40 protein-coding genes and 1 pseudogene are annotated in these 44,184 nt (G+C 75.3%); 24 read left to right on the top strand and 17 right to left on the bottom strand.

Features of this window, described 5'->3' with window-relative positions; all coding sequences use genetic code 11:
- Nucleotides 1-139 precede the first annotated feature (139 nt).
- Nucleotides 140-1,033 carry a glycosyltransferase family 2 protein gene (locus tag SNE206_RS35270; RefSeq protein ID WP_407917654.1) on the bottom strand — a complete coding sequence of 298 codons (894 nt, stop codon included), beginning with the start codon at nt 1,031-1,033 and terminating at the stop codon, nt 140-142.
- Between the two features lie 233 nt (nt 1,034-1,266).
- Here SNE206_RS35270 and SNE206_RS35265 point away from each other — a divergent pair, with 233 nt between their 5' ends.
- Complete coding sequence (locus SNE206_RS35265) at nt 1,267-2,082, top strand: maleylpyruvate isomerase family mycothiol-dependent enzyme (RefSeq protein ID WP_407917653.1); 816 nt, start codon at nt 1,267-1,269, stop codon at nt 2,080-2,082.
- 133 nt (nt 2,083-2,215) lie between these two features.
- Nucleotides 2,216-3,664 (top strand): IS1380 family transposase, encoded by a 1,449-nt coding sequence (locus SNE206_RS35260; RefSeq protein WP_407917652.1) that lies wholly within the window; start codon nt 2,216-2,218, stop codon nt 3,662-3,664.
- Between the two features lie 261 nt (nt 3,665-3,925).
- On the opposite strand, the gene SNE206_RS35255 is transcribed toward SNE206_RS35260, so the two are convergent.
- Nucleotides 3,926-4,387 carry a DinB family protein gene (locus SNE206_RS35255; protein ID WP_407917657.1) on the bottom strand — a complete coding sequence of 154 codons (462 nt, stop codon included), beginning with the start codon at nt 4,385-4,387 and terminating at the stop codon, nt 3,926-3,928.
- A gap of 135 nt (nt 4,388-4,522) precedes the next feature.
- A pseudogene (locus tag SNE206_RS35250) lies at nt 4,523-5,287 on the bottom strand (alpha/beta fold hydrolase); the annotation flags it as partial.
- Between the two features lie 1,190 nt (nt 5,288-6,477).
- Here SNE206_RS35250 and SNE206_RS35245 point away from each other — a divergent pair.
- Both SNE206_RS35245 and SNE206_RS35240 read left to right on the top strand, forming a co-directional pair.
- Nucleotides 6,478-7,059 (top strand): sortase, encoded by a 582-nt coding sequence (locus tag SNE206_RS35245; RefSeq protein ID WP_407917651.1) that lies wholly within the window; start codon nt 6,478-6,480, stop codon nt 7,057-7,059.
- Nucleotides 7,060-7,131: 72 nt separating this feature from the next.
- A complete protein-coding gene (locus tag SNE206_RS35240) occupies nt 7,132-7,812 on the top strand; it encodes a class F sortase (RefSeq protein WP_407917650.1) in 681 nt (226 codons plus the stop codon).
- A gap of 136 nt (nt 7,813-7,948) precedes the next feature.
- Here SNE206_RS35240 and SNE206_RS35235 read toward each other — a convergent pair whose 3' ends face one another.
- Complete coding sequence (locus SNE206_RS35235; RefSeq protein WP_407917649.1) at nt 7,949-8,803, bottom strand: universal stress protein; 855 nt, start codon at nt 8,801-8,803, stop codon at nt 7,949-7,951.
- A 271-nt stretch (nt 8,804-9,074) separates the two neighbouring features.
- On the opposite strand from SNE206_RS35235, the gene SNE206_RS35230 reads away from it, so the two are divergent.
- The gene (locus tag SNE206_RS35230; protein ID WP_407917656.1) at nt 9,075-9,533 is read left to right on the top strand and encodes a carboxymuconolactone decarboxylase family protein; all 459 of its coding nucleotides are present in this window, start codon (nt 9,075-9,077) and stop codon (nt 9,531-9,533) included.
- A 50-nt stretch (nt 9,534-9,583) separates the two neighbouring features.
- On the opposite strand, the gene SNE206_RS35225 is transcribed toward SNE206_RS35230, so the two are convergent.
- Both SNE206_RS35225 and SNE206_RS35220 read right to left on the bottom strand, forming a co-directional pair.
- Nucleotides 9,584-9,937 carry a hypothetical protein gene (locus tag SNE206_RS35225; RefSeq protein ID WP_407917648.1) on the bottom strand — a complete coding sequence of 118 codons (354 nt, stop codon included), beginning with the start codon at nt 9,935-9,937 and terminating at the stop codon, nt 9,584-9,586.
- Between the two features lie 83 nt (nt 9,938-10,020).
- Nucleotides 10,021-11,667, bottom strand: coding sequence for a CHAD domain-containing protein (locus SNE206_RS35220; protein ID WP_407917647.1), 1,647 nt, complete (start codon nt 11,665-11,667; stop codon nt 10,021-10,023).
- Nucleotides 11,668-11,798: 131 nt separating this feature from the next.
- Here SNE206_RS35220 and SNE206_RS35215 point away from each other — a divergent pair, with 131 nt between their 5' ends.
- Nucleotides 11,799-12,536, top strand: a complete 738-nt coding sequence (locus SNE206_RS35215) for an SAM-dependent methyltransferase (RefSeq protein ID WP_407917646.1) — start codon at nt 11,799-11,801, stop codon at nt 12,534-12,536.
- A 41-nt stretch (nt 12,537-12,577) separates the two neighbouring features.
- Here SNE206_RS35215 and SNE206_RS35210 read toward each other — a convergent pair whose 3' ends face one another.
- Both SNE206_RS35210 and SNE206_RS35205 read right to left on the bottom strand, forming a co-directional pair.
- The gene (locus SNE206_RS35210; RefSeq protein ID WP_407917645.1) at nt 12,578-13,498 is read right to left on the bottom strand and encodes a Rieske 2Fe-2S domain-containing protein; all 921 of its coding nucleotides are present in this window, start codon (nt 13,496-13,498) and stop codon (nt 12,578-12,580) included.
- A 133-nt stretch (nt 13,499-13,631) separates the two neighbouring features.
- Nucleotides 13,632-14,657: a LacI family DNA-binding transcriptional regulator gene (locus SNE206_RS35205; protein WP_407917644.1), complete on the bottom strand. Its 1,026-nt coding sequence runs from the start codon at nt 14,655-14,657 to the stop codon at nt 13,632-13,634.
- Nucleotides 14,658-14,962: 305 nt separating this feature from the next.
- On the opposite strand from SNE206_RS35205, the gene SNE206_RS35200 reads away from it, so the two are divergent.
- Entirely contained in the window at nt 14,963-16,354 is a 1,392-nt protein-coding gene (locus tag SNE206_RS35200) for a GH1 family beta-glucosidase (protein WP_407917643.1), read from the top strand.
- An 88-nt stretch (nt 16,355-16,442) separates the two neighbouring features.
- On the opposite strand, the gene SNE206_RS35195 is transcribed toward SNE206_RS35200, so the two are convergent.
- Together SNE206_RS35195 and SNE206_RS35190 are read right to left on the bottom strand one after the other, a co-directional pair.
- Nucleotides 16,443-17,075, bottom strand: coding sequence for a LuxR C-terminal-related transcriptional regulator (locus tag SNE206_RS35195; RefSeq protein WP_407917655.1), 633 nt, complete (start codon nt 17,073-17,075; stop codon nt 16,443-16,445).
- 23 nt (nt 17,076-17,098) lie between these two features.
- The gene (locus tag SNE206_RS35190) at nt 17,099-18,391 is read right to left on the bottom strand and encodes a sensor domain-containing protein (protein WP_407917642.1); all 1,293 of its coding nucleotides are present in this window, start codon (nt 18,389-18,391) and stop codon (nt 17,099-17,101) included.
- 157 nt (nt 18,392-18,548) lie between these two features.
- Here SNE206_RS35190 and SNE206_RS35185 point away from each other — a divergent pair, with 157 nt between their 5' ends.
- From SNE206_RS35185 to SNE206_RS35160, 6 genes are all read left to right on the top strand, one after another.
- Nucleotides 18,549-20,486, top strand: coding sequence for an FtsX-like permease family protein (locus SNE206_RS35185; RefSeq protein ID WP_407917641.1), 1,938 nt, complete (start codon nt 18,549-18,551; stop codon nt 20,484-20,486).
- Nucleotides 20,487-20,609: 123 nt separating this feature from the next.
- On the top strand, nt 20,610-20,969 hold the full coding sequence (locus tag SNE206_RS35180) for an ArsR/SmtB family transcription factor (RefSeq protein WP_407917640.1): 360 nt from the start codon (nt 20,610-20,612) through the stop codon (nt 20,967-20,969).
- Nucleotides 20,966-21,424 (top strand): SRPBCC domain-containing protein, encoded by a 459-nt coding sequence (locus SNE206_RS35175; protein WP_407917639.1) that lies wholly within the window; start codon nt 20,966-20,968, stop codon nt 21,422-21,424. The genes SNE206_RS35180 and SNE206_RS35175 overlap by 4 nt, the downstream gene beginning before the upstream one ends.
- 46 nt (nt 21,425-21,470) lie before the next feature.
- Nucleotides 21,471-22,256, top strand: coding sequence for an alpha/beta fold hydrolase (locus tag SNE206_RS35170; protein WP_407917638.1), 786 nt, complete (start codon nt 21,471-21,473; stop codon nt 22,254-22,256).
- Between the two features lie 51 nt (nt 22,257-22,307).
- Complete coding sequence (locus SNE206_RS35165) at nt 22,308-23,876, top strand: FAD-dependent oxidoreductase (protein ID WP_407917637.1); 1,569 nt, start codon at nt 22,308-22,310, stop codon at nt 23,874-23,876.
- 192 nt (nt 23,877-24,068) lie between these two features.
- A complete protein-coding gene (locus tag SNE206_RS35160; protein ID WP_407917636.1) occupies nt 24,069-25,661 on the top strand; it encodes an MFS transporter in 1,593 nt (530 codons plus the stop codon).
- Nucleotides 25,662-25,735: 74 nt separating this feature from the next.
- On the opposite strand, the gene SNE206_RS35155 is transcribed toward SNE206_RS35160, so the two are convergent.
- On the bottom strand, nt 25,736-26,173 hold the full coding sequence (locus tag SNE206_RS35155; RefSeq protein ID WP_407917635.1) for a hypothetical protein: 438 nt from the start codon (nt 26,171-26,173) through the stop codon (nt 25,736-25,738).
- 315 nt (nt 26,174-26,488) lie between these two features.
- On the opposite strand from SNE206_RS35155, the gene SNE206_RS35150 reads away from it, so the two are divergent.
- The 6 genes from SNE206_RS35150 to SNE206_RS35125 all read left to right on the top strand — a co-directional run bounded on the left by SNE206_RS35150 (nt 26,489) and on the right by SNE206_RS35125 (nt 30,693).
- Entirely contained in the window at nt 26,489-26,848 is a 360-nt protein-coding gene (locus SNE206_RS35150) for a hypothetical protein (protein WP_407917634.1), read from the top strand.
- A gap of 230 nt (nt 26,849-27,078) precedes the next feature.
- Nucleotides 27,079-27,507, top strand: coding sequence for an ATP-binding protein (locus SNE206_RS35145; protein ID WP_407917633.1), 429 nt, complete (start codon nt 27,079-27,081; stop codon nt 27,505-27,507).
- Between the two features lie 198 nt (nt 27,508-27,705).
- Entirely contained in the window at nt 27,706-27,876 is a 171-nt protein-coding gene (locus tag SNE206_RS35140; protein ID WP_407917632.1) for a hydrophobic protein, read from the top strand.
- A 217-nt stretch (nt 27,877-28,093) separates the two neighbouring features.
- Nucleotides 28,094-28,984 carry an NAD-dependent protein deacetylase gene (locus SNE206_RS35135; protein WP_407917631.1) on the top strand — a complete coding sequence of 297 codons (891 nt, stop codon included), beginning with the start codon at nt 28,094-28,096 and terminating at the stop codon, nt 28,982-28,984.
- Nucleotides 28,985-29,183: 199 nt separating this feature from the next.
- On the top strand, nt 29,184-29,795 hold the full coding sequence (locus SNE206_RS35130) for a dihydrofolate reductase family protein (protein ID WP_407917630.1): 612 nt from the start codon (nt 29,184-29,186) through the stop codon (nt 29,793-29,795).
- Between the two features lie 199 nt (nt 29,796-29,994).
- Nucleotides 29,995-30,693 (top strand): class I SAM-dependent methyltransferase, encoded by a 699-nt coding sequence (locus SNE206_RS35125; RefSeq protein ID WP_407917629.1) that lies wholly within the window; start codon nt 29,995-29,997, stop codon nt 30,691-30,693.
- A gap of 203 nt (nt 30,694-30,896) precedes the next feature.
- Here the strand turns inward: SNE206_RS35125 and SNE206_RS35120 are convergent, their stop codons facing one another.
- Nucleotides 30,897-31,367 carry a heme-degrading domain-containing protein gene (locus SNE206_RS35120; protein WP_407917628.1) on the bottom strand — a complete coding sequence of 157 codons (471 nt, stop codon included), beginning with the start codon at nt 31,365-31,367 and terminating at the stop codon, nt 30,897-30,899.
- Nucleotides 31,364-32,437 carry a Gfo/Idh/MocA family oxidoreductase gene (locus SNE206_RS35115; protein WP_407917627.1) on the bottom strand — a complete coding sequence of 358 codons (1,074 nt, stop codon included), beginning with the start codon at nt 32,435-32,437 and terminating at the stop codon, nt 31,364-31,366. Before SNE206_RS35115 ends, SNE206_RS35120 begins: the two co-directional genes overlap by 4 nt.
- Nucleotides 32,438-32,494: 57 nt before the next feature.
- On the opposite strand from SNE206_RS35115, the gene SNE206_RS35110 reads away from it, so the two are divergent.
- Both SNE206_RS35110 and SNE206_RS35105 read left to right on the top strand, forming a co-directional pair.
- Nucleotides 32,495-33,664: an ROK family protein gene (locus tag SNE206_RS35110; RefSeq protein ID WP_407917626.1), complete on the top strand. Its 1,170-nt coding sequence runs from the start codon at nt 32,495-32,497 to the stop codon at nt 33,662-33,664.
- 262 nt (nt 33,665-33,926) lie between these two features.
- Nucleotides 33,927-35,459, top strand: coding sequence for an amino acid permease (locus SNE206_RS35105; RefSeq protein ID WP_407917625.1), 1,533 nt, complete (start codon nt 33,927-33,929; stop codon nt 35,457-35,459).
- Nucleotides 35,460-35,532: 73 nt separating this feature from the next.
- Here the strand turns inward: SNE206_RS35105 and SNE206_RS35100 are convergent, their stop codons facing one another.
- Nucleotides 35,533-35,922, bottom strand: coding sequence for an ArsR/SmtB family transcription factor (locus SNE206_RS35100; RefSeq protein ID WP_407917624.1), 390 nt, complete (start codon nt 35,920-35,922; stop codon nt 35,533-35,535).
- Nucleotides 35,923-36,013: 91 nt separating this feature from the next.
- Between SNE206_RS35100 and SNE206_RS35095 the strand changes: the two genes are divergently transcribed.
- Nucleotides 36,014-38,104, top strand: coding sequence for a heavy metal translocating P-type ATPase (locus tag SNE206_RS35095; protein ID WP_407917623.1), 2,091 nt, complete (start codon nt 36,014-36,016; stop codon nt 38,102-38,104).
- 8 nt (nt 38,105-38,112) lie between these two features.
- On the opposite strand, the gene SNE206_RS35090 is transcribed toward SNE206_RS35095, so the two are convergent.
- The 3 genes from SNE206_RS35090 to SNE206_RS35080 form a co-directional block, all read right to left on the bottom strand.
- Complete coding sequence (locus SNE206_RS35090) at nt 38,113-38,466, bottom strand: VOC family protein (protein ID WP_407917622.1); 354 nt, start codon at nt 38,464-38,466, stop codon at nt 38,113-38,115.
- Nucleotides 38,467-38,593: 127 nt separating this feature from the next.
- Complete coding sequence (locus SNE206_RS35085) at nt 38,594-39,334, bottom strand: hypothetical protein (RefSeq protein WP_407917621.1); 741 nt, start codon at nt 39,332-39,334, stop codon at nt 38,594-38,596.
- A gap of 153 nt (nt 39,335-39,487) precedes the next feature.
- Nucleotides 39,488-41,683, bottom strand: coding sequence for a sigma-70 family RNA polymerase sigma factor (locus tag SNE206_RS35080; RefSeq protein ID WP_407917620.1), 2,196 nt, complete (start codon nt 41,681-41,683; stop codon nt 39,488-39,490).
- A gap of 405 nt (nt 41,684-42,088) precedes the next feature.
- On the opposite strand from SNE206_RS35080, the gene SNE206_RS35075 reads away from it, so the two are divergent.
- Together SNE206_RS35075 and SNE206_RS35070 are read left to right on the top strand one after the other, a co-directional pair.
- Nucleotides 42,089-43,573, top strand: coding sequence for a pectinesterase family protein (locus tag SNE206_RS35075; RefSeq protein ID WP_407917619.1), 1,485 nt, complete (start codon nt 42,089-42,091; stop codon nt 43,571-43,573).
- A gap of 63 nt (nt 43,574-43,636) precedes the next feature.
- Nucleotides 43,637-44,184, top strand: a 548-nt coding sequence (locus SNE206_RS35070; protein WP_407917618.1) for an RICIN domain-containing protein, incomplete at its 3' end; no start/stop codon positions are given.

Raw genomic sequence — 44,184 nt, 5'->3', positions numbered from 1 at the left:
CCCCGCGGGCCCCGGGGGGGGGGGGGGGCGCCCCCCCCCCCGGGGGGGGCCGGCCCCCCGGGGGGCCCGCCCCCCGCCCGCTGTTCGACCCGCTCCCCGGCTGATGCATGGCCGGGGAGCGGGGCTGGGGTCGGTCGGGTCAGAGGTTGGGCGTGCCGGCCGCGCGCAGCCGGGCCCGGCCGGCGTCGAACTCCCGGTAGGCGCTGCCGAGCTCCACCGCCAGCGCCGGCCAGTCCCGGTAGTCCTCGTACGCGAGGGTGCAGGGCCGGAGGCCGAGGTCGGGGTCGTCGACGTCGAGTCGGCCGCCGTGCTCGGCGACGTGGGCCAGGAAGGCCTTCGACTCGTCGATGATCACCGGGTTGTTGATCTGCCAGGTGCCGGTGGAGTACGCGTCCACCCGCCGTACGAGGCGCTCGTGCGCGGAAGCCGTCCACTTGAAGTGGTGCACCTGGGTGTAGAGGCTGCCGGTCGGCACGCCGCGGCCGGTCCAGCTGTTGTGCTGTCCGTAGCCGAGTTCGGCCCGGCCGCGGGCCAGCGTCACCTTGGTCGGGCGGGCCCGCATCAGCCGCAGGGTCAGCAGCCCCGCCAGGCCGTACTGCTGCCAGAGCGGGGTTCCGCCGGTCACGTCGGGTTCGGGGAACGAGCCGTCGGCCGCGACCCGGTCGAGGAAGGCGCCCTCGACGTAGTCGTAGTCGTGCCGCTCGCAGTGGCGGACGGCCTCGGCGAGGGTGTCCGGGTAGACCTGGAACTCGTCGAGGTCGGCGACGACCCACCAGTCGTCCGGGTGTTCGGCCATCGTCTCGCGGATCAGCCGGGGGTTCAGGTGCTCGTGCCACGGCCCCTCGGACATCCGGGAGAATTCCAGCCCGGCCCGGTGCATCACCTCGATCGATTCCGGCAGGCCGGGGTCGGACATGCTCTCCACATGGCGCACCACGTGGAATTCCTCCACCCCGAGTCCCCGGTAGTGGTCGAGGAACCTTTCCAGCAACGACGTGTCCCCGCCGACGACCGACACCATTCTGATGGTCATGCCCAGCGCCCTCCCCGAATCCGTTGAAATCGACGGGGAACGAATACCCCGTCGACGAACGGGTATTCTCCGCCGCCCCGTTCCGCCCACCCCGTTCCGCCCGTCCGGGCCGCCGGACCGGCCGCCGGACCGGTGCGGTGGGCGCCCCGCCGGCCGGGCGCCGGGGCACGACCGGGCATCGATCCGCACCCGGCCCTGGACAGCGGCATCCGACTGGGTCAGCATTCACCACCATGATCCCTCCCTCCTCCGCCCCGACCGCCGGGCACGCCCGGCTCCTGGCCGCCGTCACCGACGCGGCCGAGGACATCGCGGCGCTGCTGCGGTCGTGCGGCGACACCTCCGCGCCGATCCCCGGCGCCGAGTGGACGGTGGGCGAGGCCGCGGCGCACCTGGCCATGGCGAACGAACTGATGGCCGACCTCGCCGCCGGCGAACGGCGGACGTACGGCGACGGCACGCCGCAGAGCCTCGCCGCGGCCAACGCCGAGGCCCTGGCGGTGTTCCCGGAGCGCGACGGCCCCGCCCTGGCCGCGGAGATCACCCGGCATGCGCAGGCCTTCGGCGAGGCGTTCGCCCGCCGGTCGCCGTCCGACCCGGTGCTCACCCCGCTGGGCCCGATGGACCTGGCCACGCTGGCCTCGTACCTGCTCACCCACATGCTCGGCCACGGCTACGACATCGCCGTCGCGCTCCGCAGGCCGCACATGATCGACCGCCACCGGGCCGAGCTGTGCCTGCCGTTCCTCATGACCGCGATGCCCCGGGTCGTCGACGACCGCTCGTCGGCGGGCCACACCGCCCGCTACGCCCTGCGGATGGGCCGCGGCCCCCGCCTCACCGTCACCTTCACCGACGGCGCCGTCGAGGTGGCCCCGGGAACGGCCCCCCGCCCCGACTGCACGATCCTGACCGGGCCGGTCGCGTTCGTCCTGCTCGCGCTCGGGCGGTACACACCGGGCGCGGCCCTGGCCCGCGGCCGGGTGCTCGCCTGGGGCCGACGGCCCTGGCTCGCCCTGCGCTTCCCGCTGCGCTTCGCGGCACCCTGAGCCCGGACCTCTGACCCGAATCCGCAGGTAGTGGTGCGGTGCGGCGGCTGATACGACGACAGGTGTCCGTGCTGGTTTGAGATGATCGAGGTTCTCTACGCCTGATCGCTCTACCAGCAAGGACACCTGCCAGGTGAACAAGATATCGCGGCGCCGTACCGCCTTCCGTACGCCCGGTAGGCGTTGGACCCGGCTGAACGCCCAGCTGGGTGGGGTGGACGGGTCGCTGACCGAGAACGGCGGCCTGATGCTGGTCGCGGAACTGGACCGGGCGCTGGGCGTCACTGCCGCGCTGGATGCGGGGATCGGCCCGGTCAAGGCGCGTGAGCGCGGACTGTCGGGCGGGGAGTTCGCGCTGGCGCTGGCGGTGGTGCAACTGATCGGCGAGGACCATCTGGTCGGCTTCGACCGGCTGCGGGCGGACCGGGTGGGCGAGGGGCTGCTGCCCGCGCCCGTCCCGCCGTCCACAACGGCCGCCACGCTCGCCGCCCGGTTCGACCAGACCCGGCGCGAGGGCATCGAGACGGCGTGCGCGCAGGTCACCGCCCGTGCGCTGGCCGCGCTCCCGGTGGGCGAACGGGCCCGGGTGCTGGCCGGGCAAGTCACGATCGACCTGGACGCCAAGGACATCGAGGTCTACTCGACCCGCAAGGAACAGGTCGTCCGCTCCTACAAGGGCGAGGTCACGGGGCGGGTGCACGCCGCGCACTGGGCCCAGGCCGGCACCGCCCTGGCCGCCGACCTCCTGGACGGCCGCTCGGACGGCCGCACCCACGCCCCCGGCCAGATCGACCGGGCGGTGGACGCCGTGCGCACGGCCGGAGCCACCGGTCCGGTCCTGATCCAGGGCGATACGGGTTACTACGCCGGGAGGGTCGCCGGAAAGATCGCGGCCCGCGGATGCCTGTTCCGGCTCGGCGTCCCGCGCAGCCAACCACTGTGGCGGGCGGTTGCCGCCGTGCACGAGGACGACTGGACCGACGCCGTGGACTACCCGACCGCGCAGGTCGCCGTGCTGGACTACGCTCCACCCGGCTGGCCCGAAGACACCCGCGTGATCGCCCGCCGGGTGCGCTACGAGGCCGCCGAGCTGTCGGCGGACCCGCGCTCGCGCCGCTCGCGCACCGTCGGAAAGGACCAGCTCGCCCTGGTCCTGGAGGGCCTGGAGGAACAGGCGTACGCCTACTCGTTCATCGCCACCAACGAGCAGCTGGACCTGGACGAAGAGATCGCGACGGCGGAGTGGGAGTTCCGCCGCCGCACCCGGATCGAGGAACTGTTCCGCGACACCGCCCACGGAGCCGGGCTGAACCATCTGCCGTCCGGCTCCCACGCGGTCAACAGCATGTGGATGTGGGGCGCACTGTTGGCCTACAACCTCACCGCATGGCTGCAGATGCTCGCCCCCATCGGTCAGGCCCGCCGCCGCATCGCCACCGTGCGGCGTCTGCTGATCCACCGGGCCGCCCGCTGGACGGTCACCGCCCGCCGCAACGAACTCCGCTTCACTGCCGCGGCCGGTGAGCTGATCGCCAACACGCTGGCCCGGATCCGCGCCTACCGGCGCTTCCCGGCCACCTGACCAACCCGCCTGACCGGGACCGAACCACCCAACACCGCCCTGGAAAGCCGCCCACCCGGCACGACAGCCGGGCCACCGGCCTACCCGGACACCCCGAACCCGGGCCAACAGCCAGCACAGAGATCAACTGACCGGCCGGCAGCCATTACCTGCGGATTCGGGGCTGAGGCCGGACCTCTGACCCGGTGCGCCCGGGCCGGGGTCCGGGCGCCGTGCCGGGCCGGGGTCCGCGCGGGGCGGCCGACGGCCCTGGCGGCGGGTTCAGAGGCCCCTGGCCCCGTCGATCCGCTCGCGCAGCAGGTCGGCGTGCCCGTTGTGCCGGGCGTACTCCTCGATCATGTGGATGAGGACCCAGCGCAGCGACACCCTGCCGCGCCACGCGTCCTCGCCCTCGACGTCGAGGTGCGGCGCCTCGGCCGCGAAGCGGTCGGCGAACTCCACCTCGGCCCGCCAGGCGTCCCATGCCGCGGCGGCCACCGCGGGGTCGGGTCGGGCGCCGTCGAAGTCACCGTCGGGGTCGCCCGCCGAGGAGAAGTACGGTGGCGCGTCGTGCCCGGCCAGCACGCTGCGGAACCAGCGCCGCTCCACATCGGCCAGGTGACGGACCAGACCGAGCAGCGACAGCGTGGACGGCTCCACCGCGCGGTGGGACAACTCCGCATCCAGGCCTGCACACTTGAGCTGAAGCGTCGCCCGCTGGTCGCCGAGGACGGCGAGGAGCATGCGCCGTTCGTCACCGGTCGCCGGTGTGGTGAACCGGCGTCCGGGCCCGGCGCCGTCGAGGATCCCGGCCCGCCGCGCCCCCGCGACGGCGCCCTGCGGGAGGGGTCCGCGGCGGAGGGCCGCCTGCAGGAACCCGAGGAGATGGGCGTTGAACTCCCCGGGCTGCTCGACGTTCGGGAGGTGGCCGGCCCCGGCGACGACCGCGTACCGGGCGTGCGGCGCGAGCCGGTGCATGGACTCGGCGACGGCGGGCGGGGTGTGGACGTCGTCCTCCCCGACCACGATCAGCACCGGGACGTCGGCGGCCGCGAGCACTCCGCGGTGGTCGGGACGTTCGGCGCGGCCGCGCTGCGCCGCCGCTGCGCCGTGCGGATCGGTGGCCCGCATCATGGCGAGGACGTGCGCGGCGACGTCCGGCAGGGCGGTCACGTTGTACGGGGCGATCATCGTGTCGATCGCCTCGTGGGCGTAGCCGGCCATGCCCTCGGCGACCAGCCGGTCCGCCAGGCGGTGGCGGGCGGCCCGTTCCGCCTCGGTGTCCGCGGCGGCGGAGGTGTCGACGAGCACCAGTGCGGCGACCCTGTGCCGGTGACCGCGCAGGAACTCCAGGGCGATCTGGCCGCCCATCGACACTCCGCCGACGACGGCCCGGTCGATGCCGAGCAAGTCGAGCAGCGCGGCGATGTCGTCGGCGAAGTCGGCGAGGCTCACCGTGCCCGGGGTGACGGCACTCAGTCCGTAGCCGCGGAGGTCGGGTGTGATCACCCGGTATCCGGCCTCCGCCAGGCACGTCGTCTGCGGTGCCCAGAGTGTGCGGTCGAAGGGGTGCCCGTGGATCAGCACGACGGGCGGGCCGTCCGCCGGGCCGAACTCGTCCCGGTGCAGGCCGGTTCCGTTCATCGGGCAACCCCGTGGTGCGGGAGACAGGTCATGATGCGGTCCTCGGTGGTGTGGAAGGGAAGGAGGGTTCCTCCCCGGTCTGCGGGTGCGGCCGTTCCTTACGTGGCCAGGTGACGACAGGTCGGGTCACGCCGGTGGGGTGACGGGACGTCATCCTCCGACTGTTCCCGACGACGGTAGGGCGCTGCACGGGCCGGTGGGGCATGCACCGGTGGCGACCGGTCGGCGATGCGGGTAGCCGGCGGCCCCCACGGCCGGCCAGGAGCCGGGACCGCCCCCGCCGCGTCCGGTGCACGCACCCGGGAGGAAAACCGCGCGACCTGCACGCCCACGGCCTGTACGGTCTGTCGTGTCCGGGTGCGCAGGCCGGGGTTACTTCCTCTTCCCAAGGGGTGACCCGGGTTCGAATCCCGGCCGCCGGTCCGCCCGGCGGTAGCTCAGCGGCCCAGAGCGCCAATCGTCACCTCGGCCGACCTCGATCTCCGGACACACAACTTCACAGGTGCACCTCCCGGTGCGGACCGGCAGCCGGAAGGCGCCGTGCGCCGGTTCGGGAGGATGCGGCGCCGGGACGCCCGGTGCGCAGGCAGCGGATACTTCTTTGGTGAACGTCCCCCATGGGGGCGCCGGGTTCGAGCCCCGACAGTGCCGCAGCCGGTTCCGATCTCGGGCGTCCCACCATCGCGTCCCCGCCGCCCGGCCGCGGAGCACGGCCGCGGAGCACGGCCCGGCCGTACGGTCCGGCCCGACCCGGCACCGCATCCCGGCGGCCCCTCCTCGGTGAGCACGCCGCCCCGCACGGCATGACCCGGCGTACGGCCCCCGCGGACGCGCCCGGCACCACAGCGCTCGGCACCGCAGCGCCCGACACCGCAGCAGCCGGTCCGTAACCGGCCGGTCCGGAGGGGGCCGCGGACCCGGGCCACCGCGGGCCGGGACACGGGCCGATCCGTCCCGCCGTCTGACGCCCTGTCACCCGTTCTGCCGCCTGCCGTCCGACTTTCGCGGGCACGCCCCGCAGGCCGCCACGGGCCCGCGTACGAAGGGATCAGGAGCGGCCCGCCCGGCGCTTCAGGCGGGAGATGACGATCTGCCAGGTTGCCGAGGTGACGGACTGTCGGTTGCCTCTGGGGTGGAACCCCTCATGCCTCGGGCAGTCGGCCCGGAGCGTGCTCGAACAAAGGACACCCATGCACATCGCACGTATGGTCGCCGGCGCGTTCCTGGCGGTCGGCACGGTCGGCATCGCCGTCCCCGCGGCCGCCGCGGAGGCCGGGGCCGGCATCGAGATCAGTCCGGCGGTCGTCCAGCCCGGGTCGACCGTCCGGGTCACGACGACTGCCTGCGCCGCCGACATCACCTACGGCAAGGGCAACTCGGAGGCGGGCGGCGACTTCCATCTCACGGAGAGCGACGGCAAGGGCCGGCTGAGCGGCGAGTTCACCGTTCCGGAGGACACCGCTCCCGGTACCTACCAGGTCATCGCCAAGTGCCCGCCGCGGATCCAGACCAGCGGCACGGTCGAGGTCCGCGTCGAGGCCCGTACGGAGGGCGGCAGCGAGGGCCGGGGCGAGGGTCGCGAGGAGGGTCGTGGCGAGGGCCGTGAGGAGAGCGGCCGGCCCCACGGGGCGGTCGATGCGGGCGCCGGCGGCACCGCAGGCGGCGGCACCGGCCAGGTCGCCCTGGGCGCCGCGCTCCTCGCGGCCGCCGGCGTGGGCGGTGCGGTCCGTCTCCGCAACCGCCGCCCGCAGCAGGCTTCCTCCGGGCGCTGACGCACCGTCCGCCGCCGGGCCGTGACCCGGGCCCGGCGGCCCACCCCACCGCGAGACCAGGGACCGATCACCATGCCCGGCAAGAGCACCGGTGCGCGTCGGCGCGCACCCGCCCCTTCCGCCCTGCTCCTGGGCGCGGCCCTGGTGGCCGGTCCCTGGCTGATGGTCGACGGGGCCCGTGCGACGGCACCGCCGCAGCCGTCCGCGGCCCAGGCGTTCTCCCCCGGCCCCACCCTCGCGGGGACGCCGTCCGATCCTGCCCCGGACCCACCTCCGCCGGGGGCGGCCGCGCTGCCCCCGGCGGACCCCGTCCGGCTCCGCATCCCGGCGATCGGGGTGGACAGCCCCGTGACACGGCTGGGCCTCTCCCCGGGCGGCACGCTCACGCCCCCGCCCGCCGACGGTCCTGCCCTCGCCGGCTGGAACGGCGACGGCACAGCGCCAGGTTCCGCCGGGACCGCGGTGGTGGTCGGCCACGTCGACACCAGCCACGGGCCCGGCGTCTTCTTCGGCCTCGGCGCGCTCGGCAAGGGCGACACGGTCGAGATCGCCCGGACGGACGGACGCACGGCGGTCTTCACCGTCGACGCCGTCGAGGTCTACGAGAAGAAGGACTTCCCCGACGACAAGGTGTACGGCGCCTCCGGCACGCCCGAGCTGCGACTGATCACCTGCGGCGGCAGCTACAGCCCGTCGGCCGGTTACTCGGCCAACACCGTGGTCTACGCGTCGCTGACCGACGTGACGGGCTGACCTTCCGGCCCTCGCGGCCGACCGGCAGCAGGCCGCGCAGTCGCGGACGGTGTGCCGTCAGGGGCAGGACACGACGGCGACCGGGCACGACGGCGACCGGGCACCTCGGGGACGGGGCCCGTCAGGGCGGGGCACCTCACGGGCCGGGCACGACGGCGACCGGGCACGGCGCGTGGTGGAGCACCGCGTGGTCGACGGAGCCGAGCTGCAGGCCGCCGTGGCGGTGCCGGGGGTGCGCGCCGAGCACGACCAGGTCGGCCTCCGCGGCCGCGTCCAGCAGCACCGTGGCCGCCCGTCCCCGCACCGCCCGCCGCCGGACGGTCAGCCCGGTGGTGTCCGGGAGCTCGACCTCCGCCAGCACCTGGTCGGCGATGTCGGCCGGAGTGGCGGAGGTCATCAGGACGGACGTGCCCGACAGCAGGGAGTCGGGCCGCCAGGCGTGCACCAGGTCCAGGTCGGCGCCCCGCAGCCGTGCCTCCTCGACGGCGAACTCCGCGACGGCCCCGCCCGGGGTGTCGTCGCCGACCGCGAGGACGACCCGGCCGACGCGGCCCCCGGGCGCCGGTGCCTCCCCACGGACCACCATCACCGGGTAATCGGCCCGCGCGGCGACCTTGAGACCGACCGACCCGAGGAGCAGTCCCTCGAACCCGCCGCGGCCGCGGTGGCCGAGCACCAGCAGCGGCGCGAGACCGCCCAGCCCGAGCAGCGCGGGCACCGGGTCCTCGGGGACGACCTCCGTCGCGGTCACGACGTCCGGACGCCTCGCGGCCGCCCGGGCCTGCGCGGTGGCGAGCAGCTGCCGCACCTCCCTGCGGACGGACAGCGGCTCGTCCTCGTCGGGGGTGTCCCGCTCGTACCGCTCCCACAGGCAGGCGTGGACGAGCCGGAGCGGCACCTGCCGCAGCGCCGCCTCGTCGGCCGCCCGGTCGACGGCCCGCAGGCTCTCCGGCGAGCCGTCGACCGCCGCCACCACGCACCGGACCGCCATGTCCGCCGTCCTCTCGTCACCGGGCACCCGCACTCCCCCATCCTGGGCCGCGTCGGCGGAAGTCGGCGGCGGGACGCGCGGGGACCGCCCCGCAGAAGATCTTCCGGGCGTCCTGTCACATCTCTCCCACGCGATCCGTCGGAGCAGTGACGGCAACCGCCCACCACCGCAGAGGACGACGACCATGACCACCGACACCACCACCGACACCACCATCGGCGCCACCACGGGCGCCGACACCACCGCCGCCCCGCAGCAGTCCGCTTCGCGGATGTCCGACCCGACCGCGCTCGTGCCGGAGCTGAAGGACATCGGCGGGTGGCTGTTCCGCGCCACCGGCAACCACAGCGTGCCCCGGTCGACGATCGGCCTGGTCCACCTGCGGGCCGGACAGATCGTCGACAGCACCTACCTGACCGTGCTGCACTCCACCGGCCTGCGCAAGGCCGGCGAGAGCGAGGAGCGCATCGGCGCCGTCGCGGCCTGGCGCGACGCCACCTGCTTCACCGACGCCGAACGGGCCGCACTCGCCCTCGTCGACGCCGTCCTCCTGCCCTCCCCGGACGGCGAGCGGGTGCCGGACAACCTCTACGCCGAGGCCGCCCGGCACTACGACCCGACCGCGCTCACGACCCTCACCATCGCCATCGGCCAGGTCAACTTCTTCATCCCGCTCGCCCTGATCGGCAAGCCGCTGCCGGGCAGGTCGCCCGCCGAGCAGTGGACCTGACGGCCGGCCACCGGCCCGGCCCGGGAGCCGGGCCACCGGTGGCGGGCGCCTCACGGGGAGGGCGGGCCCCCGGACGGTGGCGTGGGCCCGCGGTGCCGGCCGGGGCCGCCCGGCCGGCGCCGCCCGGGGCGGGTCTTCACCGCGGGCCCGGTGGAGGGGAGCAGCACCGCGCAGACCGGGCACACGCGGTGCCGCCACCGGGCGGGCCACCAGGACTCCTCGGACGCGCCCCCGTGGGCCGGTTCGCGGGTCATGCTGCGGGTGGCCCGCCCGCACAGCGTCTGGACGACGTCGGGGGCGGCGGCGTGGACGCGCAGCACGGGCGCCGCCGCGCCCGCGGCGTCGGTGTCGCAGATGCGGACGTTCGACGGGGTGTCCAGTTCCAGCACGTGTATGAGGTCCATCGCTCCACGGTGGCCCGGGCCCACCCGCACCGCACCCGCCGTCGGGCCATCCGGCCCCACCGCGTGCCGGGGCCTCGCCCGGCTCATCTCCGGGTGAGCCGGGCGAGGCCCCGGCGGCGGGCGCGCCGGAGCAGGGCGGGCACCCGGCGCTCGGCCTCGGCGGCGTCCCCCTGCTGCAGGCCGTACAGCACGCCGAGGGCGAAGCCGTCGTCGCCGCCGCTGCCGAGGTCCACCAGGGCCGCGCGCGCGACGGCGGTGTCCTGGCGGTCGCCGAGGGCCTGCTGCAGGTCCTTCATCCGCCGGACGAACTTCTTCGCACGTTTCGGGGCGACCGGGCGGGCGCTCTCCGCGGCGTAGCGGGCCCGCTTGGCCGCCTTGCGCGCGCGGTGCAGCGCGGCGTCGCGCTCCGGCCCGGGATCGAGCCGGAGGGCCGGGTCGAGCCGCCGCACGACCCTGCGCTGTTCGCGGCGCAGGGTGCGGGAGAAGTACGCCGAGGCCTTCTTCCGCCGTGCTGCGGCGGTGAAGGGCGGGTCGGCGGCGAAGCGCTCGGCCTCGTCGAGCAGCCGGTGGTGGCGGGGGCCGTCGAGTTCGGCGAGCACCTGCTGCCAGGCGCGGTGGTACTGCCGGGCGTAGTGGGCGGTGATCCGGCCGCGCAGGGCGCCGCCGCGCAGCGGGCCGGGGAGGCGGTCGAGGGCGGCGACCAGCCGTTCGCCGAGCACCTCCTGGTCGCGGGCCCTGCCGAGCGTCCGTCCGAGCAGGCGCAGCTCCCCGGCGAGCGGGTCGGAGCGGCCGCGGTCGAGGAGCCGCCGGTGGGCCGTGAGGACGCTGCGCAGCCGGCGCGCGGTGACGCGCATCCGGTGGACGGCGTCGGGTTCGTCGAGGCGCACCCGCGGGTCGAGGTCGACGAGCGTGTCGACCAGGTCGCGGATGCGCGCGGCCACGACGGCGGCGGGGGTGCCCGCGGGCAGCCGTACGGGGGGCGGGTCCGGCGGGCCGCCCGGCGTGTCCGTCCGCCCGAGTTCGCCCAGGGCCCTGGCGAGCTTGGACGGGTGCGGGGAGCGTGCCAGGCCGCCGCCGGTGAACACCTCGTCGACGTGGTCGAGCAGGGCGGTGTCACCGTCGCCGAGTTCGATCTCGATCTCGTTCCAGGCGGCGGTCGCGGGCGTCCCGTGGCCGGAGCCGTCCGGCGGGCCGTTTCCCCCGCCCGGGTGGTCCACCGGGCCGGGGACGCGGGCCTCGACCGCGTCCTCCGTGATCTCCGCGAGGACGTGCCCGCCGTCGTCGAGGAGGTGGTGGCGGCGCCGGTGCGTGTGCATGCGGACGACCGGCCGCAGCGCGTGCCCCCGGGCGAACACGGCCACCCGGAGTGCCAGTTCCTCCGGCACCTTCGCGCCCGGCACCCCCGCGTCCGGGTCCGCACCGTTCGGGGCAGCACCGCCCGGGGCAGCGCCGTCCTGAGCCGTGCCGTCCGGGTCCGCGGCGTGGATCTCCTCGCGGGTGTCCGGGCCGCGCGGGAGCTTGAGGTGCCAGCCCTCGTCCTGGTCGCCGGTGCGGCGGCGCAGCGTGATGCCCCGGCGCAGCAGGGCGTGGTCGGCCGTGTCGTAGTAGACGGCGTCCAGCTCCTGCGGGTCGGCCGGCAGCACGCGCGCCACGCCCGGCACCCGGTCGAGGTGCTGCGGCAGCGGTCCGCCCTGGTACTTCCGCTCCTGCTCGATCTGGTCTGCACGCATGTTCCGCGTCTGCCCGTCCGCCGCCCGGGTACGCCCCCGGGCCGCCGCCGCCCCGACCGCGGGAAGGCGGCGGCCGGGGTGCCGGCCGAAAACCAGGTGTGCCGACGGCCTCGGGCTGCGAGGCTGCGCCGATGGATCACGAACAGTTCTCGGCAGTCGCGCACACCTCCCATCCGATCAAGGCCCCGCTGGACGACCTGTCGGTGCAGCGGTTGCTCGGGCGTGCCGTCGCCCGCCCGGGCTCGCGCGTCCTCGACCTCGGCTGCGGGACCGCGGAGTGGCTGCTGCGCGCACTGACCGCCCGCCCGGACGTGCTCGCCGAGGGCGTGGACGTCTCCGAAATCGCGCTGGCCACCGCCCGGGAGCGGGCGGTCGGCCTGGGGGTGGGTGACCGCCTCACCCTGCACCGCACCCCGGCCGCCGACTTCGCCCCGCCGCACCGGTTCGACACCGTACTGAGCGTGGGCGCCGTGCATGCGTTCGGCGGTCTGGTCCCCACGCTGGCGGCCGCGCGGGCCCACCTCGCCCCGGGCGGCAGCGTCCTGGTCGGCACCGGCTTCTGGCAGCGTCCGCCGACGCCCGAGGCCGTCGCGATGCTCGGTGACCTCGACGACCTCGCCGCCACGGTGGACCGGGTCGTGGCCGACGGCTGGACTCCTGTCGACGGCCATGTCAGCACCCAGCAGGAGCTGGACGCCTACGAGTGGGCCTGCTGGGGCACCCTCGCCGCCTGGGGCCTGGACCGGCCCGGCACGCCCGGTGCCGCGGACGCGCTCGCGTGGTCCACCGCACGACTCGGCGAGTGGCTGCACGACTACCGGGACGCCTGGGGCTTCGTCACCCTCGTCCTGCGTCGCGCCGTGGAGTGACACGGGCGGGCCGGTGCAGCGACCGCCGTACGGGGAGAAGGTCAGTCCGCCTGCGGCAGCCGGGCGTACAGGGTGCCGTCCTGGTCCGTCCGGGTGTCGAACCTCGGCTGCGGCGCCGTGGCGGGCCCGCGGACGTTCCAGCCGTCGGACAGCCGGAAGGTGCTGCCGTGCCACGGGCAGCGCAGGCAGCCGTCGGCCACGGTGCCGTCCGAGAGGGGGCCCGAGCGGTGGCTGCACCGGTCGGCCAGCACGTGCACCGCGCCGCCGGGCTCCCGTACGACCACCACGGGCACCTCGCCGGCCGTGCGCCGGCAGGGCTCGCCGACGGGGATGCCGTCCAGCGGTCCGAGCGGGTGCCAGCCCGGCCCGACGGCGTACGGCACCGGCTCGGCCTTGTTCGCCACGGCGGCCTGCCGGTGGGCGACGTGGCCGCCGACCGCGGCGCCCGCGCCCGCCACGGCCAGGCCCGCGAACCCCAGCGCCCGGCCGAGGGAGTGCCGGCCGAGGGAGCGCGCCGCCCACGAGGTGCCGTAGAGGCCGGCCGCCGTCGCCATCGAGGCCGCGTGGACCAGGCCGGTGCGCAGTTGCGGGTCGTGCTGCTCGGCCCAGTCGACCCAGCCGGACCAGGCGGTGGGCGCGGCGGCGACCGTGCCGAAGCCGACGAGCAGCCGGGCCTGGCGCTCCGACCCGCCGGCGAGGTCGAGGACCGCGGCGGACACCCAGGCGCCGAGGGACACGTGGACGAGGGCGGGGTGCAGGGGGTGTCCGAGCGGACGGCCGTGCAGCACGTCCCGCACCGGGCCGAGCGGCAGCGCCTTCACCGCTCTGCGGACCGGCCCGGTGAAGACGTCGAGTTCGTCCGCCTCCCCGACCGCGTCCAGCGCCCTGACCAGACGGTCGGCCGGGCCGTGCGAGCCGTCCGGCCGGGCGGCGGCCCTGATGCGTGCAGCGAAAGTGCCCATGGGACAACGCTGCACCCTCGCCGCTCCCCCGGCATCCGGCCGGCCACGGCGGCCGCGACCGCAGGCTCAGGCGCAGGCGCAGCCATAGCCGTGGCCGTGGCCGTGGCCTCGACCGCAGCCGTGGCGGGACCGGTCAGACGGCGTCCGGCGGGATCTCGCCGGATCCGCGGACGATCAGGCGGGTCGGCAGGACCACCTGCCGCGGCGGCGAGGTGTCGCCCTCCAGACGCTCGAACAGCAGCCCGGCCGCCGTCCGGCCCAGCGCGTCCGGGTCCTGGGCCACCACGGTCAGCCCGGGCGAGAGGAGCGCGGCGAGCTCCAGGTCGTCGAACCCCACCAGCGCCGGCCGCCTGGACCGGCCGGCCAGGTGTCCCAGCGCGCCCACGGTGACCCGGTTGTTCGCCGTCAGCAGCGCGGTGACCGGTTCCGGCCCGGAGGTCAGCCGGGCGACGGCGTGGGCCACGCTCCGCGGGTCGGTGGGGCCGGTGACGATCCGGCTGCCGGTGACGGGCAGTCCGGCGTCCTCCAGGGCGGCGCGGTAGCCGCTCAGGCGTTCGGCGCACGTGTGCAGGTGCGGCAGGTCGCCGACGAAGCCGATGCGGCGGTGGCCGTGCCCGATCAGGTGCTCCACCGCCCGGCGGGCGCCGCCGGCGTTGTCGCTGAGCACGACGTCCGCCTCGATGCCGGTCGCGGGACGGTCCAGGAAGACGACGGGCACCCCGGCCGCCATCTCGGGCAGCAGGTAGCGGTGGTCGTCGCCGGCCGGTACCACCAGCAGCCCGTCCACCCGGCCCGCGCACAGCGCCAGGGCGAGTTCCCGCTCGCGCGGGGCGCTCTCCTCGCTCGAACCGGTGAACAGCAGCTTGCCGTGCGCCCGGGCGACCTGTTCCACCCCCCGCGACAGCGCGGAGGAGAACGGGTCTCCGATGTCCTCCAGCAGCAGGCCGATGCTCGCGGTGCTCCCGGTGCGCAGGAGCCTGGCGCTGTCGTTGCGGCGGAAGCCGAGCGCGTCGATCGCCGTACGGACGCGGACGACCATCTCGGAACTGACACCGGACTCGTCGTTGACGACGCGGGAGACGGTCTTGAGCCCGACGCCGGCGGCGGCCGCGACGTCCTTCATCGTGGGCCGGGCGGGCGGGCGGCTGCTCATGACCACCGAGCGTACGGCCCCGCGCCCTCCGACCGGACCCCGGGGCCACCGCTGGGCCGACTCCGGGCCCGCAGCAGGCCGGTGGTGCGAGGGTCCGGCCGCGTACGGGGGCGACACCGCCGAGAGGTGACCGCCCACCCCTGGACAACGTTGTCCGTGCACGTGAGAATCGACCGACCCGCGCCGGGCCCGCGGCCGGTCGGCGTCCGCGCGCCCCGCACAGCACCCGCGCAGCACAGCATCCGCCCAGCACAGCACCCGCAGCCACCGCACCACGACGGCCGGCCGCCGACCGGAAAGCAGACCCCACCATGAGCACTCCTGCCCGCCCCGGCCCGACCGCGGGTCTCCGCTTCCCCGCAGGCTTCCGCTGGGGGGCGGCCACGTCGGCCTACCAGATCGAGGGCGCCGTCGCCGAGGACGGCCGGGCGCCGTCCATCTGGGACACCTTCGCCCACACCCCCGGCCGGATCGCCGACGGCGCCACCGGCGACCTGGCCGTCGACCACTACCACCGCTACCGCGAGGACGCGGCGCTCATGGGCGGGCTGGGGCTGACGGACTACCGGTTCTCCCTCTCGTGGGCCCGCCTGCAGCCGGACGGCACCGGACCGGTGAACCCCCGGGCCGTCGACTTCTACCGCAGGCTGCTCGACGCCCTCGACGAGCAGGGCGTCGAACCGATGGCCACGCTCTACCACTGGGACCTCCCGCAGGCGCTGGAGGACGGGGGCGGCTGGCGCAACCGGGACACCGCCCTGCGCTTCGCCGACTACGCGGAACTCGTCCGCGACCACCTGGGCGACCGGCTGCCGACCGTCATCACCCTGAACGAGCCGTGGTGCTCGGCCTTCCTCGGCTACAGCAGCGGCATCCACGCCCCCGGGGTGCAGGACCCGGCCGCCTCCCTCCGCGCCGCCCACCACCTGCTGCTGGGGCACGGCCTGGCGACGGAGCGGCTCCGGGCCGGCGCCCACCCGCCGCTGGTCGGGCCTGCCCCGAACTTCTACCCCGTGCGCGCACTGACGGACGACCCCCGCGACCTGGACGCCGCCCACCGGATCGACCTGCTCATGAACCGGCTGTTCCTCGAACCGATCACCCACGGCGCGTACGCGCAGGACATCCTCGACCACGTCGACAGGACCGCCGGCACGTCCCACATCCGGCCGGGGGACGAGAAGACGATCGCCACCCCGATCGACTTCGTCGGCGTCAACTACTACAGCACCCACACCGTCAGCGGCGGCCACCCCGCCCAGGGGCCGAGCGCCTGGCCGGGGGCCCAGGACGTCGTCTTCCACCCCGACGGCGGACGCGTCACCGCCATGGGCTGGGACGTCCACCCCGACGGGCTGCACGCCGTGCTGCGGCGCATCACCGCCGACCACCCCGGCCTCCCCGTGTTCGTCACCGAGAACGGCGCCGCCTACGAGGACCTGCCCGGGCCCGACGGACACGTCGACGACCACGAGCGCATCGCCTTCCTCCGCGACCACCTCGCCGCGCTCCACCGGGCGATCACCGACGGCGCCGACGTCCGGGGCTACTTCCTGTGGTCCCTGCTCGACAACTTCGAGTGGGCCGAGGGCAACGGCAAGCGCTTCGGGATCGTCCGGGTCGACTACGGGACCCAGCGCCGCATCCCCAAGGCGAGCGCCGCCTGGTACGCCTCGGTGATCGCCGCCAACGGCCTGCCGTAGCAGGCGCGGCGGCCGTGCCTCCGGACCGGACCCCACCTGCCAGGCCGCGGCGCGGACGGGACCGGGCGGACCGGAGGCGCGGCCGCCGCTACGCCCGGAGGAACTCCAGCACGGCCAGCACCCGGCGGTGGGTGTCCTCGGCGGGCGGCAGGTCGAGCTTCATCAGGATGTTGCCGATGTGCTTCCCCACCGCGGCCTCCGACACCGCCAGCGCCCGGCAGATCGCCGCGTTGGAGCGGCCCTCCGCGATCAGGGCGAGCACCTCGCGCTCGCGCGGGGTCAGCCGCTCCAGCGGGTCGCGGCGCCGGCTCAGCAGGCGGCGCACCACCTCCGGGTCGACGACCGTGCCCCCGGCCGCCACCGCGGCGACCGCCTCCACGAACTCCTCGACCTGGCCGATCCGGTCCTTCAGGAGGTAGCCGACCCCGGCGCCGGTGCCGGAGTCCAGCAGCTGCGCGGCGTAGGAGCGCTGGACGTACTGGCTGAGGACGAGCACCGGCAGGCCGGGGCGTTCTCCGCGCAGGGCGACGGCGGCGCGCAGCCCCTCGTCGGTCTGTCCCGGCGGCATCCGGACGTCGGTGATGACGATGTCCGGCGCGTGCCCGGCGACGGCCGCGTGCAGGGCCCCGGCGTCACCGACGGCGGCGACCACCCGGTGGCCGAACCGGGCGAGCAGGCCGACGAGGCCCTCGCGCAGCAGGACGCCGTCCTCGGCGAGCACGACGCGCAGGGAGTCCGGGCCGCTCATGCCGCCGCGCCGATCGGCGTGCACGGGATCTCCATGCGCAGCAGGGTCGGCCCCCCGGGCGGGCTGCTCAGCAGGAGGGTGCCGTCCAGCACGGAGACCCGGTCGGCCAGCCCGGTGAGGCCGGATCCGAGCGCGGGGTCGGCGCCGCCTCGGCCGTCGTCGGACACCTCGATGACGAGCAGCCCTCCGGCGTGGCGGCCGTCGACCCGGGCGGATCCGGCACCGCTGTGCTTGGCGATGTTGGCGAGCGCCTCCGACACCGCGAAGTAGCCGGCCGACTCGACCGCCGGGGGCAGCCGCCCGGGCAGCTCGAAGCCGACCTCCACGGGGACGGGCGAGCGGTCGGCCGCGTCCGTGCAGGCGTCCGGCAGGCCGTGGTCGGTGAGCACCTGCGGGTGGATCCCGTTGATCAACTCCCTGAGCTCCTCCAGGACATGACCGGCCTCCCGGTGCGCGTCGGCGAGCCGCTCCGCGAGGGCGCTGCCCGGCTCGGCGTCCAGCCGGGCCAGACCGAGCGCCATCGCGAGCGCCACCAGCCGCTGCTGGGCGCCGTCGTGGAGGTCGCGCTCGATGCGCCGCCGCTCCGCCTCGAAGGCGTCCACCAACCGTGCGCGGGAGCTGACGAGTTCACCGATCCGCAGCTCCTGCCCGGCCGGGGCCAGCACGTTGCGGGCGAGGGCCGCCCGGCCGGCCGCCACCAGGGTCAGCGGATACCCGGCCAGGGCCAGGGCCGCGAACCCTGCGACCGTCAACGCCCCTGCCACCAGCGGGGAGTGGACCTGCCAGAGCTTCAGCACGTTCACCTGGTCACCGTCCGCGAGGAGCAGCGGCAGCGCGGCGATCAGGTAGCCCGGCACGGCCAGCGCACAGCCGGCGACGACCAGGTCGACCGGCCAGAGGACGAAGGCGGCGAGCACCGAGAAGCCCAGCTCCCGCCAGGTCGCCTGCTCGCGGTAGCGCAGCCGGAGCCAGGCCGTCAGGCCCGGCCGTCCGGGGACGAGGTGCGATCCGCCCGGCACCGTGTCGGCCAGGCGCGTCGTGCGCAGCAGCCACCGCTCCCAGGCCGCGAACGGCAGCCCGACCAGGGCCAGCGCCGCCAGCAGCGGCAGGCCGACCAGCACCACGGCCAGCACGCCGGCCGCCGTCGCCGCCACCAGCAGGCCCACGCAGAGCAGCAGCCCCGCGGTGCCGCTGGCCAGCAGGTAGCCCGCCGCCCGCCACGGCAGCGAGGTCCGGAGGAACGCCGGGTGCGCCAGCTCCCGCCACACGCCCGCTGTTCCGTCGCGCATCCGTCCCGCCCCGCTCTGCTCCGCCGCCCCGGCCCCGGCGGCCGTCGCGGCCTCCACCCTAGGCGGGCGCCGCGCCGGCCGCGGTAGGCCTGGCCCTACCTCCCGCGGTAGGGCCAGGCCTGCTGACCGGGCCGTCCGCGGGCGGTTGGCTTCCGGTATGCGAATGGGAATGCTGCGCATCGCGCTGAAGTCGTTGAGGGTCCGCTGGGTGTCGCTGGTCGGCGCCTTCGTCGCGCTGGCCCTGGGGGTCGCGATGACGGCGGTGATGCTGCTCGGCCTGGCCGCGGCGGTGTCGCTGCCAGGCGGCGAGGCCGTGGTGTCGCTGGTGGCGGCCCTGGGCACGGCGGGCGGGGTGAGCGCGTTCGTGTCGGCGTTCGTCGTCGCGTCGACCTTCTCGTACGTCGTCGCGCAGCGGCGGCGCGAACTCGGCCTGCTGCGGCTGGCGGGCGCCACCCGGGCCCAGGTGCGGCGGACCGTCCTCGTGGAGGCCGTCGTGCTCGGTGCGGCCGCCTCCGCGGCGGGCTGCGCGCTCGGCCGGCTCGCGGCCCCGGCGATGGTCGGGTGGCTGGCGGACGTCGGCATGGCGCCGCCCGGCTTCACGACCGGCCACCAGCAGTGGCCGCTGCACGGGGCGTTCTGGACGGGCCTGCTGGTGGCCCTGGGCGGGGTGGCGGTGGCCGCCCGGCGCGCCGGGCGGTTCGGCCCGCTGGACGCGCTGCACTCGGCCGACCTGGACACCGGTGTGATGACCGGCGGCCGCCTGCTGTGGGGCCTCGGACTGCTGCTGACGGCCGCGGTCATGATCGCCTCCGGCCTGGTCACGGATCCGGCCGACCTGCTCCACCGCAAGACGTACACCGTGCAGCCGATGGTGCTGATCTCCGCGTGCGGCCTGCTCGCGCCGGTGATCGCCCGGCCGGTGCTGCGGCTGCTCGCCCGCCTCCCCGCCCGCTGGACCCGCTGCAGCGGACGGCTGGTCCGGGAGAACGCCTCGGCGGCGCTGCGCCGCACCGGCGCGATCGCCGCGCCCGTCCTGGTGTCGGTGGCGCTCACCGGTTCGCTGGCCGGCGCGCTGGCCACCGTGGGCGGGGCCCGTGCGGCCGAGGCCCTGGCCCGTACCGCGGCCGACTTCGTCGTCACCCCGCAGGCCACTCCCGACGGCTTCCCCGGTGCGCCCGCCGCGCCCGCCGCGTCCACCGCGCTCACCGACGCGCTGCGCGCCGTGCCCGGTACGGTCGTCTCCCCCACCGCGCCCACGCGGCTCGCGATCGTCGAGGCCGACGGCACCGTCGTCCGGAGCGAGGCGCGGGCGGCCGATCCCGCCGCCCTGGCCGTGGTCGCCCGGCTGCCCGTGGTCACCGGCTCGGTGGCCGGTCTCGACGACGGCGGCATCGTGCTGCCCCTGGAGTGGGGGCGGCGCACCGTGGGCGCGCCGGTGGACGTCGTCCTCGCGGACGGCACCCGGACGACCCTGCGCGTCGCCGCCGTCCTGCGCGACGGACTCGGCGACAACGGCCTGTACGTGACCGCCCGCAACGCGCCCGGCACCCGCGTCGACCGCATCGACGTACGGCTCGCGCCCGGCGCCGACCGCGCCGCCGCCACCCGGCTCCTCGCCACCGCCGCCGCCGCGCACGGTGCGGCCGTCGCCGACCGCGGCGACCTCCTGGCCGCGAGCGCCCCGGCGAACGTCCGGATCGTCCGGCTGCGGGCCGTCCTCGTGCTCGGCCTGGCCCTGGTCTACACCGCCATCGCCCTCGTCAACACCCTGGTCATGGCCACCGCCGACCGGCGTCGCGAGCTCGCGCTGCTCCGCCTCGCCGGTGCCACCCGCAGCCAGGTGGTGCGGCTGGTCACCGCCGAGTCGGTGCTGGTCGTCGCCGTCGGCGCCGTGATCGGCTGCGGCGTGGCGGGCGTCCAGATCGGCAGCATGCACGCGGCGCTGGCCCTGCTCGGGGTGCCCGCGCCGGTGGCCCTGCCGTGGCAGCCGGTCGGGCTGGTGACGGCGGCGTTCGCGCTGCTGGCCGTCCCGTGCGCGGCGCTGTCCACCGTGTGGGCGCTGCGCGGGCGGCCGGTCGTCGCGGCGGCGCGCTGACCCGGGGCGGGTGCCGGGGCGAGTGCCGGGGCGGGCACCGGAGACGGCTCCCCGCCGATCCGCTCCGCACCATTCGACAACTTTACGGTTGTACAAGTGGACGGTTGTGCATAGGGTGCCGGTATGACAGTCATCGAGGACGAGTTGAGCCTGGTGTTCGCGGCGCTGGCCGACCCGACCCGGCGCGCGATACTGGAGCGCCTGGCCCGGGGCGACGCGACGGTCAACGAGCTCGCCGAGCCGTTCGCCATCAGCCAGCAGGCCGTCTCCAAGCACCTGAAGGTGCTGGAGCACGCCCGGCTCATCTCACGGACACGGGCCGCCCAGGCGAGGCCCTGCGCGCTGGAGACGGTGCACCTCGACACCGCCTCCGACTGGATCGCACGCCACCGGCAGATCTGGGCCGACCGCCACGACCGGCTCGCCGCGCACCTCAGCACCCTGCAGGCCGCCCCGGCCACGGACGAGGGAGCGACACCATGACCACGACCGGCGAGTTCACCCACCGGCGCGTCCACCACGCCCCGCCCGAGCTGCTGTTCGACTGCATGACGACGCCCGAGCACCTCACGCACTTCTGGGGACCGGCCGGCACCACCACGCCGCTCGACGGCATCGTCGTCGACCTGCGGCCCGGCGGGGCCTTCGAGACCACCATGGTCGACCGGGCCGGCGGCAACGCCTACACCATGAAGGCCGTCTACGCCGAGATCCGCAGGCCGGACCTGCTGGTGTGGGTGGAGCCCGGCGTCGAGGGCGGCATGCGGACCACCGTCACCTTCACCGACCTGGGCGACGGACGCACCGAGGTCGTCACCCGCCAGAGCAACCTGCCGGCCGCCTACCGGAGCGCCGAGGCGCAGGCCGGGTTCCGTACGAGCCTCGACCGCTTCGACGCGTACGTGGCCGGTGTCGGCACCGGGCCGCAGGCCCCGTGACCTGCGGAGGACCCATCGGCACACCCACCGGACCAGGGAGCACACCATGCCACGCACCACGTCCAGGGACGGCACCACCCTCGCGTACGAGCGGACCGGCGACGGCCCCGCCCTCGTCCTCGTGGACGGCGCCCTCTGCCACCGGGCCGCAGGCCCCGCGCGACCGCTGGCCGCCCTGCTGCGGACCGCCTTCACCGTGTACACCTACGACCGGCGCGGCCGCGGCGGGAGCACGGACACCGCGCCGTACGCCGCCGCCCGGGAGGTCGAGGACCTGCAGGCCGTGATCGACCGGGCCGGCGGCCGCGCCCACGTGTACGCGATGTCGTCCGGCGGCGCCCTCGCCCTGGCCACGGCAGCGGCCGGACCCGGCATCACCCGTCTCGCGCTGTACGAACCGCCGTTCATGGCCGAGGCCGGGGAGGCCGCCCGGAACAAGGAATACACCGCGCGGCTCGCCGACCTGCTCGCGGCCGGGCGACACGGCGACGCCGTGGAGCTGTTCATGGCCCGCGTCGGCATCCCCGCCCCGGCCGTCGCCGGACTCCGCACCCGGCCGGACTGGGCCGCGCTGGAGGCGATCGCCCCCACGCTCGCGTACGACGACGCCCTGCTCGGCGACGGCAGCGTGCCGCGCGCCACGGCGGCGGCCGTCACCGCACCGGCGCTGGTGCTCGCCGGAGGGGCGAGCCCGGAGAATGTGCGGATCGCCGCGCGGGCCACCGCGGAGGCCCTCCCCGCGGCCGGTCACCGGGTGCTCGACGGCCAGACCCACGACGTGCACGCCGAGGCACTCGCGCCGGTGCTGGCCGAACACTTCGGCGCCCGCTGACCTCCGGCGCCCGGCCCGCGTCGGGCGGTGGCACCATGAAGGCATGGCCAGGTGTCCGACGAGGCCGCCCGCCGGGAGCGGTTAGCGGTGCGCACGCCGCCCGCACAGACGGCGACCGCCGGCCCTGCGGGCCGGACGGGCCGCGCGGGAGGTACCGGCGGTACGGGCCTGCGGGTGGCCGTGGTCGGCTCCGGCCCGGCAGGCCTGTACACCGCCGAGGCGCTGCTGAAACAGGCCCCGCCGCAGGACGGCGGCACCGACGGCATCGAGGTGGACGTCCTCGAACGCCTGCCGACGCCGTACGGCCTGGTGCGCTACGGCGTGGCGCCCGACCATCCGTCGATCAGGTCGATCGCCGACCACCTGCGGCAGGTCCTCGAAGACCCGCACGTCCGGTTCCTCGGCGGGCTGTGCTTCGGCACCGACCTGGATCGCGCCATGCTCCTCGGCTGCTACGACGCGGTGGTGTACGCCACCGGCGCGAGCCTGGACCGGCGCCTCGGGGTGCCCGGCGAGGACCTGCCGGGCAGTGCGGCCGCGGCCGACTTCGTCCGCTGGTACTGCGGGCACCCCGACGCCGACGAGGGCGGGTTCACGCTCGACGCCCGGTCCGTCGCGGTGATCGGGACGGGCAACGTCGCACTCGACGTGGCCCGGATCCTCGCCGAGCCCGCGGCCGCCCTCCGCGACACCGACGTACCCGAGCAGGTGCTCGCCGCGCTGGCCGCCAGCCGGGTCCGGGAGGTCCACGTCATCGGCCGCCGCGGCCCGGCACAGGCCCGGTTCACCACCAGGGAACTGCGCGCGATCGGCGAACTGCCGGGCACCGACGTCGTCGTGGACGCGTCCGCGACCGACCTCGACGCCTTCGACCCGACCGGCGCGAGCAGCAGGCTGGCCGCGTCCGACCGCCGGATCCGCGACATCACGGCGGTGCTCGCCGGCTGGGCGGGTCGCACGCCCCCGGGCGGCGCACCTTCGGGCGGATCGCGCCCGGACGGATCGCACCCGGGCCGTCCGCGGCGGGTGGTGTTCCGGTTCTGGACGCGGCCGGTGGAGATCGTCGGCACCGGCCGGGTGGAGGCCCTCGTCGTCGAGCGCACCAGGACGACGGAGGCGGGCCTCCTGGTCGGCACCGGCCTGCGGACGGTGCTCCCGGTGCAGCTCGTGCTCCGGTCGGTGGGCTACCGCGGCACCCCGCTGCCCGGGGTGCCGTTCGACGAGCGCCGCTCGGTCGTGCCCAACGCCGAGGGGCGGGTCCTGGCGCCCGACGGCTCGCCGCGGCCGGGCGAGTACGTCGCCGGCTGGCTGAAGCGGGGGCCGACCGGGGTGATCGGCAGCAACCGGTCCGACGCCGCGCAGACGGTCCGCTCCCTCCTCGCGGACCGGGCCGCGGACCCCGTCGTGCCGCCGTCGCGCTCCGCCACCGCGGCGCCGCGGCTGACCGACCTGCTGGCGGAGCGCGGTGTGCGGCCCGTGAGTTACACGGAGTGGCTGGGCATCGACGAACGCGAGCAGCAGCTCGCCGCGGAGCTCGGACGGGGCAGCCGCGTCAAGCTCTGCGACTGGGACGACCTCAACCGCGCCTGCGGGCACCCGTCGCCGGACACCGACCGCTGAACCGCCGTACCCGGCCGCGCATCCGCTGCCGGGGCGGCCCGCCGGGAGACTTGAGTTCGCCGGACCGCGGGGCCGTTGGGCGGAGCCGGGGTCGGCCGCGAGGGTGTCGCGCCCCGGCCGGAGCCGCCCGCCCGGATAGTTGGGTGGTCCGCCCCGGCCACCGGCCGGCCGAAGAACGGGAGCTCCGCCCCCATGCCCCACTCGACCACCGCGTCGCTCGACGGTTACTCGGAGAAACGGGGGACGGCCCTCGCCGGCATGTGCGTGGCCGCCGGCATGGTGTGGCTGTCGTTCGCGGACTTCGGCGTGGCCGTGCCGACCATCTCGGACGAGCTGGCGGTGTCGCTGCCCGATCTGCAGTGGGCCAACAACGCGTTCAGCCTCTCCACCGGCGCCCTCGTCCTCGCCGGGGGCCGGCTGGGCGACGTGTTCGGCCGCAAGCGGATGCTGGAGATCGGCCTCGTGGTGATGGGCGCCGTCTCGCTGGTGGCGGCGTTCGCACCGGGGGTCACCGGCCTGATCGTCGGCCGTGCCGCGATGGGCGTCGGTGCCGCGATGATCCTGCCCGCCACGCTGGCGCTGATCCCGCCGATGTTCCCGCCGGAGGAGCAGCCGAAGGCGTTCGGGGCCTGGATGGCCGTCGCGTGGGTCGGGCAGGCCGCGGGCCCGGCCGTCGGCGGCATCCTCACCGGCGTGCTCGGCTGGCGGTCCACGATCTGGATCAACGCGCCGCTGGCCCTCGTGGGCCTGTGGCTGGTGCACCGCGCGGCGGTCGAGTCGACCGACCCGCGCGCCTCCCGGCACATCGATCTGCTGGGTCTGGCCACCAGCGCCCTGGCGGCGTTCTGCCTGCTCTACGGGTGCACCGCCGGGCAGGAGGAGGGCTTCGACGACCCCGTGATCATCGGCCTGCTGGTGGGCTCGGTGGTACTGGCCGCACTCTTCGTGCTCCTGCAGAAGCATCTCGCCGATCCCCTCGTCGACCTCCGGCTCTTCTCGTCCCGGCCGTTCTGCGGCGCCCTCGTCGCCAACTCCGTGATGAACATCGTCTTCGCGGGGGTCAGCTTCCTGCTCACGCTCTACCTCCAGGAGGTCCGCGGGTACGGCCCGGTCACGGCCGGCCTCCTGCTGCTGCCCTCCACCGTGACGATCCTGCTGTTCAACCCGTACGGCGGCCGGGTCGCCGCCCGACGCGGCGCCCGGCTGCCCGTCGTGGCCGGTCTGCTGCTGCTGGGCGCGGGCACGCTGGTCGCGGCGGTCATCGGCCGGCACTACGCGTACGCGATCCTGGCCGCCGGCCTGCTCGTGCTCGGCGCGGGCCTCGGCCTGATGTCGATCCCGCTGTCCGACACCGCGGTGGCCGGCCCGCCGGAGGAACTCGCCGGGACGGCCTCCGGCATGTTCAAGGTGACCAGCATGCTCGGCGGCGCCTTCGGCGTGGCCGTGACGGTCGCCGTCCAGCAGTCCGTGGAGTCGCACCAGGCGATCGACCGGGCCAAGGCGGCCGGCCTGTCCGACGCCGACGCCGACCAGCTGGGCGACGCGGTGACGGATTCGGCGCTGGCCTCCCAGATCATGTCCTCGGTGGACCAGGCCACCCGTGACGCGATCACCGCGGCCTTCCACGAGGTGCAGGCCGTCGGCACCGCCCGGGCCATCGCGCTGTCCGGCCTCCTCGCGCTCGTGGCCGCGCTGGTCATGCCCCTCGTCTGGCGCCTGGCCCCGCCCGCCCGGCGGAAGGACGTGCACGCGGTCCGCCGGGAGGAGCCCTCCACGGAGAGCTGACCGGACGGCCGGTGGGCGCGACCCGGTGGGCGCGACCCGGTGGCCGTCCCGCCGTCGGCCCGCCCGCGGTGCTGCTACCCGGTGGGCGTGACGCCTGCCGTGCCCGTCAGCGCCCGCTGGACGAGCGGTGCGTCATGGGCGGTCGTCTCGATCCAGACCGGACGGCCCGGCACGCTCTCGTAGCGGGTCACCGTGCGCCCGACCTTCTCCGCGAACCGGTCCGGCTCGGCCCCGGTGACCACCACGACGCGGCCGCCCGCCGGCACACCGACCTCGCGCCCCGCACGGCGGCCGGTGAACCGCACGGCCGCCGCACCCGGTTCCACCTGCAGGTGGCCGGACGAACGGGCGTCCAGCAGCTCCAGCCTGGAGTCCGTCGCCAGGCGGCACGGCACGCGCACGCCGCTGCCCCGGGTGAACGCCGCGGACCGCCGACCGGCCCGGGCCAGCGCCAGCCGCGGGACGACCTGGTCACGCATCAGGTCGACCAGGAACCGCACCGGCACGTCCACCCACTGCTCCGTCCTCGCGACCGCATCCGGCGGCCCACCGTAGAGCACGCCCTCCCCCGCCCGCACACCCGGCCGGACCGCTGCCCGGTCCGGTCGCCGGGCGCAGCGGTGCGTACCCGTCAACCGATGCACAATCAGTGCGCTTTGCCCGCACGGGGTGCCGACCGGGACCGTCGTGTCCGGCACATCGCGCGCGTACGGGCGAGGCGGGCCGTCGTGGGCCTCCGTGGGCCGCACGCCGGTGCCCGCGAAGGGGGACCAGGACGGGACGTGGACACGATCGCCTTACCACCCTCAGGTCCGTGGCCGGAGTTCGTGCACCAGCGCGCGGCCCTGCTGATGCCGCTGGGCACCGCCTCCGCCGAGGACGGCTTCGACGCCTCCGACGGCTGGGCCCGGCAGCAGGACGGCCCGGAGTCCCTCGCCGCCCCGGCGCCGGGATGGAGCGTCCTGCTGGACGCCCCGCTGGTCACCGTGCAACGGCCGGGCGGGCAGGTGTGGTGGAAGGGCGACGTGGCGGTCGGCCGCGACTGGCGGCGCGCGGCGCGCACGCACGAGGCCGTGCTCCTCGTCGCGGGGCCGTTCACGCACCCGGCGCAGTTCCCCGCCGCAGCGGCCGCCGGAGTGCTGCGCCTGCTGGTCGCCGCGGTCACCGTCGGGGGTTCCACCTGGTAGCACCGGTCCGGCGGGCCGCCCCTGCCGCCGTACCGCTGTGCCGACCCCGCCGCACCCTGCCCGGCCTGCCTGCCCTGCCCGTCGTGGACGGACGGTCCGCCGGAACGGGCCCGCACCGACCCCCGGACGACCGCGTGCACTCCTCCCTTCGGGGCACACGCAAGAAGGGCGGACCGGACACCACGGCCGGCGCGGACAGCACGGACAGCACGGACAGAAGGGAAACGGCCATGCAGGAGGAAGTGGTCACTGCCGATTCCGTCTCCCACACCCTGGCCCAGGCCAGACGGGCGGCCGCCGCCCACCTGCGCGCCCACTGCGCGTGGGCCGACGAGGAGGCCGTGCTGATGGTGATCTCCGAGCTCCTGACCAACTCGGTGCGCCATGCCGCCGGCGGCTGGCGGCTGGCGCTGGCCGTGTTCCCGGACCGCCTCGTCGCCGACGTCGTCGACCGCAGCCCGCGGATCCCGCAGCCGCGCCCCCCGGACCTCACGGGCGGCGGCGGCATGGGCTGGCACCTCGCCGAACGCCTCACCACCCGGCTGGACGTCCTCCCGCACGCGGAGGGCGGCAAGACCGTCCGCGCGCTGTGGACCGCCCGGCAGCAGGCGCCCGTGCCTCACCAGGAATCCGCGGCGGCCGGCGGCCCGGCAGCCTGACCGGACACCGGGCCCTCGGCCTGACGGACCCCGCGCCCACCACGGCGTGAACGTGCCTGCGCCTGCCCCCGGGACTGCCCCCGGGCGCCTGCGGGCGCAGCGTCTGCCCCGGACCCCGCCGAAGATTCCTGCGCATGTCACGGCTCGGTGAGGGCAGCAGAACCTCCGTCACACGATCACGACCTGCAAGGAGTTCCTGTGCTTCCTCTCGTCCTCGTCCTGCTGCTCGCCGTCCTGCTGTTCGGCCTCGGCTTCGCCGTCAAGGCGCTGTGGTGGATAGCCGTCATCGTCCTCGTCCTCTGGCTGGTCGGTTTCGTCGCCCGCGGCACCAACGCCGGCGGCTCGCGCGGCCGCTGGTACCGCTGGTAACGCCGGTAACGCCTCACCGTGACGGCCGCCGGGCCGGTGCACCGCCGATGTCCGCGGTGGCACCGGCCCGGCGGCCTTTCCGGCGCGCCGACGGGGGATCCCCCCCCGGACGCACGGCCACGGCCAGCCCACCCGTCGCGGAGGAGCGTCCGGAGCCGGACGGCCGAGGGCGGCGGCCCGGGCCGAGGACCGGCAGCGGGCGTTCTACCCTGTCGGTATGCAGATCCCTCCGCTGCCCGACGGACACACCCACGACGGCCCCGCACCGCGGACCGCCGGCCTGGAGGAGGTCCGACGGCTGCTGGCCGGGCGCGGCGTGGCCGTACTCAGCGGGGCCGGGCTGTCGACCGAGTCCGGCATCCCCGACTACCGCGGTGCCACCGGAAGCCGGCGCCGCCAGCCGCCCATGACGTACCAGGACTTCGTGGGCAGCGAGGAGAGCCGCCGCCGGTACTGGGCGCGCAGTCACGCCGGGTGGCGGACGATCGCGCGGGCCGAGCCGAACGCCGGGCACCGGGCCGTCGAGGAACTGCGCCGGTCCGGACACGTGACGGCCGTGATCACCCAGAACGTCGACGGCCTGCACCGCGCGGCCGGCACCCCCGACGCCGTGGAACTGCACGGCGGGCTCGACCGCGTCATCTGCCTGGGGTGCGGGCGCACCAGCCCGCGCGAGGACCTCGACGTGCGGCTGAGCGCGCTGAACGGCGCCGCGCGGGACACCGGCGCCCACGTCAACCCGGACGGCGACGTCGAACTGCCGGACGCGCTCGTGGAGAACTTCCGCATCGCCCCGTGCGCGGCGTGCGGCGGGATCCTCAAACCGGACGTGGTCTTCTTCGGCGAGAGCGTCCCGAAGCCCCGTGTCGAGCGCTGCTTCGACCTGGTCGACGCCGCCCGCGCGCTCCTGGTGCTCGGGTCGTCCCTCACCGTCATGTCGGGCCTGCGGTTCGTCCGCCGCGCGGCACGGAACGGCACCCCCGTCGCGATCGTCAACCAGGGCGCGACCCGTGGCGACGCCTTCGCCACGGCCACGGTCTCGCTGCCCCTCGGCGCGACCCTGACCGCCCTGGCGGAGCACCTGGGCGCGGCCCCGACCACCCGGTGACCGACCCACCCGTCCCCCTGCACGACGGCCCCGGTCGACCACGGCGATCGCCGCGTGGTTCCGCGCATGCACCACGACCGCTCGGTGCTCCGGTCGTGCCCGGCAGTCCGGCGTTCCCGCGCGCCGCGGAAGCCTGAAGGGGAAAGACTGAAGGGCGGGGACGGATCCCTCCCTGTCCACGCGAGAGGAGTGGTGCGCGATGAGGCTGGTGCTGCAGCAGTTCCTGTCGGTGGACGGCGTCTCCCAGGGGCCCGGATCCCCGGACGAGGACACCAGCGACGGGTTCGCCCGGGGCGGCTGGTTCGTCCCTCACCTGGACGAGGCGTTCGAACGGCTGGCCGCCACCTGGCTCGGCACGGCGGACGCGTTCCTGTTCGGCCGACGCACCTACGAGAACTTCGCCCGGGACTGGCCGGAGATGGGCGACCACCCCAACGCCCGCATCCTGAACGGCTTGCCGAAGTACGTCGCCTCCCGGAGCCTGACCACCGCAGGATGGAACCCGACGACGATCCTCTCCGGCGACGTCCCCGCCCAGGTCGCCGAGTTGAAGCGGCAGCCCGGCCGTGAGCTCCAGATCCACGGCAGCGCCCGGCTCGGCCGGTCCCTGCTGGCTGCCGGCCTGATCGACGAACTGCGGCTCGCGATCGCCCCCGTGGTCGTGGGCAGCGGACGACGCCTGTTCCCGGACGGCGGCACCGCGGCCGGGCTGCGCCTGCTGCACAGCGAGACCACGCCGCGCGGAGTCGCGGTGCACGTCTACGAGTCGACGGGCCTTCCGGAGTACGGGACGTACGGCGCCGACGCGTAGGCGTTCACGCAGGCACAGGGCCGGGCCGGGCCGACCGACGCCGGGTTCCCGGATCGTCCGGGTGTCTTGGCTGTCGGCGACGCCGTCGGCCGCGGGCCGCGGGGGTGCGGCTCGTGCCAGGATGCTCGGTATGTCTGGTCGCGCACTGAGCTTCGGAACAATGGCGGATGCGTACGAGCGGTTCCGGCCGGGGTATCCCGTGGAGCTTTTCGACCGGGTGACGGCGTACGCGGGTCGGCCGGTGCGGACGGCCCTCGAAATCGGTGCGGGGACGGGCAAGGCGACCCGTCTGTTCGCCGGGCAGGGGGTCGCGGTCACCGCGACCGAGCCCGACGGTGCGATGCTCGCCGTACTGCGCAGGCACGTTCCGGCAGGTGTCAGGACGGTGCAGGCCGCGTTCGAGGACCTGCGGCCCGGCGAGAGGTACGGGCTGGTCTTCGCCGCGGCGGCGCTGCACTGGACGAGTCCGGAGGGCCGGTGGTCCCGCATGGCCGGGCTGTTGGAGCCGGGGGGCGTGTTCGCCTCGTTCGGTGGGCCGGTCCAGCTGACCGACCCCGCCGTGGAGGAGGCCGTCCGCGCGGCGCGCGCGCCTTTCCTGGAGAGCGACGAGGTGCCGTCCCCGGACGGCACGCCTCCGGGGCACGCCATGCAGTGGCCGGGTACGGAGCTCCGACGGTCCGAGTGGTTCACCGACGTTCAGCAGTCCTCGGTCGAACGGCGTCTGACGATGAGTGCCCGCGACTACGTCGGGCAGCTCTCGACCATCTCGGCCTACCTCGTGCTGCCGGCCCCGGAGCGGCAGCAGGTCTTCGAGCGGATCCTGCAGGTCCTGCCCGGGACGGTCCGGGTTGCCGCCGACCTCACGGTCCACCTCGCCCGTCGGCGCCACGAGCAGTAGGACCCCGGCTGTCGCATGGCGAGGGCGGCGATCGGCGATCGGCGATCGGTGAGCCCTCACGGGACCGAAGCGTGGGGGGCCCGCCCCCCCGGCCGGGGGGGCACGCGGGCCGGGTGCGGGCCCCCCGCCGGCCCCCGTGGGCGCGCCCCCGGCCCGCGGGGCCGGGGCCCCACCGCTTCCGGTCGCCGGGCAGGCCCGTCGGTTCACCCCGGCAGGTCGGCCTCCAGGTAGCGTTCCAGCCCTTCGACCACCAGCTTGTGGTCGTCCAGCTGCGGCAGGCCGGAGATCGCGACGGTGCCGACCGGTCCCACGTGCGCGACGACGATCGGGAAGGCGCCGCCGTGGGCCGCGTAGCGGTCGGGGTCGAGGCGGGACTTCTCCTCGAAGGTGCCGCCCGCGTCGCGGAAGCGCTGGCCGACGAGGTAGGAGCTGGACCCGTACCGCCGCACCACGCGGGTCTTCCGCTCGATCCAGGCGTCGTTGTCCGCGCTGGTGCCGGGCATGGCGAAGTGGAAGAGCTGCTGCTCACCGCGGCGGATGTCGACGGTGACGGGCAGTTCGCGTTCCCGGGCGAGTTCCACCAGCAGGCAGCCGAGCCGCCAGGCGTCCTCGTTGGTGAAGCGGGTGAACTGCAGGCGGAGTTCCTGCTCGACGAGCTCGGCGGTGGTCGTCACAGCTGCACCGTCCGGCCCTCGGCGGCGGAGCGGCTCGCCGCCTCCAGCACGGTGAGGGCGGAGACGGCGTCGCGCGCCTCGACCGGCGCAGGGGCGCGGCCGTGCAGGGCGTCCACGACGCCCGCGTAGTAGCTCTGGTAGGCACCGGGCAGGGTGGGGTGGGCGACCGCGCCGTCCACCGTGCCCAGCTGTCCGTACGCGGACTCCGGGGTGTGGCCCCATCCCTCGTCGGCGGGCGTGCGTCCCGCCCGGAGGGCGTCCTCCTGGCCGTCGAGGCCACGGCTCGTGTAGGCGGCCTCGCTGCCCAGCACCCGGAAGCGCGGGCCGAGGTCGGCGGCGGCCGCGCTCATCCACAGGTGGGAGCGGGTGCCGCCGGCGTGGGTGAGCGCGACGAAGGAGTCGTCGTCGACGGCCGCACCGTCACGGCGTACGTCCAGCTCGGCGTAGACGGACACGGCCGGGCCGAAGAGCGTGAGTGCCTGGTCGACCAGGTGGCTGCCCAGGTCGTAGAGGAGGCCTCCGGCCTCGGCGGGATCGCCGAGTTCGCGCCAGCCGCCCTTGAGCTGGGGCCGCCAGCGCTCGAACCGCGACTCGAAGCGGTGCACCCGGCCCAGCTTGCCCGACCGGACGAGCTCGCCGACGGTCAGGAAGTCGCCGTCCCAGCGCCGGTTCTGGAAGACGCTCAGCAGCAGGCCGCGCGACTCGGCGAGGTCGGCCAGCGCCGCGCCCTCGGCGGCCGTCGCGGCCAGCGGCTTGTCGACGACGACCGGGACGCCGGCCCGGAGCGCGGCGGTGGCGAGGGGGATGTGGGTGCGGTTGGGCGAGGCGACGACCACCAGGTCGAGGCCGAGCGGCCACAGCTCGTCGGCGGAGGAGAGCAGCTGCACCCCGGGGTACCGGGCCGCGGCCTGCTCGCGCCGTTCCGGGTCCGTGGTGACGACGGCGTCCAGGTGCAGCCCGGGGGTGGTCGCGATGAGGGGCGCGTGGAAGACGGAGCCCGCGAGCCCGTAGCCGATCAGGCCGACGCGGAACGGCGCGGCCGAGGGGGTGTTCGGAGTGCTGTTTGCCATGGGGTCCAGTTAAACAACAGTGTGGATTAAGTCGCAAGCGTGTCGCATAATCGATCCGTGACCTCCCGCTCCCCCGATCCCGCAGCAGGCCCCCCGCCGGGCCCCTCCCCGGACCTCTCCCCGGGCACCTCCGCCGCGCCGGACCGGGCGGCCGGACCGGGCCCTGCGCCCATCGCGCCTTCCGGCGCGAACCTCTCCACGCTCAGGGACCACAACGCGGCCGCGGTACTGGCCCTGGTCCGGGCCGCCGGCGCGGCGGGGACCAGCAGGGTCGAGCTCGCCCGCGAGTCCGGTCTGACCGCGCAGGCCATCAGCAAGATCGTGCACCGGCTGACCGGCGACGGCCTGCTCGTGGAGGCGCACCGCGGCGTGTCGACCGGCGGGAAACCGCCCACCCTGCTGTCCCTCGTGCCCGAGGCGCGCTGGGCCGTCGGCGTCCAGCTCGGCCGCGACACGCTCACCGTGCTCCGCGCGGACCTGACCGGGCGGGCCGCCGCGGTCCGCCGGCTGCCGATCGACCTCGCCGCCTGGGGTCCGGCCCGCGTGCTCGACCTGCTGGCCGGGCAGGTCGGTCTGCTCCTCGCCGGCCTGCCGCGGGCCGACGTCCTCGGTGTCGGCGTGGCGCTGCCCGGCCCGCTCGACCAGCACGCGGGGGTCCTGCACCAGGTCACCGGCATGCGGGCCTGGGACGGGCTTCCGCTCCGCGACGAGATCACCCGGCGGCTCGGCCTGCCCGGGATCGTCGAGAAGGACAGCACCGCGGGCGTGCTCAGCGGTCTCGGCTCACCGAACCGGGCCTTCGTCCACCTCGACCAGGGACTCGGCGCGGGCCTCGTCCTGGGCGGCGCGGTGCAGCGCGGCGCCCGGACCAACGCCGGCGAGTTCGGCCACCAGGTCCTCGACCCCGCGGGCCCCCGCTGCCGCTGCGGCAGCACCGGCTGCGTCGAGGCGCTCTGGGCCGCCGCGGCCACGCCCGCGGAGGCGGCCGGCGTCCTCGGCGAGGCCCTCGCCAACCTCGTCCGGCTCCTCGACCTGGACGAGATCGTCCTCGGCGGCCGCGAGGTCCTGGACGCCCCGGACGTCTACCTCACCGAGATCCGCCGCGTCCTCACCGCCCGTCTGCCCGATCCCGCCTGGCAGGCCGTCACCGTCTCCGTCGCCCCGTCCGGCCCGGACGCCGTCGCCCTCGGCGCCGCCGGGCTGGTCCTGGCGCGCGTCTTCGGCTGACGCCGCCCCGGACCCGGCGGACCCTCCACCCGAGACCCCGGCCACCCCCGGGGAGCGGGCCACCGCACCCGACCACCGCACCCGGCCGGATCGACACCGTTTCCCGGACCGGCCCCGGACCGGCCCCGGAAGCCGGCGGGCGACGCCTCCGGGACGCTCCACCAGGGCCGTTCGTGGGGTTTTCGGCCGCAGCCGGGCCACGGCACCGCGTGCGGGCGTCCCGGCGGGGTACGCGTCACGCGGACAACGCCAGGAGGCCCGGATGACCAGCGAGCCCCGACCCGGACGGCAGCTGCTGCGCAGCCTCGTCCGGACCAAGCCCGTCGAGCAGTCGATCGCCGACACCGAGGAGCCGGAGCACGCGCTCCGCCGCTCGCTCTCCGCGCTCGACCTGACCGTGTTCGGCGTCGGTGTCATCATCGGCACCGGCATCTTCGTCCTGACCGGCACCGCCGCGAAGAACCACGCGGGGCCGGCCGTCGCACTGTCGTTCGCCGTCGCCGGCGTGGTGTGCGCCCTCGCGGCGCTCTGCTACGCCGAGCTGGCCTCCACCGTCCCGGTGGCGGGGTCGGCCTACACGTTCGCCTTCGCCACGATCGGCGAGCTGCCGGCCTGGATCATCGGCTGGGACCTGGTGCTGGAGCTGGCACTCGGCGCGGCGGTGGTGGCGGTCGGCTGGTCGGGCTACGTGCAGTCGCTGCTGGAGAGCGCCGGGGTGACCCTGCCCCACGCGATCTCCGGCGCGTCGACCGGCGGGTGGAGCTTCAACCTCCCGGCGACCCTGCTGGTCGTGGTGCTGACCGCGGTGATCCTGGCCGGCATGCACCTCTCCGCCGAGGTCACCCGGGTCATCGTCGGCATCAAGGTGCTCGTGGTGCTGATCGTCGTCGTGGCCGGGCTGTTCTTCCTCAAGGCCGACAACTACGCGCCGTTCGTCCCCCCGGCCCGGGCGGTGGAGGAGACGTCGGGCGGTGCGGCGCCGCTCGTCGAGGCGATCTTCGGCTACACCCCGACGGACTTCGGGGTGATGGGCATCTTCACGGCCGCCGCGGTGGTCTTCTTCGCCTTCATCGGCTTCGACGTGGTGGCGACGGCCGCCGAGGAGACCCGCAACCCGCAGCGCGACGTGCCGCGCGGCATCATCGGGTCGCTGCTGATCTGCACCGTGCTCTACATGGCCGTCTCGATCGTCGTGACGGGCATGCAGAAGTACACCGAGCTGTCGGACGACGCGCCGCTGTCGGACGCGTTCAAGGCGGTCGGCCAGGATGCGTTCGCCGGCATCATCAACGTCGGGGCGGTCGCGGGCCTCACCTCGGTCACGATGATCCTGCTGCTCGGTCAGAGCCGGGTGTTCTTCGCGATGAGCCGCGACGGGCTCCTGCCGCGCACCTTCTCCACCGTCGACCCGAGGTTCGGGACGCCGTCGAGGGCGATCGTGCTGCTGGGTGCGGTGGTGGCGGTGCTGGCCGGGCTGATCCCGCTGGAGGAGCTGTCCGAGCTGGTCAACATCGGCACGCTGTTCGCCTTCGTGGTGGTCTCGATCGGGGTCGTGGTGCTCCGCAGGACCCGGCCGGACCTGCCCCGCTCGTTCCGCTGCCCGTGGGTGCCCGCGCTGCCGGTGCTCTCGGTGCTGGCGAGCCTCTGGCTGATGATCAACCTGCCGGTCGCGACCTGGTGGCGGTTCCTGGTCTGGATGGTGCTCGGCGTGGCCGTCTACGCCTTCTACGGGCGGTCCCACAGCCGGATCGGCACCCCGGACCGGGACCGGACCGGGACGCCCGGCCAGGGCTGACGGGCTGACGGGCTGACGGGCTGACGGGGGCGGACGGGCCGACGGGCGGTGTGGGGTGACGGCCGGTCACCGGCTACCGGCCGGGCGGCGTCTCCCGGGTCTCGGCCGCGGGGGTGTCGCGGATCCCGGCCCTCAGGTGTTCGACGTGGTGGAGCGCCTGGTCGAGGAGCTCGGCGACATGGTCGTCGTGGAGGGCGTAGACGATCGAGCGTCCGTGGCGCTCGCCGGTGACCAGGCCGAGGTTGCGCAGCAGGCGCAGCTGGTGGGAGCAGGCCGAGGCTTCCATGCCGACGGCGTCGGCGAGGTCGCCGACCGAGCAGGGGCCCTCCTGGAGGCGGGCCAGGATGTACAGCCGCGAGGGGGTGGCCAGGGCCTGGAGGGTGGCGGCGACGTCGGCGGTGCCGACGGCGTCGAGGCGCTCGCGGATGGAGGCTCTGCTGGCGGTGCCGGTTCCATGACCCATCGGACCATCATACCTACGACACATGAAGACCTGTTCATATGTTCCTGTATGGTGGACGCGTTCCCACCCGCCCGCGAAGGGTTGTTCCGTCATGCCTTCCGTCCTGGACCGGCGGCCCGCGCAGGCCGCCGCCGCAGCATCGCGCCCGGCGCCCTCCCGGCGGCGTACGCGGATCCTGGCCCTGCCGGAGGCCCGGTGGGCGCTGGCCGCGCTGGTGCTGTTCCTGATCGCCCTCCCCCTGGACGTCCTCGGGGGCCCGGCCTGGCTCCGGGCCTCGCTGTACGCCGCCGTCTACCTCGCCGGCGGCTGGGAGCCGGGACGGGAGGGCCTGCGGGCCGTGCGGGACAGGACCCTGGACGTGGACCTGCTGATGGTGGTGGCCGCGCTCGGCGCAGCCGCCGTCGGCCAGGTCCTCGACGGCGCGCTGCTCATCGTCATCTTCGCCACCTCCGGCGCCCTGGAGGCCGTCGCGACGGCGCGCACGGCCGACTCGGTACGCGGCCTGCTCGACCTCGCGCCGGCCACCGCGACCCGGATCCTGCCGGACGGCGGGGAGGAGGGCGTCCCCGCCGGCTCCCTGACGGTCGGTGACACGATCCTGGTGCGACCCGGCGAGCGGATCGGCGCCGACGGCCTGGTCCTCGACGGCTCCGGCGACGTCGACCAGGCCACCATCACCGGCGAGCCGCTGCCGGTGGCGAAGCAGCCCGGGGACGAGGTGTTCGCCGGCACCGTGAACGGCACCGGCGCCCTGCACGTCCGGGTCGGACGCGACCCGGCGGACTCGGTGATCGCCCGGATCGTGACCATGGTCGAGGAGGCCTCCAGGACCAAGGCCCCCACCCAGCTGTTCATCGAGAAGATCGAGCAGCGGTACTCGATCGGCATGGTCGTCGCCACGCTGACCGTCTTCGCCGTCCCGCTCGCCCTCGGTTCCGCCGTCCAGCCCGCCCTGCTCCGGGCGATGGCCTTCATGATCGTCGCCTCACCGTGCGCCGTGGTGCTGTCCACGATGCCGCCGCTGCTCTCGGCGATCGCCAACGCAGGCCGCCACGGCGTCCTCGTGAAGTCCGCCGTCGTGATGGAACGCCTGGGCCGGATCGACGCGGTCGCCCTCGACAAGACCGGCACCCTGACCGAAGGCACCCCACGCGTCACCGACGTCCGCCCCCGGTCCGGTTCCGGCCTGGACGCCGACGGACTGCTGGCGCTGGCGGCGGCGGCCGAACACCCCAGTGAGCACCCCCTCGCCCGAGCCGTCGTCCGGGCCGCCCGCGACCGCGGACTCGTCCTCGCCGAGGCGTCCGCCTTCACCTCCGTACCCGGTCAGGGGATCACCGCCACCGTGGGCGGACACACCGTCAGGGTCGGTTCCCCGGACCGCCTCGCCTCCACCGGCGCCCTGGCGGTCAGCGGTGCCCGGCCCGGAGGCCCGGAAGCCGGCAGCACGGCGACCGGCAGCACGGAGACCGGCGACACGGAGACCGGCAGCACAGAGACCGGCGACACGGAGACCGATGACACGGTGCAGGCGCTGGAGGGCGAGGGCCGCACCGCCGTCCTCGTCCTGCGCGACGGCGACCCGGTCGGGGTGCTGGGCATCGCCGACCGGCTCCGCCCCGACGCGAAGGCCACCGTGACGGCACTCACCGGACTGGCCGGCCGCCCCGCGGTCCTGCTGACCGGTGACAACGGGCATGCCGCCCGCCGGCTCGCCGGTCTGGTCGGCATCACCGACGTCCGCGCCGGTCTGCTCCCGCAGGACAAGGTGGCCGCGGTCAGGGAGTGGGAGGCCCGGGGCCGCCGGGTGCTCGTGGTCGGCGACGGCGTCAACGACGCCCCGGCCCTGGCCGCCGCCCACACGGGCATCGCGATGGGCACGGTGGGATCCGACCTCGCGCTGGAGACCGCAGACGCCGTCGTCGTCCGCGACGAACTCGCCGCCGTCCCCGCCACCGTGGCCCTCTCCCGCAGGGCGCGCCGTCTCGTCGTCCAGAACCTGGTCATCGCCGGGTCCTTCGTCCTCGCCCTGACGGCCTGGGACCTGTTCGGCACGCTCCCGCTGCCGCTCGGCGTCGCCGGCCACGAAGGCTCCACCGTCATCGTCGGCCTGAACGGCCTGCGGCTGCTGCGCGAGCGCGCCTGGACCGGCTCCTCACCGGCTCCTCACCGGGCTGTGTGACGGCGTCGTCAGCCGGGCTGCCACAGCTCGACGCGGTTGCCCTCGGGATCGGTGACCCAGCCGAAGCGGCCGACGCCCTCCATGTCCTGGGTCTCCTCGGCCACGTCCGCGCCCCTGGCGCGCAGTTGCGCGAGCATCGCGTCCAGGTCGCGGACACGGAAGTTGAGCATGGTCTGCTGCGCGGGGGAGCCGAAGTAGTCGGTTCCGGACGCGAAGGCCGCGAACACCGTCGCCCCGGCCTCCTGACGCCACAGGCCGTTGTCGTCGGCGTCCAGGCCCAGGCACTCGCGGTACCAGGCGCCCAGGGCCGCCGGGTCCGCGGACCGCACGAAGTATCCGCCGATTCCGAGCACACGTTCCATGGCGCCATCCTGCCAGGAAGGACCGCAGGCACCCGCCGCGCACGCCGTCCCGCGCGCGCCGTCCCGGGTCGCGGCGGAACCCGTCGGCCGTGGCCGTGGGGCGCAGCCGCGCGGCCGGGCAGCGGTGTCAGGAGCAGAACCAGCCGCCGACGGTCGCGTCGGCGCCCGCCGCGGTGTTCACGGCCTTGACGAAGAGGTAGTTGTTGCAGCCGTACATCACCGGCGGGGTGAAGACGGCCTGGTAGCCGTGGAGGTCGCCGTAGCCCGGGTAGGCCGCGCCGACGTCCGGGCGGGACCGGTCGGCCCGGAAGGGGCCGTACGTGCCGCCGGCGTACTCGATGTAGACCTGGGCGGGGCCGGTGGAGTCCGGGTCGAGGGCCCAGCCGTTGACGACGATCGACTGTCCCTGCACCGACCAGGAGTCCATCGAGCCGATCGGGTCGTGCCCGACGGCGAGCGGGGAGCAGCCGATCGACGTGTTGCTGCCGGAGCCGACGTTGACCGCGGTGGCGCACACCGCGCCGGTGGCGGTGGGCACGACGACCACCCCGGAGAACGCCTCGCCGCCGGAGCCGTCGGCGGTGAGGGTGGCGACGGTGGTGCCGCCGACGGTGATGCGGACCTTCACCGGGCCGCCGTCCTCGTCGTGGGCCCACCCGGCGACCTTGATGCCGCCGGGGACGCGGGTCGCGGAGGCGAGTTCGCCGTACGGGTCGTTCGCGGGCTCGCCGGGGTCGGTGCACCAGGCCGGCGGGGCGGGGCTGTCGCAGACCGACTGCGCCGACGCGGGCGCGGCGAGCGGCAGGACCGCGGCGGCGGTGAGGGCGGTGGCGGCGGCCAGGCGGCCGGCGAGCGTGCGGGGTCTCATGGGTGTGCTCCTCGGGAGGTGGTGTGCCTCCACTGTCGCGGCGGCCGATAAACGCCCCCTCAACAGCGTGTTGCCGAGGCACGCCCGAGCCCACGGCCCCGCACCCCGCACCCCACGCCCCGCACCCGCGCCCCGCACCCGCGGTGGCCGGGGTCAGAGCCGCGTGGTCATGGTGGCGCCCTGGCCGGTGCGGGTGACGAGGAAGGTCGTCCTCGGCAGGCCGCCGCCGGCGGGCCGGGGGGCTTCGGCCGTGGCCGGGTCGGTGGTGGCGAAGAGGCCGGTGCCTGCCGTACCGGTGTCCCAGGTGTTCCCGTCGGACTGCACGCCCGTGCCGAGGGTGGTGTCGCGTCCGTTGCCGACGGCGGCGTTGCCGGTGGCGGTCGCGTCGGCGTCGGGCAGGAAGAAGCCCCGCACGCCGTTGCGGTAGGCGGTGTTACGGGTGAGCCGGATCCCGCCCGGGTTGCCCTCGTCGTTGAACCCGAGCCCGGTGTTGTCCCAGGCCGCGTTGTTGACGACGCGGTGGGCCACCGCGGCACGGCCGTTGCCGCCGCCCAGCGTGAAGCCGTTGCCTGCGCCGCGCCAGTCGGCGACCTGCCAGCGGTTCACGCCGTTGCCGTACGACCAGTTGCTCTCGACCGTCACGGGGCTGGTGAACCCGCCCAGGTCCAGGCCGTCCGTGGCGTTGCCGTGGAAGCGGCAGCCGCGGACGACGTTGCCCTGGCCGGCGCCGAAGGTGATGCCCAGTCCGATGCCTGCCCCGCCGTGCGCGGCGTCGTCGTGGTTGTGGAAGAAGTCGCTGTCGAGGACGGCGTTGGCCTCGGTGCCCGCGTCCCGCAGGGTGAGCCCCGACCTGGCGTTGTCGTGGAAGGACAGCCGCCGGAAGACGGTGTGGTGGCAGGAGCGGCAGACGTAGGCGTGGCTGGCGGAGCCGAGGAGTTCGAGGCCCTGCACCGTCCACCAGCCCGTCTGCTGGGTGATCGCCCAGGAGGCGGCGGGTATCCCGGAGGCGTCGAGGACGGGCTGTTCGTCGCGGTAGTTGCTGAGCATGATGGGCCGGTCGGCGGTGCCGTCGGTGGTGATGGAGACCGGCCCGGTCATCCGGTAGGTGCCGCCGCGCAGGGCGATCGTGCCGCCCGGCCGGACGGCCGACACGGCTTTGCCGAGCGTCGCGTACGGGTGCGCGAGGCTGCCGTCGCCGGAGTCCGATCCGTCCGGTGCCACGTAGAGGTCGGCCACCGTCACACCGCTGCCGCGCTGGGGTGCCGCCGCCGACGGCGAGGGTCCGGCGGCCGACGGCGGGGGCGGGTCGGCGGACGGTGCGGCGGACGGTGCGGACGGGACGGCACCCGGCGCGGTGCTCGCCGCTGCGGCCGGTGGGCCGCCGTGCGGCGCGGGGCCCGTCCACGGGGCGAGCACGCAGGTCAGCGCGACGGCCGCGGCGACGGCCGCGGCGGCTCCGGCGGCGACCGGCCGGGCGGCGACGTGGTGCGCGGCCGCACCGAACCGTTCGAACAGTGCGGAGTGGCCGGCCGTCGCGGCCGCCTGGGCGCTCCACGGCACGCCGTCCAGCAGGGAGTTCGGCACCACCAGCACGCCGATGCCGGGCAGCAGCTTCTCCGGTGCGACGAGTCCGCCGCGGTGCGCGCCGCACGACGCGCAGTCCCGGGTGTGGCGGGTCAGCCGCTTGCGCCACACCGGGGTGGTGCTGCCGTCCCACCCCTGGGTGACGGCGGCGAGTGCGGGACAGCGGGGCACCGCGTCCAGGGCGCGCACCACGGTGCGGGCGGCCTCCAGCTGGGCCTTCATGCGGCGCAGCCGGACGGCGGTGTGCCCGGGGTCGAGCGCCAGGGCGGCGGCGGTCTCGGTGCGGGTGAGGTGGCCGGACACCTCCTGCCACCAGAGCGCGAGCAGGCGCCGGTCCGCCGGGTCCAGCCAGTCCACGGCACGGGCGAGTTCGCGCCGCTGCCCGGTGAGGACGAGTTCGGCGACGGTGCGCTCGGCGAAGTCGGTGGTGGGGTCGGGCACGTCCGCGACGTCGTAGCGGTGGGGTGTCTCGGCGGTCCGGCGGCGTGCGTGCTGCTGGAGCTGCCGGTAGGCGATGGCGACCAGCCAGGAGCGGAACCGGTCCGGTTCGCGCAGCGACGGCAGGCCGCGGACGGCCCGCAGCATGGTCTCCTGCACGAGGTCGTCGACGTCCGCGGTGGCCCGCAGGGCGCGGCCGACGATGTTGTAGACCAGGGGCAGGTGGAGTGCCACCAGGTGGTTCAGTGCCCGGTCGTCGCCGCCCTGTGCGGCACGGACCAGAACGGCGACGTCCTGCGCCGTGTCGTGCGGGTTGCCCGTGAGCACCGGAGATCTCCTGCCCTGTGCCTCGGCGGGAGCACGAGGCGACGACGCGGGGAACCCAGGGACGCGACACGCTGACACCCGGGCATGGCCATGACTGCGGAGCCGCATCCTGACACGGCGCCACACGGCAGTAAAGCGGCGCTCCCTGATGCCGCGTCCGGCGACCCGGGCGGTGGGCCGGACGGCGACCCCGGCGGCGGCCTCCGCGGCGACCGGGTGACGGCCCCGGACGGTGGCCGGTGGCGGCCCGGCAGAAAATCTTCGGAATTTTCTGTCATCCGTGCGGCGCCCCTCCGTCTACAAGGGGTGCCGCTGCCCGTCCGGGCGGCGGACGACCACGGTGTCCGTCCGGCCCCGCCCCACGGCGGTCGGGCGTGCCCCGTCCCCCACCCGAGAGGAGCACCTGTGTCCGGAACCACCACCGGCCGGGTACCCGTCCAGGCGCGTCCGCGCCACGACCGCGCCCGGCGCCGGCCGCTGACCCTGCTCGCCGCCCTGCTGCCGGCGGTCTGCGGCGTCGTGCTCGGCGCCGGAGCCCAGCACGCAGGCGCCGCCACGCTGCCGGCCGCCGGTACCTACCAGCTCGCCGTCACCAAGAGCGGCAAGTGCATCGACGTCCCCGCCGCCTCCACCGCCAACGGCGCCCTCCTCCAGCAGTGGAACTGCACCCCCGACTCCGACTGGCAGCAGTTCACCCTCACCCCCGCAGGCTCCGGCCGCTACCAACTCGTCAACGTCCACAGCAAGAAGTGCATCGACGTCCCCGCCGCCACCACCACCAGCGGCACCCAGCTCCAGCAATGGGGCTGCGTCAGCACCCAGACCAACCAGCTCTGGACCCTCACCCCCAGCGGCACCAACACCTTCCAGATCGTCAACGCCGGCAACGGCCTCTGCATCAGCGACCAGAACGCCTCCACCACCAACGGCACCGCCGTCATCCAGGAAACCTGCACCGCCAACACCAACAAGCAATGGGCCTTCAAACCCGTCGGCACGACCGCCGCGGCCACGGTCGCCCAGGACGGCACCGGCCGGTACACGACCGTGCAGGCGGCGGTGGACGCGGTCGGCACCGGCAACGCGAGCCGGGTCGTCATCACGATCAAGCCGGGCACGTACCGGGAGAAGGTGACCGTCCCGTCGACCAAGCCGTACGTCACGCTGCAGGGCCTCGGGGGTGCGCCCGGTGACGTGGTGATCGTCAACAACCGCAACGCCGGTACGTACGGCACGTCCGGCAGCGCGACCGTCGTCGCCCAGGGGCACGACTTCACCGCGACCAACCTGACGCTGAGCAACGACTTCGACGAGAACAGCTCCGACACCGGCGACCAGGCGCTGGCGCTGTACCTCGACTCGGACCGCGCGCTGCTGGACAACGTGCGGCTGCTCGGCGACCAGGACACCTTCCTCGTCAACGAGAGCGCACGGGTGTACGCCGTGAACTCCTACGTCGAGGGCACGGTGGACTTCGTCTACGGCGGCGGCGTCGCCGTCTTCGACAACTGCCGCATCTACGAGAAGCGGACCACCGGCGGCCCGATCACGGCGGCGAGCACCCCGGCGGCCCGCGCGTACGGCTTCCTGTTCTACAGGTCGACGATCACCGGGGCGACCGCCAACACCACCCAGCTCGGCCGTCCGTGGCGGCAGGACGCGCAGGTCGTGTACCGCGAGTCCTCGCTCTCCGCCACGATCGCCACCGCGCAGCCGTGGACGAACATGTCGACCAGCACCTGGCAGAACGCCCGGTACTTCGAGTACCGGAACACCGGCGCGGGCGCCGTGGTCAACGGCAACCGTCCGCAGCTCACGGACGCCCAGGCGGCGGCGTACACGCCGCAGAAGTACCTGGCCGGCAGCGACGGGTGGAACCCGGTCGGCTGACGCCGCCACGCAAGCCCCCGCCACGCCCGAACCATCCCCCACCCACCCATCGGAAGGACCATCGTGACCCGTAGGAAGCACCGCGCACACCGGCCGCTGAGTCTGCTGGCGGCTCTGCTGCTCGCCGTGGGCGCCGCCGTCCTGGGCCTCACCGCGGCACCCGCAGGCGCGGCCACGCTGCCGGCCGCCGGTACCTACCAGCTCGCCGTCACCAAGAGCGGCAAGTGCATCGACGTCCCCGCCGCCTCCACCGCCAACGGCGCCCTCCTCCAGCAGTGGAACTGCACCGCCGACTCCGACTGGCAGCAGTTCACCCTCACCCCCGCAGGCTCCGGCCGCTACCAACTCGTCAACGTCCACAGCAAGAAGTGCATCGACGTCCCCGCCGCCTCCACCACCAGCGGCACCCAGCTCCAGCAGTGGGGCTGCGTCAGCACCCAGACCAACCAGCTCTGGACCCTCACCCCCAGCGGCACCAACACCTTCCAGATCGTCAACGCCGGCAACGGCCTCTGCATCAGCGACCAGAACGCCTCCACCACCAACGGCACCGCCGTCATCCAGGAAACCTGCACCGCCAACACCAACAAGCAATGGGCCTTCAAACCCGT

It is taken from the genome of Kitasatospora sp. NE20-6, from assembly GCF_045862635.1.
Note: the sequence above shows the minus strand (reverse complement) of the source record. Positions and strands in the feature narration are given on the sequence as shown.

What these genes read in the sequence shown, in the direction of transcription:
- SNE206_RS35270 (WP_407917654.1), bottom strand. Translation starts at nt 1,033, where the DNA reads ATGACCATCAGAATGGTGTCGGTCGTCGGCGGGGACACGTCGTTGCTG.
- SNE206_RS35265 (WP_407917653.1), top strand. Translation starts at nt 1,267, where the DNA reads ATGATCCCTCCCTCCTCCGCCCCGACCGCCGGGCACGCCCGGCTCCTG.
- SNE206_RS35255 (WP_407917657.1), bottom strand. Translation starts at nt 4,387, where the DNA reads ATGCTCCTCGCCGTCCTCGGCGACCAGCGGGCGACGCTTCAGCTCAAG.
- SNE206_RS35245 (WP_407917651.1), top strand. Translation starts at nt 6,478, where the DNA reads ATGCACATCGCACGTATGGTCGCCGGCGCGTTCCTGGCGGTCGGCACG.
- SNE206_RS35240 (WP_407917650.1), top strand. Translation starts at nt 7,132, where the DNA reads ATGCCCGGCAAGAGCACCGGTGCGCGTCGGCGCGCACCCGCCCCTTCC.
- SNE206_RS35235 (WP_407917649.1), bottom strand. Translation starts at nt 8,803, where the DNA reads ATGGCGGTCCGGTGCGTGGTGGCGGCGGTCGACGGCTCGCCGGAGAGC.
- SNE206_RS35230 (WP_407917656.1), top strand. Translation starts at nt 9,075, where the DNA reads ATGTCCGACCCGACCGCGCTCGTGCCGGAGCTGAAGGACATCGGCGGG.
- SNE206_RS35225 (WP_407917648.1), bottom strand. Translation starts at nt 9,937, where the DNA reads ATGGACCTCATACACGTGCTGGAACTGGACACCCCGTCGAACGTCCGC.
- SNE206_RS35220 (WP_407917647.1), bottom strand. Translation starts at nt 11,667, where the DNA reads ATGCGTGCAGACCAGATCGAGCAGGAGCGGAAGTACCAGGGCGGACCG.
- SNE206_RS35215 (WP_407917646.1), top strand. Translation starts at nt 11,799, where the DNA reads ATGGATCACGAACAGTTCTCGGCAGTCGCGCACACCTCCCATCCGATC.
- SNE206_RS35210 (WP_407917645.1), bottom strand. Translation starts at nt 13,498, where the DNA reads ATGGGCACTTTCGCTGCACGCATCAGGGCCGCCGCCCGGCCGGACGGC.
- SNE206_RS35200 (WP_407917643.1), top strand. Translation starts at nt 14,963, where the DNA reads ATGAGCACTCCTGCCCGCCCCGGCCCGACCGCGGGTCTCCGCTTCCCC.
- SNE206_RS35190 (WP_407917642.1), bottom strand. Translation starts at nt 18,391, where the DNA reads ATGCGCGACGGAACAGCGGGCGTGTGGCGGGAGCTGGCGCACCCGGCG.
- SNE206_RS35185 (WP_407917641.1), top strand. Translation starts at nt 18,549, where the DNA reads ATGCGAATGGGAATGCTGCGCATCGCGCTGAAGTCGTTGAGGGTCCGC.
- SNE206_RS35180 (WP_407917640.1), top strand. Translation starts at nt 20,610, where the DNA reads ATGACAGTCATCGAGGACGAGTTGAGCCTGGTGTTCGCGGCGCTGGCC.
- SNE206_RS35175 (WP_407917639.1), top strand. Translation starts at nt 20,966, where the DNA reads ATGACCACGACCGGCGAGTTCACCCACCGGCGCGTCCACCACGCCCCG.
- SNE206_RS35170 (WP_407917638.1), top strand. Translation starts at nt 21,471, where the DNA reads ATGCCACGCACCACGTCCAGGGACGGCACCACCCTCGCGTACGAGCGG.
- SNE206_RS35160 (WP_407917636.1), top strand. Translation starts at nt 24,069, where the DNA reads ATGCCCCACTCGACCACCGCGTCGCTCGACGGTTACTCGGAGAAACGG.
- SNE206_RS35145 (WP_407917633.1), top strand. Translation starts at nt 27,079, where the DNA reads ATGCAGGAGGAAGTGGTCACTGCCGATTCCGTCTCCCACACCCTGGCC.
- SNE206_RS35135 (WP_407917631.1), top strand. Translation starts at nt 28,094, where the DNA reads ATGCAGATCCCTCCGCTGCCCGACGGACACACCCACGACGGCCCCGCA.
- SNE206_RS35130 (WP_407917630.1), top strand. Translation starts at nt 29,184, where the DNA reads ATGAGGCTGGTGCTGCAGCAGTTCCTGTCGGTGGACGGCGTCTCCCAG.
- SNE206_RS35115 (WP_407917627.1), bottom strand. Translation starts at nt 32,437, where the DNA reads ATGGCAAACAGCACTCCGAACACCCCCTCGGCCGCGCCGTTCCGCGTC.
- SNE206_RS35105 (WP_407917625.1), top strand. Translation starts at nt 33,927, where the DNA reads ATGACCAGCGAGCCCCGACCCGGACGGCAGCTGCTGCGCAGCCTCGTC.
- SNE206_RS35100 (WP_407917624.1), bottom strand. Translation starts at nt 35,922, where the DNA reads ATGGGTCATGGAACCGGCACCGCCAGCAGAGCCTCCATCCGCGAGCGC.
- SNE206_RS35095 (WP_407917623.1), top strand. Translation starts at nt 36,014, where the DNA reads ATGCCTTCCGTCCTGGACCGGCGGCCCGCGCAGGCCGCCGCCGCAGCA.
- SNE206_RS35090 (WP_407917622.1), bottom strand. Translation starts at nt 38,466, where the DNA reads ATGGAACGTGTGCTCGGAATCGGCGGATACTTCGTGCGGTCCGCGGAC.
- SNE206_RS35085 (WP_407917621.1), bottom strand. Translation starts at nt 39,334, where the DNA reads ATGAGACCCCGCACGCTCGCCGGCCGCCTGGCCGCCGCCACCGCCCTC.